At 72.1% G+C, this 56,491-nt stretch carries 55 protein-coding genes, 9 tRNA genes and 1 pseudogene (1 of these 65 cut by a window edge); 26 read left to right on the forward strand and 39 right to left on the reverse strand.

Annotation, left to right across the window (positions count from 1 at the left end; genetic code table 11):
* The first annotated feature begins 208 nt into the window (after positions 1–208).
* A complete protein-coding gene (locus AB0367_RS30145) occupies positions 209–964 on the forward strand; it encodes an SAM-dependent methyltransferase (RefSeq protein ID WP_366229864.1) in 756 nt (251 codons plus the stop codon).
* A gap of 42 nt (positions 965–1,006) precedes the next feature.
* Entirely contained in the window at positions 1,007–1,774 is a 768-nt protein-coding gene (gene pcaD / locus AB0367_RS30150; protein ID WP_366229865.1) for a 3-oxoadipate enol-lactonase, read from the forward strand.
* Here pcaD and glgA read toward each other — a convergent pair.
* Positions 1,759–2,952, reverse strand: coding sequence for a glycogen synthase (glgA, locus tag AB0367_RS30155; RefSeq protein ID WP_366229866.1), 1,194 nt, complete (start codon positions 2,950–2,952; stop codon positions 1,759–1,761). The genes pcaD and glgA overlap by 16 nt on opposite strands.
* Positions 2,953–3,014: 62 nt before the next feature.
* Here glgA and glgC point away from each other — a divergent pair, with 62 nt between their 5' ends.
* From glgC to glgB, 5 genes are all read left to right on the forward strand, one after another.
* Complete coding sequence (gene glgC, locus AB0367_RS30160) at positions 3,015–4,271, forward strand: glucose-1-phosphate adenylyltransferase (protein ID WP_366229867.1); 1,257 nt, start codon at positions 3,015–3,017, stop codon at positions 4,269–4,271.
* Positions 4,272–4,332: 61 nt separating this feature from the next.
* Positions 4,333–6,459 carry an alpha-1,4-glucan--maltose-1-phosphate maltosyltransferase gene (locus tag AB0367_RS30165; RefSeq protein WP_366229868.1) on the forward strand — a complete coding sequence of 709 codons (2,127 nt, stop codon included), beginning with the start codon at positions 4,333–4,335 and terminating at the stop codon, positions 6,457–6,459.
* 28 nt (positions 6,460–6,487) lie between these two features.
* Complete coding sequence (gene treS / locus AB0367_RS30170) at positions 6,488–8,188, forward strand: maltose alpha-D-glucosyltransferase (protein WP_366229869.1); 1,701 nt, start codon at positions 6,488–6,490, stop codon at positions 8,186–8,188.
* Between the two features lie 18 nt (positions 8,189–8,206).
* Positions 8,207–9,601, forward strand: a complete 1,395-nt coding sequence (locus AB0367_RS30175; protein ID WP_366229870.1) for a maltokinase — start codon at positions 8,207–8,209, stop codon at positions 9,599–9,601.
* 8 nt (positions 9,602–9,609) lie between these two features.
* Positions 9,610–11,730, forward strand: coding sequence for a 1,4-alpha-glucan branching protein GlgB (glgB, locus tag AB0367_RS30180; protein ID WP_366229871.1), 2,121 nt, complete (start codon positions 9,610–9,612; stop codon positions 11,728–11,730).
* A gap of 21 nt (positions 11,731–11,751) precedes the next feature.
* Here glgB and AB0367_RS30185 read toward each other — a convergent pair whose 3' ends face one another.
* Together AB0367_RS30185 and AB0367_RS30190 are read right to left on the reverse strand one after the other, a co-directional pair.
* Positions 11,752–13,464, reverse strand: coding sequence for a hypothetical protein (locus tag AB0367_RS30185; RefSeq protein ID WP_366229872.1), 1,713 nt, complete (start codon positions 13,462–13,464; stop codon positions 11,752–11,754).
* A gap of 128 nt (positions 13,465–13,592) precedes the next feature.
* Positions 13,593–14,138, reverse strand: a complete 546-nt coding sequence (locus AB0367_RS30190) for a hypothetical protein (protein WP_366229873.1) — start codon at positions 14,136–14,138, stop codon at positions 13,593–13,595.
* A 204-nt stretch (positions 14,139–14,342) separates the two neighbouring features.
* On the opposite strand from AB0367_RS30190, the gene AB0367_RS30195 reads away from it, so the two are divergent.
* On the forward strand, positions 14,343–15,173 hold the full coding sequence (locus AB0367_RS30195; RefSeq protein WP_366229874.1) for a serine hydrolase: 831 nt from the start codon (positions 14,343–14,345) through the stop codon (positions 15,171–15,173).
* 9 nt (positions 15,174–15,182) lie between these two features.
* On the opposite strand, the gene AB0367_RS30200 is transcribed toward AB0367_RS30195, so the two are convergent.
* Positions 15,183–15,878 carry an RICIN domain-containing protein gene (locus AB0367_RS30200; protein WP_366229875.1) on the reverse strand — a complete coding sequence of 232 codons (696 nt, stop codon included), beginning with the start codon at positions 15,876–15,878 and terminating at the stop codon, positions 15,183–15,185.
* Positions 15,879–15,887: 9 nt separating this feature from the next.
* Between AB0367_RS30200 and AB0367_RS30205 the strand changes: the two genes are divergently transcribed.
* Together AB0367_RS30205 and AB0367_RS30210 are read left to right on the forward strand one after the other, a co-directional pair.
* Positions 15,888–16,160, forward strand: a complete 273-nt coding sequence (locus AB0367_RS30205; protein WP_366229876.1) for a hypothetical protein — start codon at positions 15,888–15,890, stop codon at positions 16,158–16,160.
* Positions 16,161–16,320: 160 nt separating this feature from the next.
* Positions 16,321–17,148 (forward strand): transglutaminase domain-containing protein, encoded by an 828-nt coding sequence (locus AB0367_RS30210; RefSeq protein WP_366229877.1) that lies wholly within the window; start codon positions 16,321–16,323, stop codon positions 17,146–17,148.
* A gap of 454 nt (positions 17,149–17,602) precedes the next feature.
* Here the strand turns inward: AB0367_RS30210 and AB0367_RS30215 are convergent, their stop codons facing one another.
* A complete protein-coding gene (locus AB0367_RS30215) occupies positions 17,603–17,779 on the reverse strand; it encodes a hypothetical protein (protein WP_366229878.1) in 177 nt (58 codons plus the stop codon).
* Positions 17,780–17,823: 44 nt separating this feature from the next.
* Between AB0367_RS30215 and AB0367_RS30220 the strand changes: the two genes are divergently transcribed.
* From AB0367_RS30220 to AB0367_RS30235, 4 genes are all read left to right on the forward strand, one after another.
* A complete protein-coding gene (locus AB0367_RS30220) occupies positions 17,824–18,198 on the forward strand; it encodes a hypothetical protein (RefSeq protein WP_366229879.1) in 375 nt (124 codons plus the stop codon).
* An 867-nt stretch (positions 18,199–19,065) separates the two neighbouring features.
* Positions 19,066–19,689, forward strand: coding sequence for a C40 family peptidase (locus AB0367_RS30225; protein WP_366229880.1), 624 nt, complete (start codon positions 19,066–19,068; stop codon positions 19,687–19,689).
* Positions 19,690–19,793: 104 nt separating this feature from the next.
* A complete protein-coding gene (locus AB0367_RS30230; protein WP_366229881.1) occupies positions 19,794–21,122 on the forward strand; it encodes a PQQ-binding-like beta-propeller repeat protein in 1,329 nt (442 codons plus the stop codon).
* A gap of 89 nt (positions 21,123–21,211) precedes the next feature.
* The gene (locus tag AB0367_RS30235) at positions 21,212–21,418 is read left to right on the forward strand and encodes a hypothetical protein (protein WP_366229882.1); all 207 of its coding nucleotides are present in this window, start codon (positions 21,212–21,214) and stop codon (positions 21,416–21,418) included.
* A gap of 164 nt (positions 21,419–21,582) precedes the next feature.
* On the opposite strand, the gene AB0367_RS30240 is transcribed toward AB0367_RS30235, so the two are convergent.
* From AB0367_RS30240 to AB0367_RS30280, 9 genes are all read right to left on the reverse strand, one after another.
* Positions 21,583–21,653, reverse strand: a tRNA-Cys gene (locus AB0367_RS30240).
* A gap of 24 nt (positions 21,654–21,677) precedes the next feature.
* A tRNA-Tyr gene (locus AB0367_RS30245) sits at positions 21,678–21,758 on the reverse strand.
* A gap of 124 nt (positions 21,759–21,882) precedes the next feature.
* Positions 21,883–21,955, reverse strand: a tRNA-Lys gene (locus AB0367_RS30250).
* 5 nt (positions 21,956–21,960) lie between these two features.
* Positions 21,961–22,034 (reverse strand) — tRNA-Glu (locus AB0367_RS30255).
* Position 22,035: 1 nt separating this feature from the next.
* A tRNA-Val gene (locus AB0367_RS30260) sits at positions 22,036–22,108 on the reverse strand.
* Positions 22,109–22,122: 14 nt separating this feature from the next.
* Positions 22,123–22,195: transfer RNA gene (locus AB0367_RS30265), tRNA-Leu, on the reverse strand.
* Between the two features lie 16 nt (positions 22,196–22,211).
* Positions 22,212–22,285: transfer RNA gene (locus AB0367_RS30270), tRNA-Gly, on the reverse strand.
* Between the two features lie 10 nt (positions 22,286–22,295).
* A tRNA-Glu gene (locus AB0367_RS30275) sits at positions 22,296–22,369 on the reverse strand.
* 29 nt (positions 22,370–22,398) lie between these two features.
* Positions 22,399–22,470, reverse strand: a tRNA-Ala gene (locus AB0367_RS30280).
* A 561-nt stretch (positions 22,471–23,031) separates the two neighbouring features.
* Between AB0367_RS30280 and AB0367_RS30285 the strand changes: the two genes are divergently transcribed.
* Positions 23,032–23,559, forward strand: a complete 528-nt coding sequence (locus tag AB0367_RS30285) for a GNAT family N-acetyltransferase (protein ID WP_366229883.1) — start codon at positions 23,032–23,034, stop codon at positions 23,557–23,559.
* Positions 23,560–23,728: 169 nt separating this feature from the next.
* On the opposite strand, the gene AB0367_RS30290 is transcribed toward AB0367_RS30285, so the two are convergent.
* Entirely contained in the window at positions 23,729–24,667 is a 939-nt protein-coding gene (locus AB0367_RS30290) for an SDR family NAD(P)-dependent oxidoreductase (protein ID WP_366229884.1), read from the reverse strand.
* A gap of 105 nt (positions 24,668–24,772) precedes the next feature.
* Here AB0367_RS30290 and AB0367_RS30295 point away from each other — a divergent pair, with 105 nt between their 5' ends.
* Positions 24,773–25,342, forward strand: coding sequence for a TetR family transcriptional regulator (locus tag AB0367_RS30295; RefSeq protein WP_366229885.1), 570 nt, complete (start codon positions 24,773–24,775; stop codon positions 25,340–25,342).
* Positions 25,343–25,352: 10 nt separating this feature from the next.
* Here the strand turns inward: AB0367_RS30295 and AB0367_RS30300 are convergent, their stop codons facing one another.
* Together AB0367_RS30300 and AB0367_RS30305 are read right to left on the reverse strand one after the other, a co-directional pair.
* Positions 25,353–25,841 (reverse strand): LURP-one-related family protein, encoded by a 489-nt coding sequence (locus tag AB0367_RS30300; RefSeq protein ID WP_366229886.1) that lies wholly within the window; start codon positions 25,839–25,841, stop codon positions 25,353–25,355.
* 63 nt (positions 25,842–25,904) lie between these two features.
* Entirely contained in the window at positions 25,905–26,477 is a 573-nt protein-coding gene (locus AB0367_RS30305; RefSeq protein ID WP_366229887.1) for a histidine phosphatase family protein, read from the reverse strand.
* 36 nt (positions 26,478–26,513) lie between these two features.
* On the opposite strand from AB0367_RS30305, the gene AB0367_RS30310 reads away from it, so the two are divergent.
* Positions 26,514–27,203 carry a haloacid dehalogenase-like hydrolase gene (locus tag AB0367_RS30310; protein ID WP_366229888.1) on the forward strand — a complete coding sequence of 230 codons (690 nt, stop codon included), beginning with the start codon at positions 26,514–26,516 and terminating at the stop codon, positions 27,201–27,203.
* Here AB0367_RS30310 and AB0367_RS30315 read toward each other — a convergent pair.
* From AB0367_RS30315 to AB0367_RS30325, 3 genes are read right to left on the reverse strand one after another with little or no spacing between them, the layout of a single operon-like run.
* Positions 27,184–27,630 carry an Lrp/AsnC family transcriptional regulator gene (locus AB0367_RS30315; protein WP_366229889.1) on the reverse strand — a complete coding sequence of 149 codons (447 nt, stop codon included), beginning with the start codon at positions 27,628–27,630 and terminating at the stop codon, positions 27,184–27,186. The two genes, AB0367_RS30310 and AB0367_RS30315, sit on opposite strands and share 20 nt — an antisense overlap.
* Positions 27,631–27,660: 30 nt before the next feature.
* Complete coding sequence (locus tag AB0367_RS30320; protein WP_366229890.1) at positions 27,661–28,797, reverse strand: acyl-CoA dehydrogenase family protein; 1,137 nt, start codon at positions 28,795–28,797, stop codon at positions 27,661–27,663.
* Complete coding sequence (locus AB0367_RS30325; protein ID WP_366229891.1) at positions 28,794–29,903, reverse strand: Xaa-Pro peptidase family protein; 1,110 nt, start codon at positions 29,901–29,903, stop codon at positions 28,794–28,796. The genes AB0367_RS30320 and AB0367_RS30325 overlap by 4 nt, the downstream gene beginning before the upstream one ends.
* Before the next feature lie 107 nt (positions 29,904–30,010).
* Between AB0367_RS30325 and AB0367_RS30330 the strand changes: the two genes are divergently transcribed.
* Positions 30,011–31,009 carry a sensor histidine kinase gene (locus tag AB0367_RS30330; protein ID WP_366229892.1) on the forward strand — a complete coding sequence of 333 codons (999 nt, stop codon included), beginning with the start codon at positions 30,011–30,013 and terminating at the stop codon, positions 31,007–31,009.
* A 13-nt stretch (positions 31,010–31,022) separates the two neighbouring features.
* Positions 31,023–31,934: a 5'-3' exonuclease gene (locus tag AB0367_RS30335; protein WP_366229893.1), complete on the forward strand. Its 912-nt coding sequence runs from the start codon at positions 31,023–31,025 to the stop codon at positions 31,932–31,934.
* 31 nt (positions 31,935–31,965) lie between these two features.
* Here AB0367_RS30335 and AB0367_RS30340 read toward each other — a convergent pair whose 3' ends face one another.
* From AB0367_RS30340 to AB0367_RS30355, 4 genes and pseudogenes are all read right to left on the reverse strand, one after another.
* Positions 31,966–33,576, reverse strand: a complete 1,611-nt coding sequence (locus tag AB0367_RS30340; protein WP_366229894.1) for a glycogen/starch/alpha-glucan phosphorylase — start codon at positions 33,574–33,576, stop codon at positions 31,966–31,968.
* A 55-nt stretch (positions 33,577–33,631) separates the two neighbouring features.
* A pseudogene (locus AB0367_RS30345) lies at positions 33,632–34,423 on the reverse strand (glycogen/starch/alpha-glucan phosphorylase); the annotation flags it as partial.
* Positions 34,424–34,591: 168 nt separating this feature from the next.
* Positions 34,592–35,521, reverse strand: a complete 930-nt coding sequence (locus tag AB0367_RS30350) for an MHYT domain-containing protein (RefSeq protein WP_366229895.1) — start codon at positions 35,519–35,521, stop codon at positions 34,592–34,594.
* Positions 35,522–35,652: 131 nt separating this feature from the next.
* Positions 35,653–38,418: a DEAD/DEAH box helicase gene (locus AB0367_RS30355; protein WP_366229896.1), complete on the reverse strand. Its 2,766-nt coding sequence runs from the start codon at positions 38,416–38,418 to the stop codon at positions 35,653–35,655.
* A gap of 54 nt (positions 38,419–38,472) precedes the next feature.
* Here AB0367_RS30355 and AB0367_RS30360 point away from each other — a divergent pair, with 54 nt between their 5' ends.
* Positions 38,473–39,180, forward strand: a complete 708-nt coding sequence (locus AB0367_RS30360) for an HAD-IA family hydrolase (protein ID WP_366229897.1) — start codon at positions 38,473–38,475, stop codon at positions 39,178–39,180.
* 130 nt (positions 39,181–39,310) lie between these two features.
* Positions 39,311–39,685, forward strand: coding sequence for an Hsp20 family protein (locus tag AB0367_RS30365; RefSeq protein ID WP_366229898.1), 375 nt, complete (start codon positions 39,311–39,313; stop codon positions 39,683–39,685).
* 182 nt (positions 39,686–39,867) lie between these two features.
* Here AB0367_RS30365 and AB0367_RS30370 read toward each other — a convergent pair whose 3' ends face one another.
* The 6 genes from AB0367_RS30370 to AB0367_RS30395 form a co-directional block, all read right to left on the reverse strand.
* The gene (locus tag AB0367_RS30370; RefSeq protein WP_366229899.1) at positions 39,868–40,758 is read right to left on the reverse strand and encodes a diacylglycerol kinase; all 891 of its coding nucleotides are present in this window, start codon (positions 40,756–40,758) and stop codon (positions 39,868–39,870) included.
* Between the two features lie 114 nt (positions 40,759–40,872).
* On the reverse strand, positions 40,873–41,814 hold the full coding sequence (tatC, locus tag AB0367_RS30375) for a twin-arginine translocase subunit TatC (RefSeq protein WP_366229961.1): 942 nt from the start codon (positions 41,812–41,814) through the stop codon (positions 40,873–40,875).
* A gap of 80 nt (positions 41,815–41,894) precedes the next feature.
* A complete protein-coding gene (gene tatA, locus AB0367_RS30380; RefSeq protein WP_366229900.1) occupies positions 41,895–42,161 on the reverse strand; it encodes a Sec-independent protein translocase subunit TatA in 267 nt (88 codons plus the stop codon).
* 188 nt (positions 42,162–42,349) lie between these two features.
* A complete protein-coding gene (locus AB0367_RS30385) occupies positions 42,350–42,616 on the reverse strand; it encodes a hypothetical protein (RefSeq protein WP_366229901.1) in 267 nt (88 codons plus the stop codon).
* A 10-nt stretch (positions 42,617–42,626) separates the two neighbouring features.
* Entirely contained in the window at positions 42,627–43,586 is a 960-nt protein-coding gene (locus tag AB0367_RS30390) for a YafY family protein (protein ID WP_366229902.1), read from the reverse strand.
* Positions 43,583–44,596, reverse strand: coding sequence for a WYL domain-containing protein (locus AB0367_RS30395; RefSeq protein ID WP_366229903.1), 1,014 nt, complete (start codon positions 44,594–44,596; stop codon positions 43,583–43,585). The genes AB0367_RS30390 and AB0367_RS30395 overlap by 4 nt, the downstream gene beginning before the upstream one ends.
* A 104-nt stretch (positions 44,597–44,700) precedes the next feature.
* On the opposite strand from AB0367_RS30395, the gene AB0367_RS30400 reads away from it, so the two are divergent.
* Positions 44,701–45,801 carry a DUF3866 family protein gene (locus AB0367_RS30400; protein ID WP_366229904.1) on the forward strand — a complete coding sequence of 367 codons (1,101 nt, stop codon included), beginning with the start codon at positions 44,701–44,703 and terminating at the stop codon, positions 45,799–45,801.
* A 19-nt stretch (positions 45,802–45,820) separates the two neighbouring features.
* Here AB0367_RS30400 and AB0367_RS30405 read toward each other — a convergent pair whose 3' ends face one another.
* The 4 genes from AB0367_RS30405 to rfbA all read right to left on the reverse strand — a co-directional run bounded on the left by AB0367_RS30405 (position 45,821) and on the right by rfbA (position 49,015).
* The gene (locus tag AB0367_RS30405; protein WP_366229905.1) at positions 45,821–46,033 is read right to left on the reverse strand and encodes a hypothetical protein; all 213 of its coding nucleotides are present in this window, start codon (positions 46,031–46,033) and stop codon (positions 45,821–45,823) included.
* 61 nt (positions 46,034–46,094) lie between these two features.
* A complete protein-coding gene (pafA, locus tag AB0367_RS30410; protein WP_366229906.1) occupies positions 46,095–47,453 on the reverse strand; it encodes a Pup--protein ligase in 1,359 nt (452 codons plus the stop codon).
* A 35-nt stretch (positions 47,454–47,488) separates the two neighbouring features.
* A complete protein-coding gene (locus AB0367_RS30415; RefSeq protein WP_366229907.1) occupies positions 47,489–48,088 on the reverse strand; it encodes a dTDP-4-dehydrorhamnose 3,5-epimerase family protein in 600 nt (199 codons plus the stop codon).
* A 57-nt stretch (positions 48,089–48,145) separates the two neighbouring features.
* A complete protein-coding gene (rfbA, locus tag AB0367_RS30420; RefSeq protein WP_366229908.1) occupies positions 48,146–49,015 on the reverse strand; it encodes a glucose-1-phosphate thymidylyltransferase RfbA in 870 nt (289 codons plus the stop codon).
* A gap of 73 nt (positions 49,016–49,088) precedes the next feature.
* Between rfbA and rfbB the strand changes: the two genes are divergently transcribed.
* From rfbB to AB0367_RS30440, 4 genes are read left to right on the forward strand one after another with little or no spacing between them, the layout of a single operon-like run.
* Complete coding sequence (gene rfbB / locus AB0367_RS30425; protein ID WP_366229909.1) at positions 49,089–50,081, forward strand: dTDP-glucose 4,6-dehydratase; 993 nt, start codon at positions 49,089–49,091, stop codon at positions 50,079–50,081.
* Positions 50,078–50,950 carry a dTDP-4-dehydrorhamnose reductase gene (rfbD, locus tag AB0367_RS30430; protein WP_366229910.1) on the forward strand — a complete coding sequence of 291 codons (873 nt, stop codon included), beginning with the start codon at positions 50,078–50,080 and terminating at the stop codon, positions 50,948–50,950. The genes rfbB and rfbD overlap by 4 nt, the downstream gene beginning before the upstream one ends.
* The gene (locus tag AB0367_RS30435; protein WP_366229911.1) at positions 50,947–51,330 is read left to right on the forward strand and encodes a DUF2304 domain-containing protein; all 384 of its coding nucleotides are present in this window, start codon (positions 50,947–50,949) and stop codon (positions 51,328–51,330) included. Before rfbD ends, AB0367_RS30435 begins: the two co-directional genes overlap by 4 nt.
* Positions 51,317–52,018, forward strand: a complete 702-nt coding sequence (locus AB0367_RS30440; RefSeq protein ID WP_366229912.1) for a glycosyltransferase family 2 protein — start codon at positions 51,317–51,319, stop codon at positions 52,016–52,018. The genes AB0367_RS30435 and AB0367_RS30440 overlap by 14 nt, the downstream gene beginning before the upstream one ends.
* 75 nt (positions 52,019–52,093) lie before the next feature.
* On the opposite strand, the gene prcA is transcribed toward AB0367_RS30440, so the two are convergent.
* The 5 genes from prcA to arc all read right to left on the reverse strand — a co-directional run.
* Complete coding sequence (prcA, locus tag AB0367_RS30445) at positions 52,094–52,927, reverse strand: proteasome subunit alpha (protein WP_366229913.1); 834 nt, start codon at positions 52,925–52,927, stop codon at positions 52,094–52,096.
* A gap of 40 nt (positions 52,928–52,967) precedes the next feature.
* On the reverse strand, positions 52,968–53,807 hold the full coding sequence (prcB, locus tag AB0367_RS30450) for a proteasome subunit beta (RefSeq protein WP_366229914.1): 840 nt from the start codon (positions 53,805–53,807) through the stop codon (positions 52,968–52,970).
* Positions 53,808–53,951: 144 nt separating this feature from the next.
* Entirely contained in the window at positions 53,952–54,167 is a 216-nt protein-coding gene (locus tag AB0367_RS30455; RefSeq protein ID WP_345129507.1) for a ubiquitin-like protein Pup, read from the reverse strand.
* A gap of 70 nt (positions 54,168–54,237) precedes the next feature.
* Positions 54,238–55,755, reverse strand: a complete 1,518-nt coding sequence (gene dop, locus AB0367_RS30460; protein ID WP_366229915.1) for a depupylase/deamidase Dop — start codon at positions 55,753–55,755, stop codon at positions 54,238–54,240.
* 214 nt (positions 55,756–55,969) lie between these two features.
* On the reverse strand, positions 55,970–56,491 hold the final stretch of the coding sequence (gene arc / locus AB0367_RS30465; protein ID WP_366229916.1) for a proteasome ATPase. Its footprint extends 1,245 nt past the window's final position; only the last 522 of its 1,767 coding nucleotides appear in the window; the start codon falls outside the window, past its right edge — the gene reads right to left on this strand; the stop codon is at positions 55,970–55,972.

A 56,491-nucleotide genomic window follows, 5' to 3' on the forward strand; every position in this document is an offset into this window, starting at 1 on the left:
CCGCCGTGATCTGGCACAACTGGACCATCGGCGCCCCAGTCAAACGGTCCCTCATCGCCTACGACCACTGAATCTTCAAGGCATCAATCATCTAGAGCGTCGGCACGCGATGAGCTCGCGGCGGCGGACACGCACGTCCCGCAAGACCTTGCCGGACGGCGGAGCCGCGGGCCGCATTCGCACCCCGGGGACCGCTAGGGTGGCGCGCATGACGATCGACGCCACGGTCCCGAACGTCGCCCGGATGTATGACTACTACCTCGGCGGCTACCACAACTTCGCCGCCGACCGCGCGGCCGCCGAGAAGATCCTGGAGATCTTCCCCGACACGCCGGCCGCGGCCCGGACCAACCGGCGGTTCATGCAGCGCGCCGTGCGCCGGCTCAGCGAGGCCGGTGTCCGGCAGTTCCTCGACATCGGCGCCGGGCTGCCCACCCAGGGCAACGTGCACGAGCACACCGACGGCCGGGTGGTCTACGTCGACAACGACCCGGTCGCGGTCGCGCAGGCGCGCACCCTCGTCGAGCGCGACGAGCGGGTGTCGGTCGCCCTGGCCGACCTGCGCGACCCGGAGGCGCTGCTGGCCGACCCGCACGTGTGCGGTCACCTCGACCTCGCCGAGCCGGTCGCGGTGCTGCTGGTGTCGATGCTGCACTTCGTGCCCGACGAGGCCGACCCGTGGCGCCTCATCGCGCGGCTGCGCGACGCGACCGCGCCCGGCAGCCACCTGGTGGTGTCGCACCTGACCCTCGACGGCGTCGACGCGGCGCCCACGCAACAGGGCACGCAGGTGTACCGCGGCGCCAGCGCGCCGATCGTGCCGCGCACCCGGGCGGACATCCTGCGCCTCTTCGACGGCTTCGAGCTGCTCGACCCCGGCCTGGTGTGGATCGGCCAGTGGCAGCCCGACCCCGGCGAGGAGCAGGTCTCGCACGGCTACGCCGGCGTGGGCGTCAAGCGCTGAACCACTGATGCTCACGGCCGAGCGAGGTGGTACAAGGATGCAGTGCCGAGCTTGACGCTGTTCCAGCGCACCACTGGCCCCTTCGGCGCGCCCTTCCTGCTGCTCGGCGGCTCGCTGGGCAGCAATCTGGACATGTGGCGGCCGCAGTTGCCGCTCTTCGGTGACCGGTTGCGGGTGGTGCGCTTCGACCACCGTGGGCACGGCGGCTCGCCGGTGCCGCCCGGGCCGTACCGTATCGAGGACCTCGGCCGGGACGTGCTGGCGCTGCTGGACCGCCTGGGGATCGAGCGGGCGTCGTACTGCGGCCTGTCGCTGGGCGGCATGGTCGGCATGTGGCTGGCCGCGCACGCCCCGCAGCGCATCGAGCGGCTGGTGCTGATCTGCACCGCCGCGCACCTGCCGCCGGCCGAGGGCTGGCTGGACCGGGCGCGGCAGGTGCGGGCGGGTGGGATGGGCCCGGTCGCCGACGCGGTGCTGGGCCGCTGGTTCACCCCGCGCTTCCGGGCGGCATTGCCGGCCCGGGTGGCGCCCTACCGGGCGATGATCGCCGCCTGCCCGGCCGAGGGCTATGCCGCCGGCTGCGAGGCGATCGCGGCCATGGACCTGCGCGACGACCTGGCCCGCGTCGCCGCCCCGACCCTGGTGGTCTCGGGGGCGGACGACCCGGCCACGCCCCCGGAGCACGGCGAGCGCATCCACGCGGGCATCCGGGGCAGCCGCCTGGTGGTGCTGCCGAACGCGGCCCACCTCGCGAACGTCGAGCAGCCGGACGTCATCGCCCAGCTGATCATGGATCACGTCACGGACTGATAGACCGCCAGCGTGCGGTCGGCGATGGCCGCCCAGGAGAAGTGGTCCACGGCGCGCTGGCGCCCCGCCCGCCCGAAGGCTGCCGCCCGGTCCGGGTCCTCCAGCAGGGCGATCATCGCGTCGGCGAGGTCGGCGACGAACCGCGACTCGTCCAGCGGGGTGCCGGAGCCGTCGCTGACCTGTTCGATCGGCACCAGCAGGCCGGTCTCGCGGTCGGCGACGACCTCGGGGATGCCGCCGGTCGCGGTGGCCACGACCGCGGTCTGGCAGGCCATCGCCTCGAGGTTGACGATCCCCATCGGCTCGTAGATCGACGGGCACACGAAGAGGGTGGCGTGGGTGAGGACCTGGATGACCTCGCGCTTGGGCAGCATCTCCTGGACCCACACGACACCGTCGCGGGTGGCCCGCAGCTCGCCGGCGAGCGCGGTCACCTCGGCGGCGATCTCCGGCGTGTCGGGGGCGCCGGCCAGCAGGACGATCTGGGTGTCGGCCGGCAGCCGGCGGGCGGCGCGCAGCAGATACGGCAGGCCCTTCTGCCGCGTGATCCGCCCCACGTAGACGACGCTGGGCCGGTCGGGGTCCACGCCGAGGCGCTCGAGCACGTCGGTGGCCGGGTCGGGCGCGTACTGCTCGGTGTCGATGCCGTTGTAGACCACGTGCACCTTGTCCGGGTCGACGCCCGGGTAGGCGCGCAGCACGTCGGCCTTCATCCCGGCGGAGACGGCGACGACCGCGTCGGCGGCCTCGATCGCGGTCCGCTCACACCAGGACGACAGTGCGTAACCACCGCCGAGCTGCTCGGCCTTCCACGGCCGCAGCGGCTCGAGGCTGTGACTGGTCACCACGTGCGGCACGCCGTAGAGCAGCTTGGCGACGTGGCCGGCGAGGTTGGCATACCAGGTATGGCTGTGCACGATGTTCGTGCCCGAACAACCGGCGGCCATCTCGAGGTCGACGCCCATCGTGCGCAGCGCCGCGTTGGCGCCGGCGAGCCCGGGCGGGTCGGCGTAGCCGGTCACACCGGCCTCGCCGCGCGGCGCCCCGAAGCAGTGCACGCGCACGTCAAGGGCGGGCGAGCGCAGGTTGCGCAGCTCGCGGGCCAGGTACTCCAGATGCACGCCGGCGCCGCCGTAGACGTCGGGCGGGTACTCTCGAGTGAGCAGGTCTACACGCACGTCCCAAACACTAATTGTTGTTCGTCTGGCGCAACACGCCGGACTTGTTTAGCGTCTGCGCCATGGCTGCCAAGAACGTCCTCGCGATCGTCCTCGCCGGTGGCGAGGGCAAGCGACTGATGCCCCTGACCACGGACCGGGCCAAGCCCGCGGTGCCGTTCGGCGGCATCTACCGGCTGATCGACTTCGTGCTGTCCAACCTGGCCAACGGCGGCTATCTGAAGATGGTCGTGCTGACCCAGTACAAGTCGCACTCGCTGGACCGGCACGTCACGAAGACCTGGCGGATGTCCACGCTGCTGGGCAACTACGTCACGCCGGTGCCGGCGCAGCAGCGCCTCGGCCCGCGCTGGTTCGCCGGGTCCGCGGACGCGATCTACCAGAGCCTCAACCTGATCAACGACGAGCGGCCGGACTACGTCATCGTGTTCGGCGCCGATCACATCTACCGGATGGACCCCGAGCAGATGGTGCGCCAGCACATCGAGTCGGGCGCCGCCGCGACGGTCGCGGGCATCCGCCAGCCGCTGTCGACCGCCGACCAGTTCGGGGTGATCGAGGTCGGCGAGCATCGGGGCCAGGGCGCGGACAGCCGGCAGATCAGCGCGTTTCGCGAGAAGCCCAAGGACGCCAAGGGCCTGCCGGACTCCCCGGATGAGATCTTCGCCTCGATGGGCAACTACGTCTTCACCACCGAGGCGCTCATCGACGCCGTCACCCGTGACGCGCAGGACCCGTCCAGCAAGCACGACATGGGCGGCAACATCATCCCGTACTTCGTGGAGAAGAACGAGGCCGCGGTGTACGACTTCAGCAACAACGTGGTGCCGGGCAGCTCCGAACGCGACCGGGGCTACTGGCGCGACGTCGGGACGCTGGACTCGTACTACGAGGCCAACATGGACCTCATCGCCGTGCAGCCGGTCTTCAACCTGTACAACTACGAATGGCCCATCTTCACCGGCAACAGCCCCTGGCCGCCGGCCAAGTTCGTGCACGGCTGGGGCGAGCGGGTCGGCCGGGCGGTCGGCTCGATGATCTCCCCCGGCGCGGTCATCTCCGGGTCGCTCGTGGAGAACTCGGTGGTGTCGCCGAACGTCAGGGTGCACTCGTGGGCCCACGTCGAGGGCTCGGTGCTGATGGAGGGCGTCGACATCGGGCGGCACGCCGTGGTCCGCAACGCCATCCTGGACAAGAACGTGATCGTGCCGGAGGGCGCCGAGATCGGGGTGGACCCGGTGCGCGACCGGCAGCGAGGGTTCACGGTGTCCGAGGGCGGCGTCGTGGTCGTCGGCAAGGGCCAGCGGGTCGAGCTCTGACCGGCACGGCGCAGCAGCCCTTCCCCTGCAGGCAAGGCTCGGATTCGATACGGTGAGGATCATGGGTAACCCCCCGGAGCAGCACGCGCCCGAAGCCCTGAAGACAGAGATCGCCACGACGGCCCCGACCGAGACGGAGATCGCCCTGTCCACGGAGCCCGTGCGGCCGCAGGAGACGGCGGAGTCGCCCGCCGCGTCGTTCGGCGGGCCGGCCTTCGGCGCCGGGCAGCGGTTCCCGATCGAGCGGGTCACGCCGCAGATCGAGGGTGGCCGCCTGTCCGCCAAGGCGGTCGTCGGCGAGCTGGTGCCGGTCTCGGCGGTGTCCTACCGCGAGGGCCACGCGATGATGGGCTGCAACGTCGTGCTCATCTCGCCCGAGGGGCGCGAGGCGCCGTTCAACCGGATGCGTCCGGGCCCGCCGGGCACCGACACCTGGTTCGGCGAGATCCGCCCGGACGCCGTCGGCGCCTGGACGTTCGCGGTCGAGGCGTTCAGCGACCCGTACCTCACCTGGCACAGCGCCGTGTCCAAGAAGATCGCGGCCGGGCAGGGCCTCGACGACCTCGCCAACGACCTGGCCGAGGGGGCGCAGCTGCTGCGCGAGGCCGCGCCCGGGGTGCCGCCCGACGAGCGCGGCCGGGTGCTCGGCGCGGCCGGTGCGCTGGACGACACCGCCATCCCGCTGTTCGCCCGGGTGTCGCCGGCTCTGGGGCTGACCGACGTGCTCTGGCGGCACCCGCTGCGCCGCCAGGTCACCCGCGGTGAGGCGCTGCCGCTGTGGTGCGACCGGCAGCGGGCGCTGTTCTCCGCGTGGTATGAGTTCTTCCCGCGCTCCGAGGGCGCGGTCGTCGACGAGCACGGCAAGCCGGTCAAGCACGGCACGTTCGCCTCCGCCACGCCGCGCCTGGCCCAGGTCGCCGACATGGGCTTCGACGTGGTGTACCTGCCGCCGATCCACCCGATCGGCCGGGTCAACCGCAAGGGCCCGAACAACACGCTGGTCGCCGGCCCCGACGACGTCGGCTCGCCGTGGGCGATCGGCGCGGCCGAGGGCGGCCACGACGCCGTCCACCCGGACCTGGGCACGCCGGAGGACTTCCGGGCGTTCGTCGCCGAGGCGCGCCGGGTGGGCGTGGAGATCGCGATGGACCTGGCGCTGCAGTGCGCGCCGGACCACCCGTGGGTCACCGAGCACCCCGAGTGGTTCACCACCCGCGCCGACGGCAGCATCGCCTACGCCGAGAACCCGCCCAAGAAGTACCAGGACATCTATCCGCTGAACTTCGACAACGACCCCGAGGGCCTGCGCGCCGAGGTGCTGCGCATCGTGCTGCACTGGGTGGCGCAGGGCGTCAAGATCTTCCGGGTGGACAACCCGCACACCAAGCCGGTCGGCTTCTGGCAGTGGCTGATCGACGAGGTCAAGGCGGCCGATCCCGACGTGCTGTTCCTGGCCGAGGCGTTCACCCGGCCCGCGATGATGCACGGCCTGGGCAAGGCCGGGTTCTCCCAGTCCTACACGTACTTCACCTGGCGGGTGCAGGGCTTCGAGCTGCGCGAGTACGTGCAGGAGCTCATCGCCGCCGCCGACTACATGCGTCCCAACTTCTGGCCCAACACGCCGGACATCCTGCCCGAGCACCTGCAGCACGGCGGCCCGCCGATGTTCAAGATCCGCGCGGTGCTGGCCTCGCTGCTGAGCCCGTCGTGGGGCATGTACGCGGGCTTCGAGCTCTTCGAGCACCTGCCGCGGCCCGGCGCCGAGGAATACCTGGACAACGAGAAGTACCAGCTGCGGCCCCGCGACTGGGCGGCGGCGGAGCGGGGCGGCGAGTCGCTGGCGCCGTTGCTGCGCCGGCTCAACGCGGTGCGCCGGGAGCACCCGGCGCTGCACTGGCTGCGCAACACGGTGTTCCACGGCATCGACAACGAGCAGATGCTGTGCTTCTCGAAGCGCGACCCGCAGTCCGACGACACGGTGCTGGTCGTCGTGTCGCTGGATTCGCACAACGTGCAGTGGGGTAACACGACGCTGGACATGCCCGCGCTCGGTTTCGACTGGCACGAGCGGTTCACGGTGCGCGACGAGGTGACGGGGGCGACGTTCGACTGGGGACAGCACAACGCGGTCCGGCTCGACCCCTACTACGAGCCGGCCCACGTGTTCACGGTGCATCGACACCGGTAGGCGGCAAGGCAGGCAGGTGGTACAGAGCATGCGCGACGCAGTGGAGCACCCGTCCTCGAGCGACTTCAGCCAGGCCCGGGTGCTGCCCGCGGAAGAGGGCTGGTTTCAGCGGGCCGTGTTCTACGAGGTGCTGGTGCGCGCCTTCGCCGACTCCAACGCCGACGGCTCCGGCGACCTCAAGGGCCTCATCGGCCAGCTCGACTACCTGCAGTGGCTCGGCGTCGACTGCCTGTGGCTGCCCCCGTTCTACGACTCCCCGCTGCGCGACGGGGGGTACGACATCCGGGACTTCTACAAGGTGCTGGCGGACTTCGGCACCGTCGAGGACTTCGTCGGCCTGCTCGACGCGGCGCACAAGCGCGGCATCCGGGTGATCACGGACCTGGTCATGAACCACACGTCCGACTCGCACCAGTGGTTCCAGGAGTCCCGCCGCGACCCGGCCGGGCCGTACGGTGACTTCTACGTCTGGTCGGACACCGACAAGGCCTACGCCGACGCCCGGGTCATCTTCGTCGACACCGAGGAGTCCAACTGGACCTTCGACCCGGTGCGGCGGCAGTTCTACTGGCACCGGTTCTTCGCCCACCAGCCGGACCTCAACTACGCCAACCCCGAGGTCCAGCGCCAGATGATCGACGTGCTGCGGTTCTGGCTCGACCTGGGCATCGACGGGTTCCGGCTCGACGCGGTGCCGTACCTGTTCGAGGCCGAGGGCACCAACTGCGAGAACCTGCCCGAGACGCACGAGTTCCTGCGCCGCTGCCGCAAGGTGGTCGACGACGAGTACCCGGGCCGGGTCCTGCTCGCCGAGGCCAACCAGTGGCCGGCCGACGTGGTGGAGTACTTCGGCGATGGTGACGAGTGCCACATGGCGTTCCACTTTCCGCTCATGCCCCGCATCTTCATGGCGGTCCGCCGGGAGTCACGCTTCCCGATCTCGGAGATCCTGGCGCACACCCCCCAGATCCCGCCGAACTGCCAGTGGGGCATCTTCCTGCGCAACCACGACGAGCTGACCCTGGAGATGGTCACCGACGAGGAGCGCGACTACATGTACGCGGAGTACGCCAAGGACCCGCGGATGCGCGCCAACGTGGGCATCCGGCGGCGGCTGGCCCCGCTGCTGGAGAACGACCGCAACCAGATCGAGCTGTTCACCGCGTTACTGCTGTCCCTGCCGGGCTCGCCGGTGCTGTACTACGGCGACGAGATCGGCATGGGCGACAACATCTGGCTCGGCGACCGCGACGGCGTGCGCACCCCGATGCAGTGGACGCCGGACCGCAACGCGGGCTTCTCCCGGGCCAACCCCGGGCGCCTGTATCTGCCGGCGATCCAGGACCACATCTACGGGTACCAGTCGATCAACGTGGAGGCGCAGCGGGAGAGCTCGACCTCGGTGCTCAACTGGACCCGCACGATGCTGCAGGTGCGCCGGCGGCACGGCGCGTTCGCCGCCGGGGAGTTGCGCGAGCTGGGCGGCTCCAACCCGTCGATCCTGGCGTTCGTGCGGGTCCACGGCGACGACGTCGTGCTGTGCGTGAACAACCTGTCCCGCTTCCCGCAGCCGATCGAGCTCAACCTGCAGGAGTGGGCGGGGTACACGCCCGTCGAGCTGACCGGGCACGTGCATTTTCCCAACGTCGGCCAGCTGCCCTACCTGCTGACCCTGCCCGGGCACGGCTTCTACTGGTTCCAGCTGAGCGCGCCGGCAGAGCAGAGCTAGAGGAGGGCCGCAGGCGCAATGACTTCTCTGCCGTACACCGACTGGCTGCCGCATCAGCGGTGGTACGCGGGGCGGACCCGCACCCTGACCCACGTCGAGCCCGCCCTCGTCACCCACCTGCCGGACGGCCTCGACCACGTGCTGCTCGACGCCCACTACGCCGACGGCGGCACGGAGCGCTACCAGCTCTTCGTCGGCTGGAACCTCGACGTGGCCGCCGAGCTGTCCGCGGCCGCCCTCATCGGCGCCGACGGCGACCGGGCCGCCTCCGACGCGCTCTACGACGAGCACTCCGCGCAGCGGCTGCTGGCGCTCATCGACGCCGGCGCGGTCGTCGACGGGGTCCGATTCGTGCCCGAGCCCGGGGTGGCGCTGCCGGTCGACGCGCCGGCCCGCATCGGCGGGGCCGAGCAGAGCAACACCAGCGTCGTGTTCGACAGCGCGGCGATCCTCAAGGTGTTCCGCCGGGTCAGCGCCGGGGTCAATCCCGACCTGGAGCTCAACCGGGTCCTCGCCCGGGCCGGCTGCCCCAACGTGGCCCGGCTGCTCGGCGCCATCGAGAGCACCGTGCCGGCGGAGCTGGGCCGACCAGATCAAGGCCAATCCGAATCCGGCCCGGGCGGCGAGCACCTGGCCCTGGCGATGGTGACCGAGTACGCGCAGAACTCGGCCGAGGGCTGGGCGATGGCGGAGACCAGTGCCCGCGACCTGTTCGCCGAGTACGACCTCAACCCCGACCTTCGCCCCTCCGAAGTCGGCGGCGACTTCGCCGGCGAGTCCGCACGCCTGGGCGAGGCGGTCGCGCACGTGCACCGCACCCTGGCCGCGGAGCTGGGCACGCAGTCCGCGCCGGCGCCGACCGAGGCGATGCTCGCGCGGCTGGACCGGGCGGTCCAGGCGGTGCCGGACCTCGCCGGGCGGGCCGGCGACGTCGCCGCGATGCTGCGCGCCGTCGCCGGCGAGACGATCACCACGCAGCGCGTCCACGGTGACCTCCACCTCGGTCAGGTGCTGCGCACGCCGGAGTCCTGGCTGCTCATCGACTTCGAGGGCGAGCCCGGGACGCCGGTGCGGGAGCGCAGAAGCCCGGATTCGGTGCTGCGGGACGTCGCCGGCATGCTGCGCTCCTACGAATACGCCGCCTACCAGCTGCTGCTGGACACCGACGACGACGAGGAACTCGCCCGGCGGGCCCGCCAGTGGGTGGACCGTAACCGGGACGCGTTCTGCGACGGCTATGCTGCCGCCGCCGGTTATGACCCGCGGGAGGACCTGGCCCTCCTGCGGGCGTACGAACTGGACAAGGCGGTCTACGAGACCGCGTACGAGGCGCGGCACCGGCCGGGCTGGCTGCGGATTCCCCTGCGATCGATCGAGCGCATCGTGAACGGTTCGGACCTGACGACAAGGTGATCACCCCCATGAATTTCGACGACCTCATCGCCGGACGTGCCCACGATCCGCACGGCGTCCTGGGCGCCCACGCCCAGACGCGCGGGGACGCCGTCACGACCGTCATCCGGGCGCTGCGCCGCGGCGCGAGCGAGGTGGCGGTGGTGGCGGGCGGCGAGCGCTACCCGATGGCCCAGGTGCACGGCGACGGCGTGTTCGAGGTCGAGGTGCCCGGCGTCGTCGACGACTACCGCGTCGACGCCGACGGCACGCTGACCGACGACCCGTACCGCCACCTGCCCAGCCTCGGCGAGCTCGACCTGCACCTCATCCAGGAGGGCCGGCACGAGCGGCTGTGGACCGTCCTCGGCGCGCAGGTCCGCCCCGGCGGCGTCGCGTTCGCCGTGTGGGCGCCCAACGCCCGCGGCGTGCGGGTCGTCGGTGACTTCACCGGCTGGGGCCCGTACGACGGCTTGCCGATGCGCTCGCTGGGCGGCAGCGGCGTCTGGGAGCTGTTCGTGCCGGGCGCGCAGGCCGGGCAGAGGTACAAGTACCGGCTGCTCACACCCGACAACGACTGGGTGGAGAAGGCCGACCCGCTGGCCCGGCACACCGAGCGGCCCCCGGCGACCGCCAGCGTGATCCACAGCTCCGGCTACGAGTGGAAGGACGCCGACTGGATCGCGGCCCGGGCCGAGCGGCACCCGCACGAGGAGCCGGTGAGCATCTACGAGGTCCACCTCGGCTCGTGGCGCCCCGGGCTGTCCTACGTGGAGCTGGCCGACCAGCTGACCGAGTACGTCACGGAGCTCGGGTTCACCCACGTGGAGTTCCTGCCGGTCATGGAGCACCCGTTCGGCGGCTCGTGGGGCTACCAGGTCACCGGCTACTACGCCCCGACGGCCCGCTTCGGCTCCCCCGACGAGTTCCGTCACCTCGTCGACCGCCTCCACCAGGCCGACATCGGCGTGATCCTGGACTGGGTGCCGGCCCACTTCCCGAAGGACTCGTGGGCCCTGGCCCGCTTCGACGGCACGCCCCTGTACGAGCACGGCGACTGGCGCCGCGGCGAGCACCCCGACTGGGGCACGCTCATCTTCGACTTCGGCCGCAAGGAGGTGCGCAACTTCCTCGTCGCCAACGCGCTCTTCTGGTGCGAGGAGTTCCACGCCGACGCGCTGCGGGTCGACGCGGTCGCCTCGATGCTCTACCTCGACTACTCCCGCGAGCAGGGCCAGTGGTCGCCCAACCAGTACGGCGGCCGGGAGAACCTCGACGCGATCTCCTTCCTGCAGGAGGCCAACGCCACCGTCTACAAGCACCACCCCGGCATCATGATGATCGCCGAGGAGTCGACGGCGTGGCTGGGCGTGACCCGCCCGACCGACGCGGGCGGCCTGGGCTTCGGCTTCAAGTGGAACATGGGGTGGATGCACGACACGCTCACCTACGTGGGCAAGGACCCCATCTACCGGCAGTACCACCACGGCCAGATGACCTTCGCCACGGTGTACGCCTGGAGCGAGAACTACGTGCTGCCGATCAGCCACGACGAGGTCGTGCACGGCAAGGGCTCCCTGATCGGCAAGATGCCCGGCGACCTGTGGAAGAAGGTCGCCGGCGCGCGGGCGCTGCTGGCCTACATGTGGTCGTTCCCCGGCAAGCAGCTGCTGTTCATGGGCTGCGAGCTCGGCGACGAGCAGGAGTGGAGCGAGGAGCGCGGCCTCGACTGGGACCTGCTGCAGGACCCGTCCCGCGCCGGCCTGCAGCGACTCGTCCAAGACCTCAACGCCACCTACCGGGCCACCCCGGCGCTGTGGAGCCAGGACACCACCCCGGACGGCTTCCGCTGGATCAACAACGCGGACGCGGGCGGCAACGTCTTCTCCTACCTGCGCTGGGGCGCCGACGGCTCGGTCGTCGCCGTCGTGGTCAACTTCAACACGCACCCGCACGAGACGTACCGCATCGGCCTGCCCTTCACCGGCCGCTGGTCGGAGATCCTCAACACCGACGCCGACATCTACGGCGGCTCGGGCGTGGGCAACATGGGCTCGGTCGAGGTGACCGGCGTGCCGCACAACGGCCTGCCCGCCTCCGTCCAGCTGCGCGTCCCGCCGCTGGGTGCGCTCTGGCTCAAACTGGGGTGAGGCGCGCCGTCGCGGGGCTGCTCACCGCCGGTCGCGCGGCAGGTCGTCCAGGAGATTGTGGTCGTACACCAGGATCGTCCAGCGTTCGAGGTCGACGCGCCCCACCGGCGGGCCGAAGCGCTCGTTCGCCCCGCTGAGCGTGCCGTACTGCTCCAGCGTGCGGTCCACGATGAGGAACCGGGCGTCGTGGCGGCGCGGGTCGTACCACTGCTCCTTGGACTCCCAGTGGAAGGCGCGCGGGACGGGTCCGGCCACCGGCGCGACCCGCACCCGGCCGTCGGTCACGACGGTGACGGTGTGGGAGGCCCAGTAGGCCCCGATGCCGTAGCGCAGGTCGTGCCGCTCCAGCCAGGCCGCCGCCTCGGCGGCCTCGGGCGGGGCCGGGCGGGCCAGCGCCGCGTGCACCCCGAACGACGTCACGAGCAGGGCTGCCACGGCGAACGCGGTCGCCCGCCACGCGATCCGGCCGGCCCGGCGGGGCGCCGCCCACAGCGCCGCGCCCCGATCGCCGAAGACGCGCGCGGCCAGCACGGCGCCGAACGGCAGGACCGCGACCACCTGGCGGGCGCTGGCCATGTCCGCGGCCTGGGTCGAGGCGACGAACGCGGCCAGGTTCACCGCGATCGCGACGGCCAGCCACTGCGCCACCCGGTCGCCGTGCCCGCGCCGGCCGAGCAGCCGGGCGACGGTGACGACGGTCGCGGCGAGCGCGGCCAGCATCAGGACCAGCTTCACCGCGCCGACGGCGTGGTTCAGGACCGTCAGCGCGGGGGTGCCGGCGCCGAGCCGCGGGAAGTAGGCGCCGTAGTTCAGGGTCGTGGTGCGCATCAGCATGACCAGGTGGCCGGGGACCGCGTCCCAGGTGGTGAACTTCGCGATCGGCGAGTGCACGCGGTAGCCGCCCGCGAGGCCGATCAGCCGCACCGCGGCGTGCGCGAGGACGACCGAGGCGACCGCGGCCCCGAGCAGGGGCGCGTCGGTGCCCCGCTCGGTGCGGGACCGCAGCGCCCGCAGGAGGCGCAGCGCACTGACGGTGGCCAGCGGCAGGGCGCCGATGTACATCGCGAGCGGGTCCGCGACCTGCGCGATCGTGAGCAGCGCCGTGACCGCGACCGGCCACCACCGCCCGAGCGCCGCCCGGCGGTCGATGAGCAGGGCGGTGACCAGCAGCGGTACCGCGGTGCCGGTGTGGTCGGGGTTGCACAGGACGATCGCCCAGCCGGCCTGCGGCTCGGGGACCAGCAGGACCGCAACCACCACCGCGACGCGGGCCCACGCCGCGCGAGTGGTGGCCCGGTCACCGGCCGGCCCCCGGGCCACCAGCGCGGCGCAGACGATGAGCAGCACATATGTGATCGCCGCCGCGAGGTGCACGACGTCCTCGTCGAGCCCGTACACCAGCTCGAGCAGCGCGTACTGGACCAGCTCCGTCGGGTAAAAGGACACGTCGCTGAGCGTCCAGCCGCGCAGCCCGACGTTGCCGTGCAGCAGGTCCCACGCCTGCAGCGCGTTGGCGGCCCCGTCGGCGGTGGTGCCGTTGGTCCGGGCCATGCGCACGTATCCCAGCAGCATGACCGCCACGCCGGACAGGAGCAGCCCCGCGGTGACGAGCCGGCCGCGGGTGCGCGGCGCCGGGCCATCGCCGGTAGTGGCGCCCATATTGGCGCCGGTATTGGCGCCGGTGGCCGGCTGGCGGAGAACGGTCGCGGTGACCGCGGTCGGGGTCGGAGTCACCCGGGCAATTCTGCGGGTACGTGCGCTGTCGGGCATCGGCCAGGTCTGATCATTGACACTGCGGGTGCCGGGGACAACCTTGAGCAGCCCCTGGGCGTTACCATGCCCGCCGATCGCGGCGAACCCGGCTACGCCGAGTGACCTTCCGGTTCCGGCGGGAGCGCCATGGGCTCCGGAGTGTACGCGCCGGACGACTCGGTGTGCGCCGGCGCGGGGCGGCCCGTGTCCGCCGTGTGCGAATGCACGCGGGCGCCCGACGGGCCGCGGCGCGAGATGACCGGGAACGGGACGAGCGCGACCGGGGGCGGCGGCGGGGCGAGGCGGCCGGCGCCCCAGCGCACCCACAGCGCCACCCGGCCCGCGGCGGCCTCGGCGGCGAGCTTGTCCAGGGTGCGGCGGCGGTCGGCGTGGTCGACCTCGACGACGACCGGGGCCGCGCCGGGCCGGGCGATGCCGACGTCGACGACGGAGAACTGCCGCTCATACGGCGGGGGCAGTGGCACGACGCTCGCCGCCCGCCGGTACACCCTCCAGCCACGCCCGCGCGCCCACTCGACGGTCGCCGCGATGAGCAGCTCGGTGACGTCGTCGGTGCCGCGGTCGGCGAACGCCAGGCGATCCAGGTGCGCGCCGAGGACGGCGGCGAGCTGCTCGGCGGTGTCCTCGGCGTCCATGTACGTACCCTAGTCAGCCCGGCGTCCTAGGGCCTGTATCGAGGTGGGGGTCGGAGCGAGGCGAGGCTCAGGCGTCGGCCGGGGCCGCGCCGGGCGCGCCCCGATACCGGGGTTGTATCGAGGTGTGACCGGCGTGGTTCCAGGCGGCGTCTGAGTCCGCCGCAGCCCGGCCCCCACCTCGATACAGGCCCTAAACTCGCGGTGGTGACCTCGAAGCTGCCGCCGGTCACGCGGATCCGGCGGGCGTACGCGCGGCACAAGGCGCGCGCCGGCGGTGACTGGCACGCCTACGTCACCCTCGCCGGGGCCGGCGTCGTGGTGTGCGACGACGCCGAGCGGGCGGTCAAGGGATACAGCGTCCAGAAGCTCGCGGTCGCGGTGGCCCTGCTCGACAAGGCCGACCGCGGCGAGCTCGACCTGGGCCGGCGGGTGCGGCTGGAGGCCGGGGACGTGCTCGGCGGCAGCGGCATCTACCACCTGCAGCCAGTCTGGGGCGACGAGCTCACCGTCGGCGGCGTCCTCACCGCCCTGCTGCTCGTGTCGGACAACACCGCGGTGCGGCTGTGCGGCCGGCTCGCGCCCGCCGCGGAGATCAACGAGATCCTCGCCGCGAAGGGGTTCGCCCGCACCCGCGTCGAGCCGGTCGCCGATCCGGCCCGGTTCCTGCTCGGCGACACCACCGCGCGGGAGACGCACGACCTGCTGGCCCGGCTGGCCGCCGGCACGCTGCTGGGCCCGCTGACCGGCGGGTTCCTGCTCCGCGTGCTGCGTGGCGCGGCCGGATACCACGACGGCGTACGCCGGGACATGTCCTCCGCGCAGCGCGCCCGGGTGGCCACGAAACACGGCGCCGACCGCGACGAGCGCGGCGCGGCCCGGCACGAGGCCGGGATCATGTTCGACCCGCACGGCGCCCCGGCGCTGGTCTACAGCCTGTTCGCCGACGGGCTGGGCGCCGCCGCGGACTACGGCGCCACCCACCCCGCGGTCACCGCGCACGCCGCGCTGGGGCGCGTCATGCTCGACTGCTGCTGACCGTGCGGTCTACGGCAGGCTCCAGCGCTGCGCGGCGGCCCAGCCGCAGGTGGCCATGCGCAGCGGCGCCCGGCCGTCCTCCTCGTCCGCCGTGCTGAGGCACAGCCCCGCCCCCGCGTTGATCAAAGTCCCCGCGGTGCCCGCGCGCCACTGCTGGGCCCGGGTCCCGTCGCAGTCGCGCAACACCGGCCGGCTCGCCCCGTCGAGGCAGCGGCCGAGGGTCCGCACGGACCCGTCCGGGCGTACGGTCCAGGTCTGGCTCACGCTCCCGTCGCAGGTCCACGCCCGCAGCCGGGCGCCGTCGAGGCACAGCCCGGACGGCCTGGTGATCGTGCCGGTGCGGACCCCGTCCCCCGGCGGCGGCGACGGCACGGGCGAGTCGGTGGCCCCGGGCGGGCCGCTCGGCGTGGCGACGGCCGGCGTCGGCGCCTCCGCGGCGGCCGGTGTCGCCGCCGGCCGCGCGGCGGGCGTCCCCGCCGGCTCGACGGCCCAGGTCCCCACCGGTCCGGCGAGCGGCTGCGAGGGCGACGGCTCCGACGCCGATGCCGTCGCGACCGCCGACGGGGCCGCCAGGGTGGCCGTCGCGACGCCGCCCCGGTCCGGCGCGGCGGCCTCGGCGCGCTCCGGGGCGGGCGCGTCTCCCAGGCCGGCGGCGCCGAGCACCAGCGCGGTGATGCCGAGCAGTGCCACCACGGTGGATGTCACAACAAGCCGGTGGCGGCGGGCGCGCTCACGGCGGCCGCGCTCGCGACGGGACCGGGGGTGGCCACCGGCGTCCGCGCCGTGCTGGGCGCCCGCCGGGCCGGAGCCGGCGGCCGGTTGCGCCCGATCGTCCGGACCGGCCGGCGGCGGCTCGAACCGGTCGCGGGAGGGTTCGACGGGCTCGCGTTCCATGAGGCTGACGAATGGGCGGACGAGACGCGGCGGCTCGTCGTCGTACGACGGGTCGATGGGGGTCACGCGCACGTCACCCGCAACGCCGTGTGAGCAACATGCCGCCGACCGTAGTCGCAATCGGCGAATGTTGATTCATGCATCGAGGGTGAAATCGCGTTTCACCCTCCGGCGACCCTCCCGGACGGATCGCCGGCGATCCCTGCGGGCCGCGGCGGCGCGATTGCCGCCGGAATGTTGTTAGGTTCGATGGATGACGCAGCGGTACCGCGAGCAGACGCGCTTCAGCGACCCCGGCCGGCTCGGTGAGCTCCTCGACGACCTGCCCGAGGACCTGCCGGCGTTGATGGCGGCGGTGCGTAACGTGATCGTGCACTACCGGGCGGCGGGCATCACGTTCACCGGCTCCCGCCTGGCCGAGATCGACACGCGCTGGGTGTCGAGGATGCTGGAGCTCGACCAGGGGCGCTTCGCGGCCCCGCTGGCCCGGCCCCGGCCCGAGGCCGACCGGGTCGTCGGCTGCTGCCGCGACTTCTCGCTGCTCACCGTCGCCGCGCTGCGCCGCCGCGGGGTGCCGGCCCGCACCCGCGTCGGCTTCTCGCCGTACTTCGCCGAGGACTGGAACTACGACCACGTCGTCGCCGAGTACTGGAACGGCCGGCGCTGGGTGTTCGCCGACGCGCAGCTCGATCCCGCCGACTACCCGTTCGACACCGCCGACGTGCCGCAGTTCATCACCGCCGCCCAGGCGTGGACGTCGCACCGCCGCGGCCTGATCGACGCCGACCGCTACGGCGTCGACCCGGCCCTGCCGTTCCGCGGCCACCAGTTCCTGCTCGACTCGGTGCTGCTGGAGATCGCCCACCGTAACGGCGACGAGGTCCTGCTGTGGGACCAGTGGGGCGCGATCACCGATCGCACCGCCGACGGGCTGGCCGAGCTCCTGCTCGCCGCGGACCGGGGCGACGCGTCGGCCGAGCGCCTCCTGACCGAGCGCTACCGCGACGACCCGGCGCTGCACCTCGACGGCCGCGTCCACTGCCTGTCCCCGAGCGGCTTCGACGGCTGGGTCGCCGTCTGAGCCAGCCCACCGGATCGCTCCACCTCGATGGTGCGGTGTTCAGCACGCCCTTGTCCACGCCGTGCCGGCCGGGGCGGCGACCTGGGCCGGCAGCGCGGCCTCGAAGACGGCGCTACCGGCGTAGTCGGCGGGTGCTGCTACGGCCTCGTCGCGCCGGGTCGATGGCGATGCCGGTGCAGGCCTCAAACACGACACCAAGCATCCCGGCCCAGTGGCGACGCTCGCCGCTCAGGGCTTCGACGGGGCTGTCGGTCGGGTCGTTGGCCCTCGCCCACAATGGTCACGCTCCGTATCCCGCTTTGGGGCCTGATCTGCGTGCCGATGTATGCGCGTGCGGTGGGCGGGCCATCGTCGTTGTGGGGCATTGGGATGGTGGCCGGCTGATGCCACATTCCGGGGGTCTCGATTCCGGGGGCCTCGCCGGACGCGGCCCTGCGGTGCGGGCGTTGTCGAATCACCGCTGCCGCGCCCCAGTGGGCGCGTATTGCTGCCGGCCGTTGCGTGCGTTGCCGCCCCGGCGGACCGGCGTGGCGTCGCTGCCGCTGTCGGCGTCACTGTCGGCGTCGGCGTCACTGTCGGCGTCGGTGTCGGCGCTGTCGGTGTCGGTGTCGGTGTCGGTGTCGGTGTGCAACGGCGCTCGGCGTCGTCGGCCGGGAGCGACGCGGGATCGCGGTCGTGCGCAACGGCGCCGGTCAGGGGATGCCCGAGCTGTTCAGGAGGTGGGGGCGGCACCGGTGCCGGACCTTTGCGCTGCTGGTCGTCGACCGTGTTCGCCCGTGGGGTGTCGTGCTCGCTGCCGGCCGCCGCCTGCGCGACCTCGTGTATGCGGCGGAGGCGCTCGGCGTGGCGTCTGGCCAGGCCCCAAGCTCGGTGCCGCTCGTGTTCCCGGCGGAACTGCTCTTTTGCCGGAGAATAACGACGCGACCTGGTCCTGTCGCGCATGGCAGCCAATTCCGTCGCGGAAAACAATTGCAACTGCGCCATGCATTCGATTATCCCAGAACCCAACCGAAATCACCGCCCCGAACAGCCGTGGATCATTTCAAATAACGCACGATCATGTCGCGAGTTTCGCTCGGCGCGGCGCCGCGAGGGCTTGATTCGGCAGGTCAGGTCGGGTTGATCTGAAGTTGACGTGGTGCCGTTCCGATCGGCCAGTGCCACCGCCCCGAACGTTACGATGGAACCGCGGCGCTGCCGTCGCCTCGGTAGAAGTTCGCCGCGTTGGTGATGCGCATGGCGATGGCGGACAGGGGCGCGGACGGCCGTATCGGCGCCGGTTTCAATTGTGGGTCGGGTCAGCACGCGCCGGCCGTCAACGTATCCCAAGCCTTCATCAGCTGGTCGGCTTCGACGCCACGGACGGGGGAGATCGCGACCGTCGCGGCCACGGTGGCCCTGGTAGCCGGCAGAGGCGGCGCAGGTGGCATCCACGTCATGACCAGCGCGGCCGCTCACGTACCGCCGCAAATCCAAGTGAATGCAGTATAAGCGCCCAAAATCGCTCTAATCGCGCGTCGGAAAAGAGTCCATCCAAGACGTCCTAACAGCCGGAAAAGGTTGTCCGAGTGGGACGGAGATTTCGGTCGTTACCCGTCCATCAGCGGGTGAGATACCCGGTGAGGAACGTCACGAGCAGCCGCGCAGGCCGCGCGGCTCGCTTAGCGTCGCCGACGGCCCCCTCGGGAGCCAGAGTGGAGAAATGTCCGTTTAGCCCGGTACATCGGGTCAGCGCCGGCCAGCACCGCGGCGCTCCACCCGAGACACGCGAGAGTGCACCGGGCCGACCATGGAGCCGACCTGAACGCACGCCAGCCGCTGCAACGCATCGCAGCGGGAACCGCAGCCCTTGCCCTGTACACCGTCTGGCTCGGCCCCTCCGTGGCCGCGGCCGCCCCACCACCCGCGGCACCGGCCGTGAACGCCGAATCCGGCTCGCCGGCGCTGTCGATCTTCGAGCAGGAGACCCTGCTCACCGCCTATGAACGCGCCGACCGCGCGTACCGCGAGCGCCCGGCGTTCACGGCGCAGTCCCAGCGCGACGCGGCGGTCCCCCCGGCCCCGCCGGCCACCGCCCAGCCGAGCACCGCTTCGAAGCCGCCCGCGAAGAAGACGACCACTGCCAAACCGACCTCGGGTGACACCCTGAGCTCGGGCAAGGTCAGGAAGTCGGGATCGCCGAGCACCCAGCCGACCACCGGCGCCTCGCCCTCCGCGGCGAGCACCGTGGTGAACTTCGCCCTCGCGCAGGTCGGCAAGCGGTACGTCTACGCCCGGTCGGGCCCGGACGCCTACGACTGCAGCGGCCTGGTGCTGGCCGCGTACGCCCAGGTCGGCATCAAGCTGCCGCACCAGAGCGAGCAGATCGCGGCCCGCGGCCGGCAGGTGCCGTCCGGGCAGTGGCAGCCCGGCGACGTCATCCACACGTCGGGGCACGTCGCCATCTACCTCGGCAACGGCAAGATGGTCGAGGCGGCCAACCCGTCCTCCGGCGTGCGCGTCGCACCCGTGCGGGGCGGCACGGCGTACCGCTTCCTGTGAAGGCCGACCCGGGCGGGCATGTCTCTGAGCTCGCGGCCCGCCCGGGCCGACGCGGATCCGGCGATTCACCAGCGCGGCGTCGTGACCCGAGTACGTTGGACGGCATGCGCCGCTGCGTCGCAGTGCTCGCCGCCGCGCTGGTGCTCGCGGCATGCGGCGGCGACCCGGCGCCGGTGCCCGCCGACGACGGGAACTGGCCGACGTATCACCGCGACAACGCGCGCACCGGCAACGGCCCCAGCGCCCCGCCCGCCACCAGGCTCGCCAAGGCGTGGGAGGCGCGGCTGGACGGCGCTGTGTACGGTCAGCCGCTCGTCATCGGCACGAGGGTGCTCGCGGCGACCGAGAATGACACCGTCTACGCCCTCGACGCGCGATCCGGCGCCGTGCTGTGGTCGGCGCACGTCGGCACGCCGGTGCCCGGCTCCGCGCTGCCGTGCGGCGACATCGACCCGCTCGGCATCACCGGCACCATGGCGTACGACGCCCGGACGAAGCTGGTCTTCGCCGTCGCGGAGTCCACCGGCGGCGCGCACACCCTGGTCGGCGTCGACGTCGACAGCGGCGAGGTCCGGCTGCGCCGCGCGGTCGAGCCGCCACTCGGCGACCGGCTCGCACACCAGCAGCGGGCCGCCCTCACCGTGTGGGCAGGGCGCGTCTACATCGCCTACGGCGGGCTCGCCGGGGACTGCGCGAAGTACATCGGCTCGGTCGTGTCGGCTCCGACCTCCGGCGACGGCGAGCTGCAGAGCTACGCCGTGCCGACGTCGCGCCGGGGCGGCATCTGGTCCCCCGGCGGCGGAGCCGTCATCGGCCAGCGGCTGTACTACGCGGTCGGCAACGGCGCGTCGACGACCGGCTTCGACGGCAGCGACACCGTCATCGCGCTGGACCGCTCGCTGCGCCGCACCGGCTACTTCGCCCCGGACACGTGGGCCGAGGACAACGCCGGCGACCTCGACCTCGGCTCGATGACCCCGGCCCTGGTCCCGGGCCCGGGCGGCGACAAGATCTTCATCGCCGGCAAGCGCGGCGTCGGCTACGTGCTCGACCCGGCCGATCTCGGCGGCATCGGCGGCCAGCGGGCGAAGCGGGAGGTGTGCGCCGCGTTCGGCGGCGCCGCGGTCGCCGGCACCACGCTGTTCGTGCCGTGCGACGACGGGGTCCGGGCGGTGACCGTCGACACCGCCTCGGGCCGGATCACCGTCGGCTGGCACGGCCCCGACGGCACCACCGGCTCCCCGGTGCTCGCCGGCGGCTCGGTCTGGGTCGTCGACGTCGGCGCGGGCGTGCTCCACCTGCTCGACCCCGCCGACGGGCACGAACGCCCGCGGCTGGACATCGGCCGCGCCCCGCACTTCGCCTCCCCCACCGTCGCCCGCGGCCACGGCTACGTCGGCACCCTCACGGGAGTCGTCGCGGTCGAGTACTGAACCGTCCCCGCACTTCCCCGAACCGTGCGGCGCGCCCGGAATGTCCGCCCGGCCCTCCGGAACCAAGCCTCCGGCCTAGCCTGGATCGGGTGCGGCGAAACATGCTGATCGGTGGGCTGCTGATCGCGCTCTCGTGCGTGGCGTGCGGCTGGCTCGGCTTCCTGAGCAACGTCGAGCGCCCGCCCGGCGCGCCGGACGACGATGCGCTGATCGACTGGCTGCTCGTGACGGCCTTTGTACTCGTTGGCGCCGGCTGGGTGCTCATCGCCTGGGCCTGGACCGGGCGGCGCCGGTGACCGCGACACGGACGTGCCGCTGACGGAGCCAGCGCCGGGTGGCGGCGGAACGCAGTCGCAGGCCCCGGTGTCGATCCGGGCGCTCCGCCCTTATGAGGGGCGGCCGAGCAGCCGACGCTCAGCCTGCGGGGCACGGTCCACAGTGGATGGCGACACGTATTGCGAGGCCACAGCCGGACTCGAACCGGCGTCTACCGCTTTGCAGGCGGTCCCCTGGCCGCTCGGGCATATGGCCATCGATCGGTGGTGATCGTGGTAGTGCGGGTGGAGGGATTCGAACCCCCTCAGCAAAGCAGCTGGTTTACAGCCAGCCCCGACTCTCCAGCGTCGGCGCACCCGCGTGGTGGGCCGATCGGCCCCTCGTGACCGACCGGCCTCTCCGTGGTGCGAGGGGCGGGATTTGCATACCGCGATCCCCGGCATACGAGACCGGTGAGGACGACCGAACTCCTCTGCCCTGCGAGCGCGCCGCCGGGGACTCGAACCCCGAACCCGCCGACGAAGCGTCGGCTGCTCCACCAGTTGAGCTAGCGGCGCTCCCGAAGCGCGGACGGGACTCGAACCCGCACATGTCCTGGGTGAAAACCAGGCGACTCTCCCATTCGTCCACCGCGCCGTGCCCCGGGCCGGAATCGAACCGGCTGCCCCCGCCATGTCGGGACGGTGCTCTGCCAAGTAAGCTACCGGGACGGCCTTGCCGTGCGTGCCCTCGGCGCGATTCGAACGCGCACCGTCGACGTCCTCAACGTCGTGCCTCTGCCGTTGGGCCACGAGGGCGTGGGTGTTGCGACCGAGCGGTAGCGGGGGCTCGAACCCCGTCACGGCCTGTTTGGAAGACAGGTGTCCTACCCGTTGGACGACTACCGCAGGCAACACGTCGCCCGTCCGGGGGTCGAACCCGGTCTCCCGGAGTGAGAGTCCGGAGGTCTACCTGCCGCAACCTCACGGGCGCCGGTGGGGTGCCGCACGAGCACCCCGAGTGGACCTGAGCGGATTCGAACCGCTGACCGTCGGTCTGCCAGACCGATGCGCTACCGCTGCGCCACAAGCCCTCCACCGCCGGCGCGGTCACGCCGACGGCACGTCCGAGACCCCCGAGTCGACCGGGGTTTCCCGCGCTCCCAAGGCGCGTGGGTATCCGTCTCCTCGTCTCGGATCAAAACGTGTGCCATCCACTGTGGACTTGTCAATTGTCGATTCCACCAGCGAAATCGCCGGGGTGTTTTCCGGGCAGCCGGTATCGCCATTTCCGCCGGCCGCGAAATGGTGTTTCAGGAAACGAAAAAGCCGCCCGGTCCCCGGTGGGGGTGGGCGGCGGAGGCGTCGCTAGCGGGCCGCTAGCCGCTCCACCTACCCGAGGCGTATGCGCAGTTCAGACAGTCACGACCGGCAGAGAGAAGGGCGTATCCACCCATGGCCCCCGCACCGGGCGGCATCTGCCGACACGGTTCGAGCTCGGGGTGCCGCCGCATGGTCATCTCCTTGTCGCCTCGGTGCTTCTTCTCGGTGCCGATGAATAGATTACGCATTCACCAGCGCCAGCACAACGCATTTATCGCGACTTCCTCGAAACACCCCGGCAACCGCGTTGCCGCGGGCGGTACGTTGCCCGTATGACCGAACTGATCGCCCCCACGACCCGCTTGCACGCGGCCTGGCTGGCCGCCCGCGACGACTGGGGCCGCGGCGCGGCCCAGCCCGGCAGCGGCCTGGGCGAAGACGACGACGTCGACTCGGCCGCGGGCTTCGCCGCCTGGGTGGCGGGGCTGCACGCCCAGCGCGACGAGTCGCGGCCGCCGCCGCAGGGCCGGGTACCGGCCACGTACTGGTGGATCGCCGAGGACGACACGATCCTGGGCGCGATCACCCTGCGCCACCGCCTGAACCCGAAGCTCCTGGAGGCCGGCGGCCACATCGGCTACGGCGTCCGCCCGGCGGCGCGCGGCCGCGGCCTGGCGACGTGGGCGCTGCGCGAGGTCCTGCGCGCCGCCGCGGACCTGGGCCTGGACCGGGTCATGCTGAGCTGCGACGAGCGCAACCCGGCTTCGGCCCGGGTCATCGAGCGCTGCGGCGGCGTCCTGGAGGACGTCCGCGACACGTGGCTAGGCCACTGCCGTCGCTACTGGATCGACCTGCCGTGACCGGAGCTGGCCGTGACCGAGGGGATGAGCGCGTTCATCCTGATGGTGCCGGCCGGCGAAGCCGGAGGGCATCGCCGCGGTACGGGAGGCGGTCGACCGACCTGCTCACCGACACGCTGCTGTCGCACCTGTCTTATGAGGAGCGTGCGCTGGTCGAGCCGCTGAGCCGCTACGACGTGAGCTGAAGGGTGGCGAGGGAGACGTCCCAGAGCCGGGCGGCCGCCTCGGGGTCCAGCGCATACGCGGCGACGCCGGTGAGGGTGCCTGGCCGGTTGGGCTCGGCCTCGCGGCAGTCCTCGTAGTAGCGCCCGCCCACGCCGTCGGCGAGCGGCGACGCGGCCAGCAGCGCGGAGGTCGCCGCGCCCTGCTGGGGCGTCTTCCAGCGCATCGGCGCGGCGCCGGCCGCCGTAGCGGCCCGCACGACCGCGTCGATGTCGACGTGGCGCTGCAGGTTGGTCCGGATGCCGCCCGGGTTCAGTGCGTTGACCCGGATCCCGTCGCCGGCCCAGCGGCGGTCCGCCTCGACCGCGAAGAGCACGTCGGCGGTCTTGGACTGGCCGTAGGCAAGCCACGGATCATACTCACGCCGCTCGAAGTGAATGTCGTCGAACACGACCGGGGAGCGCAGGTGCGCACTCGAGCTGAGCGCGACCACCCGGGCACCGCCGGCCGCGCGCAGCGCCGGCAGCAGCCCCGCGGCGAGCGCGAAGTGGCCGAGGTGGTTGGTCGCGAACTGCATCTCCCAGCCCTGCGGCGTGCGCGCGAGCGGCGAGGCCATCAGCCCCGCGTTGTTCACCAGGATGTGCAGCCGGCCCTCCCACGCCGCCGCGAACGCGCGCACCGAGTCCTGGTCGGCCAGGTCGAGCGGGCCGACGCGGACCTGCTTGTTGCCGGTCGCGGCGACGATGTCGGCCGCGACGCGATCGCCGGCCCCGGTGTCGCGCACGGCGAGGGTCACTTCGGCCCCGGCCGCGGCCAGGGCACGCGCGGTCTCGACGCCGATGCCCGAGGCGCCGCCGGTGACGACGGCCCGGCGGCCGGTGAGGTCGACGCCGTCGAGCACTTCCGCGGTGGTCGATTCGAATCCGAAAGGTGTGGTGATCGGCATGATCGCCTCCAAGCGATGCCAGCGGTACCATCTGAAACGGAGGGGCCTCCAGATGGCTCAACCATAACCGGAGGATCCTCCGTTTGTCGGCAGTTGGAGTGTGACGTGACCCACCCCGAGCGCCCGCTGCGCGCCGACGCGCGGCGCAACCGCGAACGCCTGCTCGAGGCCGCCCTCAAGGCCTTCTCCACCGAGGCGGCCACCGACGTGACCCTGGAGCGGGTGGCCCGCGACGCCGGGGTCGGCATCGGCACGCTGTACCGGCACTTCCCGACCCGGGAGGCGCTCATCGAGGAGGTGTACCGCGCGGAACTGGCCCGCCTGTGCGACGCCGTCCCGCGCCTGCTGACGCAGCTGCCCCCGGTCGCCGCGCTGCGCGCCTGGATGGACGGCTTCATCGACTACATGGCCGCCAAGCACGGCCTGGCGGAGGCGCTGCGCACGGTCATCGCCGCCGGCGGGCAGCCGTTCGCGCACAGCCGCGACCGCCTGGTGGACGCGATCACGCGGCTGCAGCAGGCCGGCGCCGCCGACGGCCTGCGCACCGACGTGGCGCCGCTCGACGTGCTCGTGGCGCTCAGCGGCATCTCCCTGGCCGCGGGCGAGCCGGACCGCCGCGACCAGGCCGGCCGCCTGCTCGACCTGCTCGTCGACGGGCTGCGCGCCCGGCCCTGAGCGCTGCCGCTCAGTCGTTGTCCCTCTCGCGCTGCAGCGCCAGCTCCAGCGCGAGGACCGCGCACAGGATCAGCAGGTGGTTCTCACCCTGCGCGATGTTGACCGCGTAGCTGTCGCGGATGCTCAGCCACCGCTTCGACACCGTGGCCACCTCGCGGCCGCCGCGCTCGACCGTGAACTCGCGGTCGAAGAGATCCCCGGACATCTCCAGGTCGTCCGGGCCCGGCACGTCGATGGTGAACTTGTCGCGCAACGGCGTGAACAGCTTCTTGCGGACCTCCGCCGCCTCCTCGCCGCCGATCTCGATCTGGTACGTCGGGCGAAGCGCGATGAGCTTGCGGTACACGGAGGCCACCTCGCGCCCGGACGGGTCCTCGACGACGAGCCGGTCCCGCAGGCTCAGCACCTTGCCGTCGACGTGCAGCACCTTGCGCCCGTGGTCGTCGAGGACGTCGAAGTCCTCGCCGATGTCGAAGAAGCGCTCCTGGATGACATACATGCCCTCGATTGTCGGACCGCCGCGCCACTCATGCCCGCCGGGCCGGCCGGGCGGACACGGGCGTTAGGCGGGCGGGGCGTTCCAGGCGCGCAGGGACGGGACGCCGTGCTCGTAGCCGAGGACCGAGATGGTGGCCGTGCCCAGGGTCAGGTGGGCACCGAAGGCCGTCGGCTGCGCCAGCCACCGGGCGGCCAGGGCGCGCGAGGAGTGGCCGTGGCTGACCACGGCCGCGTCGCCCAGGGCCAGCACCGGGCGCAGCCTCGTCAGGAAGCGGTCCAGGCGGTCGGTCACCCGCTGCGGGGTCTCGCCGCCGGGGCAGCCCTCGCGCCACAGGTCCCAGTCCGGGTCGGCGGCGAGGATCTCGGCGGTGGTGCGGCCCTCGTACTCGCCGTAGTCCCACTCGGCGATGTCGTTGTCGACCTCGGTGACCGTCAGGCCGGCCAGCTCCGCGGTGCGCAGCGCCCGGCGGCGGGGGCTGCTCACGACCGTGACGAACGAGCGGTTGGCGAGCACGCGGCTCAGGGCCCTCGCACCGGCCGCCCCGGCCGGGGTGAGGTCCAGCTCGGTCGTGGACGTGTGCCGGCCGTTCGCGCTCCACTCGGTCTGCCCATGACGCACAAGAATGATCTCACCCATCAACACATTGTGCCGGTTGCGGCTACGCTGCATCACGTGGACGGGGTACTGGTGCTCTGGGATGTCGACCACACATTGGTCGACGTGGACGGTCTGGGCCGGGAGGCATACGACCTGGCGTTCGTGCGGCGGTTCGGCACTGCGGTGCGCCACCAGCCGCCGATGGCGGGGCGGACCGACCGGGCGATCGCCAACGACATGCTGCGCCTCAACGACATCGCGGTGACCGATGCCCACCTGGAGGACCTGCGGGCGGGCGCGGAGCTGGCGCTGGACGAGCTGGCGCACCTGCTGCCGGCCCGCGGGCGGGCGCTGCCCGGGGCGGCCGACGCCCTCGCCGCGGTCGGCGCGCGCACGGTGCAGTCGCTGCTGACCGGCAACGTGCGGCGCATCGCCGAGGTCAAGCTCGGCCCGTTCGGCCTGATCTCGCACCTGGACCTGGACGCGGGCGCCTATGGCTGGAGCCATGAGGTGCGCGCGGAGCTGGTCGCCATCGCCCGGCGAAACGCCCATAGCCGATATGACCGCGATTTCGGGAAGGTCGTGCTCGTCGGTGACACGCCGGAGGACGTCGGGGCGGCCCTCGCCAGTGGGGCCGGCGTGGTCGGCGTCGCGACCGGGAGATACACCTCGGCCGAACTGAGCAGGGCCGGCGCGCACGTGACGCTCGAAGACCTCGCCGACACCGGCCGGGTCGAGCAGGCCGTCAGGACTGCGGCACGCTAGGCCGGTGCTCGTAGGGCGTGGACAGCACCACCGTCGTGCGGGTGGTGACGTTGGCCGCGGACCGGATCTCCTGCAGCAGCCGCTCCAGCGCGAGGGGGCTCTCGACGCGCACCAGCAGCATGTAGAAGTCCTCGCCGGCCACCGAGTAGCACGACTCGATCTGCGGCAGCTTCGCCAGCCGGTCGGGCGCGTCGTCGGGCTGTGACGGGTCGAGCGGCCGGATCGCGACGAACGCGGTCAGCGCCAGCCCGAGCGCGTCGTGGTCGACCCGCGCGGTGTAGCCCTTGATGACGCCACGCTGCTCGAGCCGGCGCACCCGCTGGTGCACCGCCGACACCGACAGCCCGACCCGCTCGGCCAGGTCGGTGTAGGACAGGCGGCCGTCGACGGCCAGAGCCGCGACGATCGCGCGATCGGTCTCTTCCACGGTCCGAACCTTAGCCTGCCGCGCAACCGGTCACAGCGACCGGGAGATCACCAGCCGCTGGATCTGGTTGGTGCCCTCGAAGATCTGCAGGACCTTGGCCTCGCGCATGTACCGCTCGACCGGGTGGTCCGACACGTATCCGGCGCCGCCGAGCACCTGCACGGCGTCGGTGGTCACCCGCATCGCGGTGTCAGTGCAGAACAGCTTGGCCTTCGCCGCCTCGGCGCTGTGCGGCCGTCCGGCGTCGCGCAGGCGGGCGGCGGCGAGGTAGAGGGCGCGCGCGGCGGCGATCTGGGTGGCCATGTCGGCGAGCATGAAGCCGACGCCCTGGAACTCGGCGATCGGCCGGCCGAACTGCTCGCGCTCGCGCGCGTAGGCCACGGCATAGTCGAGCGCGGCCTGGGCGAGGCCGACGGCGCAGGCTGCGATGCCGAGCCGCCCGCCGTCCAGCGCGCTCAGCGCGATGCCGAACCCGCGGCCGGGCTCGCCGATGAGCCGGTCGGTGCCGACGACGGCGCCGTCGAAGACGAGCTGGGCCACCGTGGAGGAGCGCAGGCCCATGGTCTTCTCGGGCGCCTGCGCCTGCATGCCGGGGGTTGCCGCGTCGACGAGCAGGCACGAAATGCCGCCCGGGCCGGGGCCGCCGGTCCGCACGAACACGTTGTAGTAGTCGGCCTGCCCGGCGTGGGTGATCCAGGCCTTGGTCCCGCGCACGACGTAGCCGTCCGGCCCGGGCTCGGCCCGCGTCGCGAGGGCCGCCGCGTCGGATCCGCTGTGCGGCTCCGACAGGCAGTAGGCGCCCAGCAGCTCGCCGCCGAGCATGTCCGGCAGGTGCTTCTTGCGCTGCGGGTCGGTGCCGTAGGCCACGAGCGGATAGCAGGACAGGCCGTGCACGGAGACGCCCTCGGCGATGGCGAGCCAGCGGGCCGCGAGCTCCTCCAGCACCTGCAGGTACAGCTCGTAGGGCACATCAGCGCCGCCGTACTCCTGCGGGTAGGGCAGCCCGAGCAGCCCGGCGCGGCCGAGCAGGCGGAACAGCTCGCGCGGGAAGCGCCGTTCGGCCTCGAACGCGTCGACGCGCGGCGACAGCTCCCCGTCGGCGATCTCGCGGACGAGGCCGATGAGGGCGGCACCCTCCTCGCTCAGCAACGGCCGGTCGACGGTCATAGCAGGACCAGTTCCGTGTCGATGGTGTTGAGCCGCTCGGCGCCGCCGGGCGTGCAGACCACGATGTCCTCGATCCGGGCGCCGTGCCGCCCGGCGAGGTAGATGCCGGGCTCGATCGAGAACGCCATGCCGGGCTCGAGCGGTGTCTCGTTGCCGGCCACGAGGTAGGGATCCTCGTGCCCGTCGAGGCCGATGCCGTGCCCGGTGCGGTGCAGGAACCGCTCGCCGTAGCCGGCGCCGGCGATGAGGTCGCGGGCGGCGGCGTCGACGGCCTGCGCGCTCACGCCGGGGCGCACGGCCGCGACCGCGGCGCGCTGGGCCTCGTGCAGCACCGCGTAGTAGGCGGCGAAGTCCGCGGGCGGCTCGCCGACGCAGTACACGCGGGTGGAGTCGGAGCAGTAGCCGTCGGGCATGCGGCCGCCGATGTCGACGACCACCGGCTCGCCCGCGGCGATCAGCCGGTCGGAGACGCCGTGGTGCGGGCTGGCGCCGTTGGGCCCGGCGGCGACGATGGTGAACTCGACGGTGGCGTGGCCGGCCTCGCGGATGCCGGCGGCGATGTCCGCGGCGACCTCGGCCTCGGTGCGCCCGGGCCGCAGCCACTCCCCCATCCGCTCGTGGACGGCGTCGATGGCCCGCCCGGCCCGGCGCAGCGCCTCCACCTCGGCCGGGCTCTTGCGCAGCCGCAGGCCGCGCAGCACCGCGCCGGCGAGGGCCTGGGTGGCGTCGGGAAGCGCGTCGCGCAGCGCGAGGACCTGCTCGGCCCACATCCGGTCGCCGAGCCCGACGGTCTTGACCCGGTCGCCGAGCAGGTCCCGCACGATGTCGTACGGATCGGTCCCGTCGGCGTGGTCGACCAGCCGGACGCCGACGGAGGCCGCCGGCGAGTCCTCGGCGGCCGGGCGCTCCAGCCGCGGGACGATGAGCGTGGCCTCGCCGTCGGCGGGCAGCACGAGCAGGGTGAGCCGCTCCAGGGCGTGTGCGTCGTAGCCGGTGAGATACCGCAGGTCGGCGCTCGGCCCGATGAGCAGCGCGTCGAGGCCGGCCTCGGCGGCGGCGCGCCGGGCGGATTCGAGCCGGTCGGGGGAATACAGCTCCACGACCATCAGCTTAACGCTCGTTTGGTTTTCTGTGGTACCCCGGGCGTCCGCACTGCGGGATACCGCCGGACGGGTGATCGGTCGCGGGTCGTGGCGTAGTCTATGCACGCAGATTGAGTAAAAGCCCGAACTACACCCCTTCCGACCGAGATGAGCTGCGCATCTCCATGAGCCACACCAGCGCGCCGTCCAGCGACCGGGTCGTCGACCCGTTCGTGCACGCGGCGTTGCTCTACGAGGGGGCCACGGGCTTCCTCGACGGCACCATGAAGTTCATCTACGAGGGGTTCTCGCTCGACGAGCCGACCGCCGTCGCCGCGCCGCCCGGCAACGTGGCGCTGCTGCGGGAGCGGCTGGGCGCGTTCGCCGACACGGTGCGCTTCGTCGACATCACCCAGGCCGGGCGAAACCCGGGCCGGCTCATCCCGTGGGTGCTGAGCCGGTTCATGGACGACCACCCCGGGCGCCGGGTGCGCATCGTCGGCGAGCCGATCTGGGTCGGCCGCAGCCCGGAGGAGTATCCGGCGTGCGTCCAGCACGAGGCGATGGTCAACGTGGCCTTCGCCGGACGCGAGGCGTCGATCCTGTGCCCGTATGACGTCAGCCGCCTCGACCAGCGGGCGATCGCGGACTCCCACGCCACCCACCCGGTCATGGCCGACGACACGGGCCGGTTCCCCAGCGGCGCCTACGACCCGTACGGCATCACCGACACCTACAACCTGCCGCTGTCCGAGCCGCCGCCGGGCGCCACCACGATGCGCTTCGAGCTGGCCGGCCTGGTCGACGTGCGCCGCCGGGTCGCCGAGGCCGGGCTCGACGCCGAACTGCCGGCGGATCGCATCGTCGACCTGCAGAGCGCCGTCAACGAGCTGGCGACCAACAGCATCCAGCACGCCGGGGGTTCCGGCACGCTGCGCACCTGGTACGACGACGAGCGGGTGGTGTGCGAGGTCCGCGACTTCGGCCACATCACCGACCTGCTGATCGGCCGGCTCCGCCCGCCGGACGGGCGCGGTCGCGGCCTGGTCATGGTCCACTTCCTGGCCGACCTGGTGCAGCGACACACCAGCGCGACGGGCACCACCACGCGCGTTCACATGTTGCGCTGAGTAGTCTTGCCGGGTGGACCGTCCCCTGTTGCTGATCGACTCGGCCAGCCTCTACTTCCGTGCGTATTTCGGCGTGCCCGAGGCCGCCGCGAAGGCGCCCGACGGGACCCCGGTCAACGCCGTGCGCGGGTTCCTGGACATGCTCGCCACCCTCATCCGCGGCCGCGGCCCCGACCGCATGGTGTGCTGCCTCGACGAGAGCTGGCGCCCGGCGTGGCGGGTCGCGCTGCTGCCGTCGTACAAGGCGCACCGGCTGACCCCCGCCGGCGGCGAGGAGGTCCCGGCCGCGCTCGAGGCCCAGGTGCCGATCATCCTGGAGTTCCTCGCCGCGCTGGGCATCACCGCCGTGGGCGCCGCCGACTTCGAGGCCGACGACGTCATCGGCACGCTCGCCGCCCGCGAGCCGGGCCCCGTCGAGGTCGCCACCGGCGACCGGGACCTCTTCCAGGTCATCGACGACCAGAAGCCGGTCCGGGTGTTGTACTGCGGCCGGGGCGTCGCCAAGCTCGAGGTCCTCGACGACGCCGCGCTGCGCGCCAAGTACGGGGTGCCCGCCGCCGGATACGCCGACCTCGCCGCCCTGCGCGGCGACCCGAGCGACGGCCTGCCCGGCGTCGCCGGCGTCGGCGAGAAGACCGCGGCCCGGCTCGTGGACCGCTACGGCGGCCTCGACGGGGTCCTGGCCGCGCTGGAGGACCCCGGCTCCGGCTTCGCGCCCGGGCTGCGCGGGAAGCTGGTGGCCGGCAAGGAATACCTCGCCAGCGCCCGCGACGTCGTCGCCGTCTCCCGCACCGTGCCGATCCCGCCGCTGGACACGAAGCTGCCGTCCGTCCCCGCCGACGCCGACCGGCTCATCGAGCTCGCCCAGCGATGGGGCCTGGCCGGCGCGGGCAAGCGCATCGTGGACGCGCTCGGCCGCGGCTAGGGGTCCGGGCCTGCCGGGGCGGGTGGGACGCTCAGCCGTCCGCGGTGACCCGGACCGGCTCCACCCGCCAGATGAGGTCGCAGTAGTCGCGCACGGTGCGGTCGGAGGAGAAGAAGCCGCACCGGGCCGAGTTCAGCACCGACATGCGGGCCCACGCGTCCTGGTCGCGCCACGCCAGCTCGACCCGCTCCTGGCACTGCAGGTAGGCGCGGTAGTCGGCCAGGGCCAGGTACTCGTCGCGGCCCAGCATCGCGTCGACGAGCGGCGCGAACAGGGTCCGGTCGCCCTTGGCGAACACGCCGTTCGCGATCGCGTCGATCGCGGCGCGCAGTTCGGGATCGCTCTCGTAGTACGAGCGCGGGTGGTAGTCGCGGCGCAGGTCCGCGGCCTGCTGCGCGTCGAGGCCGAACAGGAAGAAGTTCTCCGCGCCGACCCGGTCGCGGATCTCGATGTTCGCGCCGTCGAGCGTGCCGATGGTGAGCGCGCCGTTGAGGGCGAGCTTCATGTTGCCCGTGCCCGACGCCTCCTTGCCCGCAAGCGAGATCTGCTCCGACAGGTCCGCGGCCGGGATGATCACCTGGGCCCGGGACACGTTGTAGTCGGGCGGCAGGACGACCTTGAGACGCCGGGAGACCACCGGGTCGGTGTTGACCGCCTCGGCGACCCCGTTGACCAGCCGGATCAGCAGCTTCATCGCGTGGTACCCAGGTGCGGCCTTACCGCCGAACAGCACCGTGCGGGGTACCACGTCCAGATCGGGATTCTGCCGGATCCGGTTGAACAGCGTGATCACGTGCAGCAGCTTCAGGTGCTGGCGCTTGTACTCGTGGAACCGCTTGATCATCACGTCGCACAGCGCGTCGGGGTCGATGACCACGCCCGTGGACCGCTCCACCCGCGCCGCGAGGTCGACCTTGTTCGCGCGCTTCACTGCCCGCCACCGCGCGAGGAACGCCGGGTCGTCGGCCGCACCGTCCAGTGCGCCGAGGCGGTCCAGGTCGGTGAGCCAGCCCTCGTCGCCGAGCCGCTCGGTGACCAGCGCCGACAGCCGCGGATTGGCCAGCCGGATGAACCGCCGCGGCGTCACGCCGTTGGTGACGTTGTGGAACTTCTGCGGCCACAGCTCGGCGAAGTCGTGCAGGGTCGTGCCCGTGAGCAGCCGGGTGTGCAGCTCGGCGACCCCGTTGACGGCGGTGCTGGCCACGACCGCCAGGTGCGCCATCCGGACCCGCTTCTCCGGCTCCTCACCGATGATCGACAGCCGGCGGACGCGGTCGAGGTCGCCGGGGTACGTCGCCTCGACCTCCTGCAGGAAGAAGTAGTTGATCGCGTAGATGATCTCCATGTGCCGGGGCAGCAGCCGTTCCAGCAGCGCCACCGGCCACGTCTCCAGCGCCTCGGGCAGCAGCGTGTGGCAGGTGTAGTTGAACGTGCGCCGGGTGATCGACCAGGCCAGGTCCCAGTCCAGCCCCTGCTCGTCGACGAGCAGCCGCATGAGCTCGGTGACGGCGATGACCGGATGCGTGTCGTTGAGCTGGATGACGACCTTGGCCGGGAACGCGTCCCAGCCGGTGTTGCGCAGCCGGTACCGCCGGATGATGTCGCGCAGCGAGCAGGCCACGAGGAAGTACTGCTGCTTCAAGCCGCAGCTCGCGCCCCTGCTCGGTGCTGTCGTCTGGGTACAGCACCTTGCTGATGTTCTCGGCGCGCACGATGTCCTCGACGGCCTCCTTGTACTGCCCGGCCCCGAAGCGCGACAGGTCGAACGACTCGCGGCTGGCGCGGGCCTGCCACAGCCGGATGATGTTGACCGTCTGCGTGCCGTATCCCGGCACCAGCAGGTGGCTGGGCTCGCCGCGCACGGTCTCGCCGGGCGTCCACTGCCGGCGCAGCCCGCTGGGATCGTCCAGCGCGGGCGCCGTGGTGCCGTAGAAGCCCACGAGCTGCCGGTCGTCCGGCGCGGGAAACTCCCACGGGTTGCCGTAGAACGTCCAGTCGTCGGGCCGCTCGACCTGCGCACCGTCGCGGAACACCTGCTTGAAGATGCCGAACTCGTATCGGATGCCATAACCCACGGCCGGGATGTCCAGCGTCGCCATGGAGTCCATCAGGCACGCGGCGAGCCGCCCGAGGCCGCCGTTGCCCAGCCCCGGCTCGACGTCGTACCCCTCCAGGTCCTCGAGGCTGATCCCGAGGTCCTCGGCGATCGCCCGCACGTACCGCTCCGTGTCCGTGTACAGCAGGTTCTGCCGCAGCTGCCGCCCGAGCAGGTACTCGGCGGACAGGTAGTACACGAACCGCGGGTTGGCGGCGTAGTGCGCGGCCGCGGTGCGCGCGTAGCGTTCGACGAGCCGGTCGCGGACGGTGAGCGCAAGCGTCTGGTAGCCGTCGGACCCGCTGGCGGACTCGAGCGTGGTACCCCGCTGGTAATACAGGTTGCTGATGAGGTCCCGCTCGAAGTCCTCGAGCGTGCTGCCGACGGAACGCATTCTGGGGCGAGGCCGCGCATCAGTCACTGCTTCAGTATCCCGCGCGGCCCCGCCCTCGGCCCCCCGCGGAGGTCACACTCTTTCCGTCGTCCGGACCCGGGTGACAGGCACCTACGAAAGCAGCCCTCCGCGAAGCTACGCGGAGGGCTGCCGGGTGGTGCTGGAGGCTCAGCGCCCGCGCTGGCGGCGGGCGTCGGCGACACCGTTCGCCGCCCGGGCCGCGAAGGCCTGGCCGGCCTTGCCTCCGGGGGCGGGCGGCGCGGACTGGGTCACGCCGGTGCTGGAGCCGCCGCCGAAGACCGGGCCGGCGGAGGCGCGCAGGGCCTGGCCGGCGGCGATCTTCTCGCGGACCGCGGCGGCCTCGGCCTGCTCGCGCTCCGACGGCACCGCCATCACGGCGCTGGCCAGGGCGATGACCACGACCAGGACGAACAGGACGATCGGGGCCAGGAACCAGTTGACATCGACGCCGGGGACGGTGGCGATGTCGTGCTTGAGGTGGACCTGCATCGCGTACATACCGGTGTAGTGCATGCCGCAGACCGCGACGCCCATGACCGCCGCGGCCGTGATCGTGGCGATCATGCCCCGCACGACGACCGTGAACCACAGGGCGACGGTCGCGGCGACGACGGCGATCGCATACGAGGCGATGACGAGACTGCTCGTGTACTCGAAGTTACCGTCGATGTTCATCGCATACATGCCCGTGTAGTGCATGAACGCGACCGACACCCCGGTGATCGGGCCACCGATGAGGATCTTCACCAGACTCGGCTTGCCCAGGCCCACGATGAACAGGCCGACGCCGACGGTGACGACGGCGATGAAGAAGCTCGCCACGGTGATCGGCACGTCGTAGCGCAGCGCGCTGCCCTGCACGCTGAAGCCGACCATGGCCATGAAGTGCATGACCCAGATGCCGGTGCCGCCGATGGACCACGCGGCGAGCACGAGCAGCCAGGCGCGGCGGCGGGTCTCAACGGCGGAACGAGCTCGGCCGGTGCTCACGAGGCCGAGCAGGGACCCCAGGAACGACATGGCATAGGCGAAGATCGGAGTGATCGCGCCGTACGTGAAATGGTGCACCTGACCCACGAATGTCCTCCAACCAAGGCACGCACGCGGGACGCGCGGCGAACCGGCGAACCGGCGAAGAGCATCATGGCGGATCCGAGCGACTTTCTCCAATCCGTAGCGCCCGCCGGAACGGAAAAATCGCTGCGTGATCAGGCCATGACGCTGTATGCGAGGACTCCTCGCGTCACCGCGGTCATCGCCTGCCGCGCCGTGCGCCGCACCGGCTCGGGCGCGCCGGCGGCGTCGGCGAGCTGGCCGAGCAGGTCGAGCACCTGGCGGGACCAGCGCACGAAGTCGCCGGCCGGCATGTCGCCGTCGAGGCCGTGGACGCTGCCGAGGACCTTGGTGAGGGACTCGCCGCGGGCCCATCGATACATCGGCCAGACGAACCCGAGGTCGAGCTCCCGGGTGAGCTGCAGCCCGCGGGAGTCCTCGTCGTCGCGCACGTCCGCCCAGAGCTTCAGCGTGGCATCGATGGCGTCGGTGATCTCGCCGCGCGGTACCGACGCGCGGTCTTCGGCCTCTCGGCGCGCCTCGTAGACCAGCACGCTGGCGGCGGCGGCGAGCTCCGCCGGGCCGAGCTTGTCCCACACCCCGCGGCGCAGGCACTCGGCGACGAGCAGGTCGGTCTCCGCCCAGATCCGGGCGAGCATCCGGCCGGCGTCGGTGACCCCGCCCTCCGTGCTCAGGTAGCCGCGGTCGGTGAGCAGCCCGCAGACCCGGTCGAAGGTGCGCGCGAGCGACCCGGTGCGGCTGGCCACCTTGCCGCGCAGCCCCTCGGTGTCACGCTCCAGGCGCCAGCGCCGCTCGGCCCAGCGGGCGTGCTCCTCGCGGTCGGGGCAGCGGTGGCAGGGATGGTGGCGCAGCGAGGCGCGCAGCGTGTCGAGCTCGTGGTCGTCGGCCGCGGCGCTGTTGCGGGCCCGGCTCGGCCGGCCCTGCCCGGCCGGCGTGAGCTCCGTCCGGCGCAGCTGCGCGGCGAGGTCGCGGCGGTCCTGGGCGGAGCGGTAGTTGAACTGCCGGGGCACCCGGACCCGGCCGATCGGCTCGACCGGGCTGGTGAAGTCGGCGCCGGAGATCCGCCCGGCCCAGCGGTCCTCGGTGAGCACGAGGGGACGCGGCTCGCCGAAGCCGCCGGTGCCCGGGTCGATGACGATCGCGAGGCCAGAGCGGCGCCCGGCGGGCACCCGGATGACATCGCCGGAGCGCAGCCGCTCCAGGGACTCCAGGGCGGCGGCGCGGCGCTGCTGCACGCCCTGGCGGGCGATCGCCTTCTCGCGCTCGGCGATGGCGACCCGGATCGCGAAATACTCCGCGAAGTCACCCAGGTGGCAGGACATCTCCCCGGCGTACGTCGCCATGGTCTCGGTGTTGCGCTGCACCTGCCGGGCCAGGCCGACCACCGACCGGTCGGCCTGGAACTGCGCGAAGGAGCTCTCCAGCAGCTCGCGCGCTTCCGCGAAGCCCACGCTGCCGACGAGGTTGACCGCCATGTTGTACGACGGGCGGAAGCTCGACTTGAGCGGATAGGTGCGGGTGGAGGCGAGCCCGGCGACGTGGCGCGGGTCGACCTCGGGCACCCAGACCACGACCGCGTGCCCCTCCACGTCGATGCCGCGGCGGCCGGCCCGGCCGGTCAGCTGGGTGTACTCCCCCGGCGTCAGGTCGACGTGCGCCTCGCCGTTGAACTTGACCAGCCGCTCCAGCACCACGCAGCGGGCCGGCATGTTGATGCCCAGGGCGAGGGTCTCGGTGGCGAAGACGGCCTTGACCAGGCCGCGCACGAACAGCTCCTCGACGACCTCCTTGAACGCGGGCAGCATGCCGGCATGGTGCGCGGCCAGGCCCCGCTCGAGGCCGTCGAGCCACTCCCAGTATCCGAGCACCTGCAGGTCCTCGTTCGGGATGTGCCGGGTGCGCTCCTCGACGATGGAGCGGATCTCGGCCCGCTCGTCGGGCCCGGTCAGGCGCAGCCCGGCGGCCAGGCACTGCTGCACGGCGGCGTCGCACCCGGCCCGGCTGAAGATGAACAGGATCGCGGGCAGCAGCCCCTCGCGGTCGAGCCGCTCGACGATCTCCGGGCGGTACGGACCGCTCCACCGGCCCCGCTTGCCGCGGCGCAGGTCGCCGCCGGCGAGCTCGACGCGGCGGAGCATCTCGCGGTGATACCGCAGCAGCTCGGGGTGCACGTCGTGCTTCTGCGCGGCATCGGCGTCGTGGAACAGGTCGAACATCCGCTTGCCCACGAGCATGTGCTGCCACAGCGGCACCGGGCGGTGCTCGCTCACCACGACCGACGTCTCGCCGCGCACGGTGACGAGCCAGTCGGCGAACTCCTCGGCGTTGGACACCGTCGCCGACAGCGACACCAGCGTCACCGACTCGGGCAGGTGGATGATCACCTCCTCCCACACCGCGCCGCGGAACCGGTCGGCGAGGTAGTGCACCTCGTCCATCACCACATACGACAGGCCCTGCAGCGTCGCCGAGCCCGCGTAGAGCATGTTGCGCAGCACCTCGGTGGTCATCACCACCACGGGCGCGTCGCCGTTGATCGCGTTGTCGCCGGTGAGCAGGCCGACCTTCTGCGCGCCGTAGCGCCGCACCAGGTCGTTGTACTTCTGGTTGGACAGCGCCTTGATGGGCGTGGTGTAGAAGCACTTGCGCCCCTGCCGCAACGCCAGGTGCACGGCGAACTCGCCGACCACGGTCTTGCCCGCCCCGGTCGGCGCGCACACGAGCACACCGGTGCCGCGCTCGAGCGCCTCGCACGCCTCGGCCTGGAACGGGTCGAGGTCGAAGCTCAGCTCGTCGGCGAACTCGGTGAGCGCGGGGTGCCGGCTGGCGTCCTCGGCCCGCAGCCGCGCCGCCTCGTAGCGGCCTGCGGGGCTGGAATCAATGTCCTCGGTACCGCTCACGCCCCCAAGGCTAGGCGAAGCGGGCCCGGATCCGCTCCTGGGTATCGTGCTGGCGTGCCGGAAAGCGATGAGTCACTCACCTCCCGACGACCGATTGAGGCGGTGCTGCTGGACTTCCACGGCACGCTTGCGCAGGTGGAGGACCCCGTCCGCTGGGTGACACTGGCGGCGCGGAGCATGGGCACGACACTGGAGCGGGGCAAGGCGACCGTCCTGGCCGACCGGCTCACCACCGCCGGCCGGGCGGGCGGGCCGAGGCCGCACCGGGTGCCGGCGCACCTGGCCGAGGTGTGGGCCGACCGGGACCTGTCCGTCGAGGCGCACCGCGCCTGCTTCACCGGACTCGCCGCGACCGTCGACGGGTCCTTGGCCCCGGCCCTGTACGACCGGCTGCTGCTCGCCGACGGCTGGGAGCTCTACGCCGACACGGTGCCCACCCTGCGGGCCCTGCGCGCGGCCGGCGTCCCCGTCGCCGTGGTGAGCAACATCGGTTTCGACCTGCGGGCGCTCGCCGCCGACCTGGGCTTCGCCGACCTCGTCGACGAGTTCGTGCTCTCCTACGAGGTCGGCCGCACCAAGCCCGACCCGGCGATCTTCTGGCGGGCCTGCGCGGCGCTGCGGGTCGACCCGGAGCGGGCCCTGATGGTCGGCGACACGCCCGCCGACGCCGGCGCCGCGGCGGCCGGCTGCAGCGTCCTTGTCCTCCCGGAGAGTGCGCCGGGCAAGCTGCACGGCCTGGGTGGCATCCTGCGGCTGTTGTAGCGGCGGCCTATGAGCATCACCCTGGACCGGGAAACATTGTCGCAACATCGGCTCTGCGCTTGCCGCGCCGTCCCGCCGCGACGACAGTGCAAGCAACGATACGAATTTTCTTTGTTTGCGGAGGTACACCATGCCGTTGAACCGCTGGGACCCCACGAGCGCCCTGGCCCGCCTCGAGCAGGACCTGGGCAACGCCGCCCACCACGCCCACGCGGCGTCGGTGAGCACCGCGACCGACGGTGACGACCTGGTCATCACCGTCGCGGGCGTCGACCCGGCCGACGTCCACGTCCAGGTTGGCGGCGGCCGCCTGACGATCAAGGGCCAGAGCGGCGGCAGCCGGTCGGAGAGCCTCGACGTCAGCGGCGGGCACTTCTCGTCGAGCTCGTCCAGCTCGAGTTCGTTCAGCCGGAGCTTCTCGGTCCCGGCCGACGTCGAGCAGTCCGACGTGTCGACCGAGCCGACGGCCGGCGGCGTCAAGATCCGCATCCGCAACGCCGCCTGAACGCCGGGCAAACGGGCACCTTTCGGACGCCGGGGACGTTTCCCCGGCGTCCGGGCCGTCCGGACGGCCACCGTGCGCGGGGTCACCGGGGCGCCCGGTTATCGGGCATCAGGCCATCGGGTGCGAGGCTTCGGGCCCGGGCTCCGATCGCCGGGCGCGGGCTCGGGGCACCGAGCGCGGGTTCAGGCCAGCAGCGTCAGCGCGCCCGGCTCGCACGTGATCGTCACCGGCAGCGGGCAGATCCGCTCCCCGTCGGCGTAGGCGGTGATCCCCGCGCCGGCCAGCTCCACGGCGCGGGCCCGGTGGGTGCGGACCCGCCGGTCGAGCACGTGGGTGCCCTTGAGCACCTTCGGGCGCAGCCGCATCAGCGTGAGCCGCCCGAGCGGCTCGGCGACCACCACGTCGAGCAGCCCGTCGGCGGGGTCGGCGCCGGGCGCGATCCGGAACCCGCCGCCGTAGCTCTCCGTGTTGCCCACGGCGACGAGCACGGAGTCGAACTCGCTGACCGCGCCGTCGAGGCTCATCCGGTACCGCCGGGGCCGCAGCGCCAGCAGCTCCTCGACGACGGCCCGGTTGTACCGCTGCGCCCCCTTCGGCCACCGCATGCGGTTGGCCCGCTCGTTGACGAACGCGTCGAACCCGGCGGCGAGCACCGCGCCGAACCAGGCGACGGTCCCGTCCGCCCCGCTCACCCGGGCGAGGTCGATCGCACGGCTGCGCCCGTCGCGCAGCGCGTCGGCGGCGACCCCGGCCGCGGCCACCGGCGAGGCGGGCAGCCCGAGGCGCGCGGCGAAGTCGTTGCCGGTGCCGGCGGGCACGATCCCGAACGGCACGCCCGTCCCGGCAACGGCCTGCAGCCCGAGGTGCACGGTCCCGTCGCCGCCCATGGCCACGAGCGCGTCGCAGCCGTCCGCGACGGCCCGGTGTGCCCGCTCGCGCGCCTGCGCGGCGCTCCCCCCGCCGAACACCACCACGTCCGCCCCGCCGGCCCGCAGCCGCTCCTCGACGGCGGGCAGCAGCCCGGCGCGCCGCCCCTTGCCGGCGGTGGGGTTGGCGAGTAACGCGATCTTCACGGCGCAGACTGTAAACGTTCAGTGCCGGGCCCGCGAAGTGCGGACGCGAACGGCGCCCCGGGCACAGGCCCGGGGCGCCGTCGGAAGCCGGACGCGATGTTCCGTGATGCGGTGTTACGTGATGTCGTCGAAGCCGCGTTCCAGCGGTTTCGGCCGCTCGATCGGCGTCGGCGCCGCCACCGGTGCCGGCGCGTCGATCGGGTCGTAGCTGCCGATCGGGGTCGCGGCCTCGACCGGCTCGACGTCGTAGTCGTCCAGCGAGGAGACCTCGTCGTCGCCGATGCCCGCGTACGACGGCTGCTTGCGGCGTCGGCGGCGGTCGTTGAACGTCGCGAAGCCGACGGCCGCGAAGTACAGCGACGAGAGGGCCAGCGCCAGTGCCGTCATGCCGAACGGGTCGGCGGTCGGCGTCGCGATCGCGGCGAAGATGAACGTGATGAACACCGCGACCCGCCACCAGCCGAGCAGCCGCTTGCCGGTGACGATGCCGGCGATGTTGGCCAGCATGACGCCGAGCGGGAACTCGAACGCCAGGCCGAAGACCAGCATCATGCCGGTGACGAAGTCGACGTAGCGGGTGATCTCCAGTTGTGTGGTGATCTCCGGGCCGGTCATGTCGAGCAGGAAGACGAGGCCCTCGGAGACCACCACGAACGACAGGTAGGCGCCCGCGGCGAACAGCGGGGCGGCGAGGCCGCCGAAGAGGTAGGCCCAACGGCGCTCGTTGCGGTGCAGGCCCGGCGCGATGAACGCCCACAGCTGATAGAGCCATACGGGGCTGGCGATGATGAGCCCGACCCACAGCGCGACCTTCAGCTTCAGCAACAGCACGTCGGTGACGCCGAGCTGGACGAACGGGCATTTCCAGCCGACCGGGAGCGCGTGGGTGACCGACTCCTGGATCGCCCTGTTCGCCATGAGCGAGCAGTAGGGCTCCCCGATGTACTCCACCACCGGGTTGGCCAGCCACCACGCGGCGATCGTGCCGATCAGGATCGCCAGGCAGGCGCGGAAGAGCCTGGTGCGCAGCTCCCGCAGATGCTCCATGAGGGTCATGGAGCCATCCGCGGCGCGCGCGAAGTTCGACGGCTGCTTGTTACGCCGCCGCGCGATGATGCTCACGTCCGGAGCGCGCCTCAGCGCTCACGAGCGTGGTCGACCGGGTCAACCTGAGGCTTCGGCGACGGCTGGCTGTCGGCGATCTCGCCGCTGAGCGGCTGCCGGCCCGACTGCGCCTCGGCCTTGGCGTCCACGTCGTCGTCGGCGAGGCCCTTCGTCTCGGCCTTGATGATGCGCATCGAGCGCCCGAGCGAACGCGCCGCGTCAGGCAGGCGCTTGGCGCCGAACAGCAGGATCAGCACCACCACCAGCACGATGATGTGCCACGGCCTAAGTGCACCCATTGAAGCCACCTCACTGTATTCAAGCTGCCGCACCCATCGTACTGACCACCGGCGGGTGAAGGCAGAGGCCGGTTAGCGGGAAGGGGTCCGGCCGCTGAAGTCTTGACGAGTGTTGACGGTGCCCCGCCTCATCGTCAACCACCCATCCGGACAAAGGTACGCTTTGCCCGGTTGATCCGGCAGGCTTGTTAACTGTTTTCGGTGCCGCCGTCGCGCCTCGCCTGCATCGCGAGGGACTTCTCCTGCATGGCCTCCAGCTGCGGCAGCATCGTCTCGACCGTCTGCTGCAGCGCGAGCAGGCGGGGCTCCACCCGCCTCTGGCCGTCGGCGAGGCGCGCCTGCATGGCGCGGGCGGCGTTGTCGAACTCCCGCAGCCGGCCCATCACGCTCAGCGCGACGCCGATCAGGACGATGAGCGCGACGACGACGATTCCGCCCGAGATCCACCACAGCACGTGATCGACCTTAGAGCATGTACGCGGCCAGCGCGGCCTGCGCCTCCGCGGCGACCGCCTCGGCGAGTCGCGGCGGCGACACGACGGTGACCTCGGCGCCGAGGCCGAGCACGAACCGGCGGGCCCAGTCGAGGTCGGACGCGCGCAGCGAGACCGTCCAGTGCTCGCCGGGGCCCCGCTCGACCGCCTCGCACGGATACTGCTCGGTGATCCACCTCGCGCCCCGGCCGACCCGCAGCGTGACCAGTGGCAGGTCGGGGGTGGGGGTGAAGAGGCTGCCGGTGCGCGTGTCGGTGGGGCGGGCCTGGTGCGGCACCCGGGCGGGCTCGTCGAGCTCGACGGAGGCGTCGATGCGGTCGACCCGGAACAGCCGGACGGCCTCGGCGCGGCGGCACCACGCCTCCAGATACGCCCACCGCCCCACGACGAGCACCCGCATCGGGTCGACCACGCGCTCGCTGGTCTCGTCCCGGGTCGCGCTGTAATACGTGATGCGCAGCGCGTGGCGGCGATCGACGGCGCCGCGCAGCTCCTCGAGGCGGTCGGTGTTGCCGGGAAGCCGGACCGCGACCGGCGCGTCGGCGAGGTCACCCGCGGTGCTCTCGATCTTCGCCAGGGCCCGTTGAACACCGTCGCCGGCGGTCACGCCCGGGGTCTCGGCGAGCATCCGCAGCGCCACGATGAGCGCGAGCGCCTCGTCGGGCGTGAGGCGCAGCGGGCGGTCGATCCCGGCGTCGTACGTCAGGGTGACGCTGTCGCCGGCCGGCCCACTGCCGAACGCCATGTCGATGAGGTCGCCCGGGCCATACCCCGGCAGCCCGCACATCCACAGCAGTTCGAGGTCCTCGCGCAGCTGACGGTCGGTGATCCCCTGGTCGGCCGCGGCCTCGGCGATCGTGACGCCGGGGCGCGCCTGCAGGTAGGGCACCAGGTTGAGCAGCCGGCCGAGCCGGTCCGCCGAGTTCGTCACGCCGGCACCCCGATCCCGGCGGCGGCCTGGTCGCCGATGGCCGGTGCGTAGGAGGCGGCGACCGAGCGCAGCCGGCGGACCACCTCGTCGCGCACCTCGGGCGGGTCGAGCACGACCACGTCGGCGCCGTAGCCGACCAGCCAGCCGGCGAAGAAGTCCACGTCGGCGTAGCTCAGCGTGAGCCGGTCGCCGTCCGGGCCGGTGACGCACCGCTCCGCCCAGCGCCGCACGCCGGCCGCGCGGCCGGAGCGCACCAGGACCGTGGCCCGGCCGGTGCGCTCGACGGGTCCGCTGGAGCGGGCGACGTATCCGATCAGGTCGACCTTCGGCGGCTCATACGCACCGCGCCGGCCGATGCGCCGCACGCCGCTGACGACCCGCGAGAGCCGGAAGCAGCGCTCGGCGTCGCGGTCGAGGTCGTGGCCGACCACATACCACCGGCCGCGCCAGCACACCACGCCCCAGGGCTGCAGGCGGCGCACGCCGGCGCCGTCGCGCTCGGGGACCTCGTAGGAGAACGTGACCGCCTGCCGGTCGCGCACCGCCGCGGTCAGCGGCTCGAACGCCGGGTCGACCGTGACCACGGCCTCCACGCCGAGCGTGGCGTGCGGGTCGACGTCGATGCCGCCGGCGCGCAGCTTCGCCAGCCCCGAGGACGCCGCCGCGGCCAGCCCGGTCTGCTGCCACAGCCGCGCGGCGATGCCGACCGCGGCCGCCTCGTCGGGGGCGAGCGGGATGTCGGGCAGCGCATACTCGCGCCGGGCGATGCGATATCCCTGCTCGTTGTCGAAGATGCTGGCGGTGCCCATCTCCAGCGGCACGCCGAGCTCGCGCAGCTCCGACTTGTCCCGCTCGAACTTGCGCTGGAACGCCTCGTGGTCGCGCTCGTCGCCCGGATCGTGCTCGTATCCCGGCACGATGGCCGCGATCTGCTCGGCGGTCAGGAAACGGCGCGTAGCGAGCAGGCAGATCACCAGATTCACCAGACGCTCGGTTCGGATCCGCGACACGGAGCGAACCTACCAGCCCGAACACCTGTCCCGCGTCGCCCACCCGGTGAGCGTTCACACGGTCACGGCGAATGCGCGCTGTGTCGCTGCGTTACGGTTGCGCGGTGATCCGCTGGCGCTGGGGTACCGTCGTCGCCGCCCGCCGCGAGTGGCGCGGCAGTCTCGAGCTCGACGTCACCGTCGAGGCCCGGCGGGCGGAGGATCCCGATTCGGTGCGCGCCCTGGCCTACCCGGCCCTCGTGGGCACCCCGCGCCCGGGCGACCGGGTCCTGCTCAACCTCAACGCGCTCGCGCTCGGCCTCGGCACCGGCGGGTACGCCCTGGTCGTGGCGGTCCCCGACCGCCTGCCCGAGGACGCGGACGCGCCCGGCCACGTGGTGAAGGCGCGATACACGCCGCTGCAGGCGATCGTCCTGGCCGCCGACGAGGAGGACTCTCCCCTGCGCGCGGCGCTGGCCGGCGCCACCGACCTCGGCGGTATGCCCGTCGTCGTCGCCGACCTGCACTCGGCCCTGCCCGCGGTCGTGGCCGGCGTCCTCGCGGACCGCCCGGACGCCCGCGTCGCCTACGTCATGACCGACGGCGGCGCCCTGCCCGCCTGGTTCTCCCGCACGCTGGACGCCCTGCGCCCGCTGCTGGCCGGAACGGTCACGACGGGCCAGGCGTTCGGCGGCGACCTCGAGTCGACGAACGTGCACAGCGGCCTCCTCGCGGCCCGCCACGGCCTGCGCGCCGACCTGGCGGTCGTCACGCAGGGCCCGGGCAACCTGGGCACGGGCACGAGCTGGGGCTTCTCCGGCGTGGCCGCAGGCGAGGCGGTCAACGCGGTGGCGGCGCTGGGCGGGCGCCCGGTCGCGGCCCCGCGCATCTCCGACGCCGACCCCCGCCCCCGCCACCGGGGCGTGTCCCACCACAGCCTGACCGCCTTCGGCCGGGTGGCGCTGGCCCCCGCCGACCTGGTCATGCCGGCCGACCTGACCCCGGCGCTGGCCGCCGAGGTCCGCGCGGCCCTGGCGACCCTGAGCCCGCCCCACACCGTGGTCGAGGTGCCGTCGGCGGACCTGTCGGCCGCCCTGGCCGCGTTGCCGGTGCAGCTGTCCACGATGGGCCGGACCCTGGCGCAGGACGAGGCCTACTTCCTGTCGGCCGCGGCGGCGGGCCGTTACGCCGCGAAGCTGATCGCGGACATCCCCGCCACGCCGTGACGGACGAGCGCGAACCGTCTCACGCGTAGATGACGATCAGCGCGAAGAACGCGATGATGAGGACGAGCACGAGGGCGAGCAGCCAGGTCGGGTATTTCGGGCCCTCGGTCCGGTTGCGCTCGATCTCCTCGCGGATGCGCTGCAGCCGGCGGCCCTGCCGGCTCTTGGCCGGCCGGTCCGGGTTGAAGTCGGCGTTGAGCTTCGGGGGCAGCTGGCCCGGTATGTCATCCATAGCGCGGGCCAGCGTAACCCCGTCGGCCTCCTCCGTCACACACCGCGTGTGACGACCCGGCTCACATACTGGCGATGAGCCGGTCGACCCGCTCGTCGTAGGCGCGGAACGGGTCCTTGCACAGCACGGTGCGCTGCGCCTGGTCGTTGAGCTTCAGATGCACCCAGTCGACGGTGAAGTCGCGGCGGCGCTCCTGGGCGTGGCGGATGAACTCGCCCCGCAGCCGGGCCCGGGTGGTCTGCGGCGGGGTCTCCTTGGCCTCGAAGATCTCCAGGTCGGTGGCAACCCGGTCCACCGCCCCGCGCTTCTCCAGCAGCCCGTAAAGGCCCCGGCCGCGGCGCAGGTCGTGGTAGGCGAGATCCATCTGCGCGACCCGCGGGTGCGACAGCGGCAGGTCGTGCTTGGCCTGATACCGCTCGATGAGGCCGAGCTTGGTCACCCAGTCGACCTCGCGCTCGACGTCCTTGTGGTTGCCGGTCTCGACCGCGCCCAGCACCCGGCCCCACAGGTCCATGACCCGCTTCGTCGGCGCGTCGGAGCCGCGGCGGTCCAGGAACTCGGTGGCCTTGTCGAAATACTCCTGCTGGATCTCCAGCGCCGAGATCTCCTTGCCGCTGGCCAGGCGCACCCGCCGCCGGCCGGTGATGTCGTGCGACACCTCCCGGATGGCGCGGATCGGGTTTTCCAGCGACAGGTCGCGCATCGCGACGCCGGCCTCGATCATCCGCAGCACGATGTCGGCGGTGCCGACCTTGAGCAGGGTGGTGACCTCGTTCATGTTCGAGTCGCCGACGATGACGTGCAGGCGTCGGTAGCGCTCGGCGTCGGCGTGCGGCTCGTCGCGGGTGTTGATGATCGGCCGGGACCGGGTGGTCGCCGACGAGACGCCCTCCCAGATGTGCTCGGCGCGCTGCGAGAGGCAGTAGACGGCGCCGCGCGGGGTCTGCAGCACCTTGCCGGCGCCGCAGATGAGCTGGCGGGTGACCAGGAACGGGATCAGGATGTCGGCCAGGCGGCCGAACTCGCCGTGCCGGCTGACCAGGTAGTTCTCGTGGCACCCGTAGGAGTTGCCGGCGGAGTCGGTGTTGTTCTTGAACAGGTAGATCTCGCCCGCGATCCCCTCGTCGTGCAGGCGGCGCTCGGCGTCGACCAGCAGTCCTTCGAGGATCCGCTCGCCGGCCCGGTCGTGGACGACCAGGTCGGGCACCGAGTCGCACTCGGGCGTGGCGTATTCCGGGTGGGAGCCCACATCCAGGTAGAGGCGCGCGCCGTTGCGCAGGAAGACGTTGCTGGAACGGCCCCACGACACGACGCGCCGGAACAGATAGCGGGCGACCTCGTCCGGGGACAGGCGGCGCTGCCCCCGGTAGGTGCACGTGACCCCGTATTCGGTCTCAAGGCCGAAAATTCGCCGGTCCATGTACAGACATTAGCCGCCGCGGACCGGATTCGAACCTATTGGGACCGCAGACTTTCGGTATAGCCCTGACAGGTGGCGTAGTCGGGCAGACGGCCCGCGTCGCGCAGCTGCGCCAGCGTGGGCGCCGCCGCGTCACGCGCCGACAGCGTCGGGTCGGCGGCCGGCCAGGCGATGGCGAGGTCCGGGTCCAGCGGGTGAACGCCGTGCTCACCCGTCGGGTTGTACGTCTCGGAGCACATGTACGTAAGGGTGGCGTCGTCGCTGAGGGCGCAGAAGCCGTGGCCGAGGCCCTCCGAGAGGTACACCGCCCGCCGGTCGACGTCGTCGAGCTGGACGCCCTCCCAGCGGCCGAACGTCGGGGATCCGACGCGCAGGTCCACGACGACGTCGAGCACGGCGCCCCGGGTGCAGGTGACGTACTTGGCCTGCCCCGGCGGGACGTCGGCGAAGTGGATGCCGCGCACGACCCCGCGCGCGGAGACCGAGAGGTTGCCCTGCGCCAGGCGCAGCGGGTGGCCGACCTCGGCGGCCAGGTGGTCGAAGCGGTAGAACTCCGTGAACAGGCCGCGGGGGTCCCCGTGCAGCACGGGGGCGATCTCCCAGGCGCCGCCGATCGAGAGCGGTCGGATCTTCACGTGCTGCTCCGTAGCGTGTCGGTCGTCATGTGCGGGTGCGATTCTGCGGCTCGTGCGTCAATTCGTCCACTCCAGCAGCTGCAGCAGATATTCGCCGTACCCACTCTTGCGCAGCGGTTCGGCGAGTTCCCGCAGCCGCTGGTCGTCGATGAGGCCGGCCCGCCAGCACGCCTCCTCCACGCAACCGATCTTGAGGCCCTGGCGCTCCTCGATCACGCGGACGAACTCGGCGGCCTGCACCATCGTGTTGAACGTACCCGTGTCCAGCCACGCCGTGCCGCGATCCAGCACGACCACGTGCAGTTCGTCGCGCTCCAGGTAGGCGGCGTTGACGGCGGTGATCTCCAGCTCGCCGCGGTCGCTGGGCTTGAGGTCGCGGGCGATGCGCACCACGCGGTTGTCGTAGAAGTACAGACCGGGGACCGCGTAGCGGGACTTCGGCCGGTCCGGCTTCTCCTCGATGGAGAGCACCCGCCCGTCGGGGGCGAACTCGACGACACCGTAGTCCTGCGGGTTGGCCACCGGGTAGGCGAAGACCCGCCCGCCCTCGAGAACGGCGTTGTCCGACAGGCGCTGGCCGAGCGCTGCGCCGTGGAAGATGTTGTCGCCGAGCACCAGCGCGACGGTGTCGTCGCCGATGAAGTCCGCGCCGATGATGAATGCCTGGGCCAGGCCCTCGGGCCGCGGTTGCGCCGCGTAACTGATCACGAGGCCCCACTGGGAGCCGTCGCCCAGCAGGCGGCGGAAGGACTCCTGATCCTCGGGGGTGGTGATCACCAGGATCTCGCGGATGCCCGCCATCACCAGCGTGGTGAGCGGATAATAGATCATCGGCTTGTCGAAGACCGGCATGAGCTGCTTCGATACGGCCTTGGTCAGGGGCCACAGACGCGAGCCGGTCCCACCGGCGAGGATGATGCCACGCACTCGGACACCCTACGATCCGTACAGTGCCGGGGTCGACCCGGCCGCGACCGGTTTGGACTAAACTCCCGAAGCCGTGAGAATCCTCGTCACCGGCGGCGCCGGTTTCATCGGCTCCCATTACGTTCGCACCCTGCTCAGCGGCGGCTACCCCGCGTATGCCGGCGCTGCGGTGACCGTCCTCGACAAACTCACCTACTCGGGGAACCGGGCAAACCTCGACCCCGTGGCCGGCGATCCGGCATTGACCTTCGTGGAGGGCGACATCTGCGACGCCGGCCTCGTCGGCGAGCTCATGGCGGGCCACGACGCGGTGGTGCACTTCGCCGCGGAGTCGCACGTCGACCGCTCGATCCTGGGCGCCGGCCCGTTCGTGACGACCAACGTGCTGGGCACCCAGGTGCTGCTCGACGCGGCCCGCGCGGCCGGGGTCGGGCGCTTCCTGCACGTCTCGACCGACGAGGTGTACGGCTCGATCCAGGAGGGGTCCTGGACCGAGGAGTGGCCGCTGTCGCCGAACTCGCCGTACTCGGCCTCCAAGGCCGGCTCCGACCTGCTGGCGCTGGCCTACCACCGCACCCACGGCATGGAGGTGGTGGTGACCCGCTGCTCGAACAACTACGGCCACTACCAGTTCCCCGAGAAGGTGATTCCGCTCTTCGTCACCAACCTGATCGACGGCGCGCAGGTGCCGCTGTACGGCGACGGGGGCAACATCCGCGACTGGCTGCACGTGTCCGACCACTGCGCCGGCATCCAGCTCGCCCTGGAGAAGGGGCGCGCCGGCGAGGTCTACAACATCGGCGGCGGGCGCGAGCTGACCAACCGCGAGCTGACCGAGGCCCTGCTCGCGGCGACCGGGCGCGACTGGGAGTCCGCGGTGCGCTACGTCGAGGACCGCAAGGGCCACGACCGGCGGTATTCGCTGTGCGTCGACAAGATCAGCAATGAGCTCGGCTACACCCCGCAGGTGACCTTCGAGCAGGGCATCGCCGAGACGGTGGCCTGGTACCAGGGCAACCGGGCCTGGTGGGAGCCGCTCAAGGCGCGGGCGGCGCTGGGCTCATGACCCGCTTCCTGGTCACCGGGGCCGGCGGGATGCTCGGCCACGACCTGCTGGCCGTGCTCGGCGGGCGGGACGTCACCGCCGCGTCGAGGGCCGAACTGGACATCACCGACGCGGCGAAGGTCCGCGACCTGGTCGAGGGCCACGACGTGGTCCTCAACGCCGCCGCCTGGACCGACGTCGACGGCGCGGAGTCGCACGAAGCCGCGGCGACCGCCGTCAACGGTGCCGCGGTCGCCGCGCTCGCCGCCGCCTGCGCGGCGACGGGCGCGCGCCTGCTGCACGTCTCCACCGACTACGTCTTCGCCGGCGACGCGACCGAACCCTACGCCGAGGACGCGCCGACGGCGCCGCTGAACGCCTACGGGCGCAGCAAGCTCGCCGGCGAGCGGGCGGTCCTGGACACGCTGCCGGAGACCGGCTACGTGGTGCGCACCGCGTGGCTGTACGGCGCCACCGGCAAGAACTTCGTGCGCACGATGCTGCGCCTGGCCGCCGAGCGCGACTTCGTCGAGGTGGTCGACGACCAGGTCGGGCAGCCCACGTGGTCGCGCGACCTGGCCGGGCAGCTGGTCCGCCTCGCCGAGAGCGGCGCGCCGGCCGGGGTCTACCACGGCACCGCCTCGGGCCGGACCTCGTGGCACGGCCTGGCCGAGGCGGTCTTCGCCGAGGCCGGGCACGACCCCGCGCGGGTCCGGCGCACCACCAGCGCCGCGTACACGCGCCCGGCGCCCCGCCCGTCCTTCAGCGTGCTGGGGCACGACCGCTGGACGGCCGCCGGACTCGCGCCGATGCGCCCATGGCGTAGCATGCTCGCCGCAGCGCTCGCCGACCCGCAGTTCGCCACTGGAGCAGAAGGGGGCCCGCGTTGAAGCTCACCATCGTCACCGGTCTGACCGCGCTGGCCGTCCTCGCGTTCATGGTCGAGCTGCTGCGCCGCCGCCAGCTGCAGGAGAAGTACGCGATGCTCTGGCTCGCGGTCAGCATCCTGATCGTGCCGATGGCGTTCTTCCCGTTCATCACCGACAACGTCGCGAAGCTGCTCGGCATCGCCTCCGGCGTGAGTCTGGTGCTGTTCCTCGGCATCGTCTTCCTGCTGCTCGTGACCGTCCACCTGAGCTGGGAGGTCAGCCGGCTCGAGGAGGAGACCCGCACGCTGGCCGAGGACCTGGCGCTGCTGCGCAGCGAGCTGGGCCACCCCCGCCCGCAGGACCTTTCGGCCAGTGAGGTGGTCCCGGATGATCAACGGTAAGCGCGTCCTGATCATCATCCCGGCCTGGAACGAGGCCGGGTCGATCGCCGACGTCGTGCGCGAGGTGCACGGCGAGCTGCCGGTGGTGGACATCATCGTGGTCGACGACGGCTCGACCGACGACACCGCCGTGCGGGCCGCCGCGGCCGGCGCGATCGTCGCCCGGCTGCCGTTCAACCTCGGCGTCGGCGGCGCGATGCGCACCGGCTACCGCTACGCCCGCGACCACGGCTACGACGTGGCCATCCAGGTCGACGCGGACGGCCAGCACGACCCGCGGTACATTCCGAAGCTCGTCGACGCGCTCGACGAGCACGACCTGGTCATCGGCGCCCGGTTCGCGGGCGAGGGCGGCTACAGCGTCAAGGGCCCGCGCAAGTGGGCGATGAAGATGCTCTCGGCGGTGCTGTCGAGGCTGTCGAGGACGCGGCTGACCGACACGACGTCGGGCCACCGGGCGTGCAACCGGCGCCTGATCGAGTTCTTCGCGCACTGGTATCCGGCCGAATACCTCGGCGACACGATCGAGGTCCTGGTCCGGCTGGCCCGCAACGGCTACAAGCTCACCCAGATCCCTGTCGCGATGCGCCCCCGGATGGCCGGCACGCCGAGCAACTCCCCCGTGAAGTCCACGATCTACCTGGGTCGCGCGTTCGTCGTGCTGCTGCTGGCGATCATCCGCGCCTGACCGCGGGACGGCGAAAAGGGCCGGGTCGCCCGAAGGCGGCCCGGCCCTTCGCGTCTCGGCGACCGGCTATCCGGACTACTCGGCGTCCGGCTTCGGCGCCTCGGCGGGCTCGGCCGGGCCGGAGGCGTTGTCGGCCGGGGTGCCCGGCGAGGCCGGCGGCTGGGGCTTGTCCTCCAGCCCGCCCTCCACGTCGGTGCTCTTCGCCGCCGACGTGTCCTCGAGGATCGCGGTCAGCGCCAGGCCGGTGAGGCGGCGGAACGTGCGGCCGGGGCGGTTGCGGTCCAGGACCGCGACCTCCAGCTGGTTGGCCGCCAGCTTGCGCGGCTGGCCGCCCTCGCCGCCGACGCTGCCCAGACCCTCGACCGCCAGCTTCAGGGCCTCAGCGAGCGTCTGGTCGGGCCGCAAGCGGGATTTCACGGCACCGGAGATGGTGTCGGACTGCCCGCCCATGGTGACGAGGCCAGGCTCGTCCTGCACCGAGCCGTCGTAGGTGATCCGGTACAGCTCGTCCTCGGCCGCGGTGGCGCCGGCCTCGGCGACGCAGATCTCCACCTCATACGGCTTCTGCTCCTGGGTGAAGATCGCGCCCAGGGTGCGCGCGTAGGCGTTGGCGATCTGCCGGCCGGTCACGTCGGAGCGGCCGTAGGAATACCCGTGCAGGTCGGCGAGGCGCACGCCGGCGGAGCGCAGGTTCTCGAACTCGGGATAGCGGCCGACGGCGGCGAAGCCGATCCGGTCGTAGATCTCGCTGACCTTGTGCAGCGCGGTCGACAGGTTCTCGGCGACGAAGAGCACGCCGCCCTCGTAGCTGAGCACCACGACACTGCGACCACGGGCGATGCCCTTGCGCGCGTATTCCGAGCGGTCCCGCATGATCTGCTCGGGCGAGGCGTAGAACTGCATGGCCACGGTGGCGAGTTCTCCTTCTGCTGGTGGGAGGGCTAAGGACTCAGAAGCCGGGGTTCTCGGCGCGCTCGGCGATGATCTGCTCGGCGACGGCGCGGGTCTCGTCGTCGCTGAACCGGCGGGTGCCCTCGGCGGTCGCGGTCATGATGACCGGGAAGATTCCCCGCAGCAGGTCGGGCCCGCCGGTCGCCGTGTCGTCGTCGGCGGCGTCGTAGAGCGCCTCGATGGCGAGCTTCACGGCCTCCTCGGTCGTCACGCCGGGGCGATACCGCTTCTTGAGCGACGACTTGGCGAACAGCGAGCCGGAGCCGATGGAGTCGTAGCCGCGCTCCTCGTAGACGCCGCCGGCGACGTCGAAGCTGAAGATGCGCCCGGCCTTGTCGACGCTCTTGGCGTCCAGGTCGAAGCCCGCGAACAGCGGCACGACGGCGAGGCCCTGCATCGCGGCGCCGAGGTTGTTGCGGACCATGCTGGCCAGGCGGTTGGCCTTGCCCTCCAGCGAGAGCATGCTGCTCTCGATCTTCTCGTAGTGCTCCAGCTCGACCTGGAACAGGCGCATCATCTCCAGGCCGAAGCCCGCGGTGCCGGCCATGCCGACCAGCGAATACGCGTCGGCGGCGAAGACCTTCTCGATGTCGCGCTGGGCGATGAGGTTGCCCATGGTGGCGCGCCGGTCGCCGCCCATGAGCACGCCGTCGGAGCAGGTGATCGCCACGATGGTGGTGGCGTGCGCGCTCACGTCGGCGGCCATCCCCGGCGGCAACGGCCGCCGTCCGGGAAGCATCTCGGGCGCCACCGCGGAGAGGAACTCGCTGAACGACGAGGTCCCGGCGGCGTGATACGCGGCGGGCAGGCGCCCTGAGTGGTCAAGACCCGTCGGCAACGGAGCTCCTCTCGATGGAGTGATCGACTGTGGTGGGCCAACAATACGCCGCCGAGAGGCTCACAAGCGGCGCGCCACAACGCTGTGGGCGAACAAGCGCCGCCCGCCCGGGTTCACCGGACGGGCGGGCTGGCGAAACGGCGGCTACTCGCCGCCCTTCTGCACGTATCCGCGGACGAACTCTTCGGCGTTCTCCTCGAGCACGGAGTCGATCTCGTCGAGGAGGTCGTCGACATCCTCGCCGAGCTGCTCGACCCGCTCGGCCGTCTCCGGGTTGACCTCGGGCGCGGCGACGTCCTCTTCCTCGTCACGCCGAGACTTGCCGGACTGGGACTGCCCGCCCGTATCCCTCGTAGCCATGCCTCATCCTCCTCGGGGGGACCACCGGATCATCCCCGCGTGCGCGGGGACCACGGATCGCTGTCCAAGGCTACCCGGAAGTGATCGCCTCCAGCAGATCCTTCGCGCTCGGGCACTTGTCGAACAGCGCGCCGACGTGTTTCTTCGTCCCTCGTTCGGGCTCCATCATCGGCACCCGCACGAGCGATTCGCGGCCCACGTCGAAGATGACCGAGTCCCAGCTGGCCGCCACCACCTCGTCGGGGTACTTGGCCAGGCAACGGCCGCGGAAGTAGGCGCGGGTGTCGTCCGGCGGCTCGACGATCGCGCGCTGGACCTCCTCCTCGGCGAACAGCGTCGCCATCGAGCCGCGGGCCACCAGCCGGTGGTAGAGCCCCTTCTCGGGCCGTACGTCGGAATACTGCAGGTCGACGAGCTGCAGCTTGTGCGACGACCAGCCCAGCGACTCCCGCTCCCGGTAGCCCTCCAGCAACCGCAGCTTGGCCACCCAGTCCAGCTCGCCCGCGCAGAGCATCGGGTCGCGCCCGAGCTTGTCCAGGGCGTCCTCCCACCGGTCGAGCACGTCGAGGGTGATCTCGTCGGTGCCGGCGCCCTGCCGCTCCTCGACGAAGACCCGGGCCCGCTCGTAGAACGCCCACTGGATGTCCAGCGCGGTGAGCCGCCGGCCGTCGCGCATGCGGATCAGATGCTTGAGCGACGGGTCGTGGCTGACCGCCTTGAGCTCGGTGACCGGGTCAGCGATGCCCAGGTCGGCCGCGAGCGCCTTCTCCTCGATCATCGCCAGGATGAGGGAGGTGGTGCCGACCTTCAGGTACGTCGAGATCTCCGACAGGTTGGCGTCGCCGATGATGACGTGCAGCCGCCGGTACTTGTCCGCGTCGGCGTGCGGCTCGTCCCGTGTGTTGATGATGGGACGCTTGAGGGTGGTCTCCAGCCCGACCTCGACCTCGAAGAAGTCGGCGCGCTGGGAGAGCTGGAAGCCCGGACCGGAGCCGTCCTGGCCGATGCCGACCCGCCCGGCGCCGCAGACGATCTGCCGGGTGACGAAGAACGGGGTGAGGTGCATGACGATGTCGGCGAACGGGGTCTGCCGGCGCATCAGGTAGTTCTCGTGCGTGCCGTAGCTGGCGCCCTTGTTGTCCGTATTGTTCTTGTACAGATGGATCGGCAGCGTGCCGGGGATCGTGGCGGCACGCCGGGCGGCCTCGGCCATCACCCGCTCACCGGCCTTGTCCCACAGCACCACGTCGCGCGGGTTGGTGACCTCGGGCGTCGAGTACTCCGGGTGGGCGTGGTCGACGTAGAGCCGGGCTCCGTTGGTCAGTATCACGTTGGCCAGCCCGAGGTCCTCGTCCGCGAGCGCCTCGGCCGGGTCGTACAGCGCACCGGAGTAGGTGAAGCCGCGGGCGTCGCGCAGCGGCGACTCCTCCTCGTAGTCCCACCTGGCCCGGCCGCCCTTGGTGAGCTCGGGCCGTGCCCCATACGCGTTGACCACCTGGGAGGACGTGACCATCGGATTCGCACCCGGCTGGCCGGGCACGGACACGCCGTACTCGACCTCGGTGCCCATCACGCGCCGCACACTCATGACACAACCCTAGTCGTACGAACCGCCACCCGGCCCACACCGCGCGGGCAGTTTCTCGCCTGGTGCGCGCTTCGCGCGGGCGCGTCCGGGGTTCCCAGCGCTTCGCGCGGCCCGCAAGGCTCGGATTCTGGGCGGGTGACTCCCCCGGCGGACAGGCCGGAAAGCATGAGCGGGCGGTGACCGGTTGGTCGCCGCCCGCTCATACGCTGGTCGCTTACAGATACTGGCCGGTGTTGGTGGCGGTCTCTATCGACCGGCCGGCCTCGGCGCCCTTGCCGCCGGAGACGAGCGTGCGGATGTACACGATCCGCTCGCCCTTCTTGCCGGAGATGCGGGCCCAGTCGTCGGGGTTGGTGGTGTTGGGCAGGTCCTCGTTCTCGCGGAACTCATCGACGCACGAGTCGAGCAGGTGCTGCAGGCGCACACCCTTCTGGCCGCTGCTGAGGAAGTCCTTGATCGCCATCTTCTTCGCCCGGTCGACGATGTTCTGGATCATCGCGCCCGAGTTGAAGTCCTTGAAGTACAGGACCTCCTTGTCGCCGTTGGCGTAGGTCACCTCGAGGAAGCGGTTCTCCTCGGTCTCGGAATACATCCGCAGCACGACCGCGTCGATCATGGCCGCGACCGTCGCGTCGGGCGAGTCGCCGTGTTCGGCGACGTCGTCGCGGTGCAGCGGCACGTCGGTCAGGATGTACTTCGAGAAGATGTCCTTGGCCGCCTCGGCGTCCGGCCGCTC

The organism is Dactylosporangium sp. NPDC051484, from assembly GCF_040689395.1.
Lineage (GTDB): Bacteria > Actinomycetota > Actinomycetes > Mycobacteriales > Micromonosporaceae > Dactylosporangium.

Excerpts from the sequence above, each read along its gene's own strand:
- AB0367_RS30145 (WP_366229864.1), top strand. The coding sequence starts at position 209 with ATGACGATCGACGCCACGGTCCCGAACGTCGCCCGGATGTATGACTAC.
- glgC (WP_366229867.1), top strand. The coding sequence starts at position 3,015 with ATGGCTGCCAAGAACGTCCTCGCGATCGTCCTCGCCGGTGGCGAGGGC.
- AB0367_RS30165 (WP_366229868.1), top strand. The coding sequence starts at position 4,333 with ATGGGTAACCCCCCGGAGCAGCACGCGCCCGAAGCCCTGAAGACAGAG.
- treS (WP_366229869.1), top strand. The coding sequence starts at position 6,488 with ATGCGCGACGCAGTGGAGCACCCGTCCTCGAGCGACTTCAGCCAGGCC.
- AB0367_RS30175 (WP_366229870.1), top strand. The coding sequence starts at position 8,207 with ATGACTTCTCTGCCGTACACCGACTGGCTGCCGCATCAGCGGTGGTAC.
- glgB (WP_366229871.1), top strand. The coding sequence starts at position 9,610 with ATGAATTTCGACGACCTCATCGCCGGACGTGCCCACGATCCGCACGGC.
- AB0367_RS30190 (WP_366229873.1), bottom strand. The coding sequence starts at position 14,138 with ATGGACGCCGAGGACACCGCCGAGCAGCTCGCCGCCGTCCTCGGCGCG.
- AB0367_RS30210 (WP_366229877.1), top strand. The coding sequence starts at position 16,321 with ATGACGCAGCGGTACCGCGAGCAGACGCGCTTCAGCGACCCCGGCCGG.
- AB0367_RS30230 (WP_366229881.1), top strand. The coding sequence starts at position 19,794 with ATGCGCCGCTGCGTCGCAGTGCTCGCCGCCGCGCTGGTGCTCGCGGCA.
- AB0367_RS30285 (WP_366229883.1), top strand. The coding sequence starts at position 23,032 with ATGACCGAACTGATCGCCCCCACGACCCGCTTGCACGCGGCCTGGCTG.
- AB0367_RS30290 (WP_366229884.1), bottom strand. The coding sequence starts at position 24,667 with ATGCCGATCACCACACCTTTCGGATTCGAATCGACCACCGCGGAAGTG.
- AB0367_RS30300 (WP_366229886.1), bottom strand. The coding sequence starts at position 25,841 with ATGTATGTCATCCAGGAGCGCTTCTTCGACATCGGCGAGGACTTCGAC.
- AB0367_RS30305 (WP_366229887.1), bottom strand. The coding sequence starts at position 26,477 with ATGGGTGAGATCATTCTTGTGCGTCATGGGCAGACCGAGTGGAGCGCG.
- AB0367_RS30320 (WP_366229890.1), bottom strand. The coding sequence starts at position 28,797 with ATGACCGTCGACCGGCCGTTGCTGAGCGAGGAGGGTGCCGCCCTCATC.
- AB0367_RS30325 (WP_366229891.1), bottom strand. The coding sequence starts at position 29,903 with ATGGTCGTGGAGCTGTATTCCCCCGACCGGCTCGAATCCGCCCGGCGC.
- AB0367_RS30365 (WP_366229898.1), top strand. The coding sequence starts at position 39,311 with ATGCCGTTGAACCGCTGGGACCCCACGAGCGCCCTGGCCCGCCTCGAG.
- tatC (WP_366229961.1), bottom strand. The coding sequence starts at position 41,814 with ATGACCCTCATGGAGCATCTGCGGGAGCTGCGCACCAGGCTCTTCCGC.
- tatA (WP_366229900.1), bottom strand. The coding sequence starts at position 42,161 with ATGGGTGCACTTAGGCCGTGGCACATCATCGTGCTGGTGGTGGTGCTG.
- AB0367_RS30405 (WP_366229905.1), bottom strand. The coding sequence starts at position 46,033 with ATGGATGACATACCGGGCCAGCTGCCCCCGAAGCTCAACGCCGACTTC.
- pafA (WP_366229906.1), bottom strand. The coding sequence starts at position 47,453 with ATGGACCGGCGAATTTTCGGCCTTGAGACCGAATACGGGGTCACGTGC.
- rfbD (WP_366229910.1), top strand. The coding sequence starts at position 50,078 with ATGACCCGCTTCCTGGTCACCGGGGCCGGCGGGATGCTCGGCCACGAC.
- AB0367_RS30440 (WP_366229912.1), top strand. The coding sequence starts at position 51,317 with ATGATCAACGGTAAGCGCGTCCTGATCATCATCCCGGCCTGGAACGAG.
- AB0367_RS30455 (WP_345129507.1), bottom strand. The coding sequence starts at position 54,167 with ATGGCTACGAGGGATACGGGCGGGCAGTCCCAGTCCGGCAAGTCTCGG.
- dop (WP_366229915.1), bottom strand. The coding sequence starts at position 55,755 with ATGAGTGTGCGGCGCGTGATGGGCACCGAGGTCGAGTACGGCGTGTCC.